General features: G+C 61.3%; 52 protein-coding genes and 2 pseudogenes (1 of these 54 running past the window's edge). 24 read left to right on the top strand and 30 right to left on the bottom strand.

Annotated elements, in window-relative coordinates; all coding sequences use genetic code 11:
• On the bottom strand, positions 1–2026 hold the 5' portion of the coding sequence (locus tag AB4Z38_RS18435; protein WP_441431045.1) for a LuxR C-terminal-related transcriptional regulator. 224 nt of this gene lie to the left of the window's left edge; only the first 2026 of its 2250 coding nucleotides appear in the window; the start codon lies at positions 2024–2026; its stop codon lies beyond the left edge, outside the window.
• 277 nt (positions 2027–2303) lie between these two features.
• Between AB4Z38_RS18435 and AB4Z38_RS18430 the strand changes: the two genes are divergently transcribed.
• The 12 genes from AB4Z38_RS18430 (at position 2304) to AB4Z38_RS18375 (ending at position 12766) form a co-directional block, all read left to right on the top strand.
• Positions 2304–3410, top strand: a complete 1107-nt coding sequence (locus AB4Z38_RS18430) for a zinc-binding dehydrogenase (protein WP_441431044.1) — start codon at positions 2304–2306, stop codon at positions 3408–3410.
• A 181-nt stretch (positions 3411–3591) separates the two neighbouring features.
• Positions 3592–4356 (top strand): SDR family NAD(P)-dependent oxidoreductase, encoded by a 765-nt coding sequence (locus tag AB4Z38_RS18425; protein ID WP_441431043.1) that lies wholly within the window; start codon positions 3592–3594, stop codon positions 4354–4356.
• 54 nt (positions 4357–4410) lie between these two features.
• On the top strand, positions 4411–5769 hold the full coding sequence (locus AB4Z38_RS18420) for a hypothetical protein (protein ID WP_441431042.1): 1359 nt from the start codon (positions 4411–4413) through the stop codon (positions 5767–5769).
• Positions 5770–5831: 62 nt separating this feature from the next.
• Positions 5832–6722, top strand: a complete 891-nt coding sequence (locus tag AB4Z38_RS18415; RefSeq protein WP_441431041.1) for a bifunctional methylenetetrahydrofolate dehydrogenase/methenyltetrahydrofolate cyclohydrolase — start codon at positions 5832–5834, stop codon at positions 6720–6722.
• 15 nt (positions 6723–6737) lie between these two features.
• A complete protein-coding gene (locus AB4Z38_RS18410) occupies positions 6738–7538 on the top strand; it encodes an N-acyl homoserine lactonase family protein (protein WP_441431040.1) in 801 nt (266 codons plus the stop codon).
• Positions 7539–7630: 92 nt separating this feature from the next.
• On the top strand, positions 7631–8449 hold the full coding sequence (locus AB4Z38_RS18405) for an N-acyl homoserine lactonase family protein (protein ID WP_441431039.1): 819 nt from the start codon (positions 7631–7633) through the stop codon (positions 8447–8449).
• Positions 8446–9303 (top strand): SDR family NAD(P)-dependent oxidoreductase, encoded by an 858-nt coding sequence (locus AB4Z38_RS18400; RefSeq protein ID WP_441431038.1) that lies wholly within the window; start codon positions 8446–8448, stop codon positions 9301–9303. Before AB4Z38_RS18405 ends, AB4Z38_RS18400 begins: the two co-directional genes overlap by 4 nt.
• A complete protein-coding gene (locus AB4Z38_RS18395) occupies positions 9300–10238 on the top strand; it encodes an NAD(P)-dependent oxidoreductase (RefSeq protein WP_441431037.1) in 939 nt (312 codons plus the stop codon). The genes AB4Z38_RS18400 and AB4Z38_RS18395 overlap by 4 nt, the downstream gene beginning before the upstream one ends.
• A complete protein-coding gene (locus AB4Z38_RS18390; RefSeq protein WP_441431036.1) occupies positions 10235–10639 on the top strand; it encodes a cupin domain-containing protein in 405 nt (134 codons plus the stop codon). The genes AB4Z38_RS18395 and AB4Z38_RS18390 overlap by 4 nt, the downstream gene beginning before the upstream one ends.
• Before the next feature lie 2 nt (positions 10640–10641).
• Positions 10642–11046, top strand: a complete 405-nt coding sequence (pcaC, locus tag AB4Z38_RS18385; protein ID WP_441431035.1) for a 4-carboxymuconolactone decarboxylase — start codon at positions 10642–10644, stop codon at positions 11044–11046.
• Positions 11043–11933 (top strand): NAD(P)-dependent oxidoreductase, encoded by an 891-nt coding sequence (locus AB4Z38_RS18380; protein ID WP_441431034.1) that lies wholly within the window; start codon positions 11043–11045, stop codon positions 11931–11933. Before pcaC ends, AB4Z38_RS18380 begins: the two co-directional genes overlap by 4 nt.
• A gap of 47 nt (positions 11934–11980) precedes the next feature.
• Positions 11981–12766: a carboxymuconolactone decarboxylase family protein gene (locus AB4Z38_RS18375; RefSeq protein WP_441431033.1), complete on the top strand. Its 786-nt coding sequence runs from the start codon at positions 11981–11983 to the stop codon at positions 12764–12766.
• A gap of 428 nt (positions 12767–13194) precedes the next feature.
• Here AB4Z38_RS18375 and AB4Z38_RS18370 read toward each other — a convergent pair whose 3' ends face one another.
• The 5 genes from AB4Z38_RS18370 to AB4Z38_RS18350 form a co-directional block, all read right to left on the bottom strand.
• Positions 13195–13782, bottom strand: a complete 588-nt coding sequence (locus tag AB4Z38_RS18370; RefSeq protein WP_441431032.1) for a hypothetical protein — start codon at positions 13780–13782, stop codon at positions 13195–13197.
• Positions 13770–15767, bottom strand: a complete 1998-nt coding sequence (locus AB4Z38_RS18365) for a primary-amine oxidase (RefSeq protein ID WP_441431031.1) — start codon at positions 15765–15767, stop codon at positions 13770–13772. The genes AB4Z38_RS18370 and AB4Z38_RS18365 overlap by 13 nt, the downstream gene beginning before the upstream one ends.
• A gap of 78 nt (positions 15768–15845) precedes the next feature.
• A complete protein-coding gene (locus AB4Z38_RS18360) occupies positions 15846–16115 on the bottom strand; it encodes a hypothetical protein (protein WP_441431030.1) in 270 nt (89 codons plus the stop codon).
• Positions 16116–16413: 298 nt separating this feature from the next.
• The gene (locus tag AB4Z38_RS18355) at positions 16414–17568 is read right to left on the bottom strand and encodes a serine hydrolase domain-containing protein (protein ID WP_441431029.1); all 1155 of its coding nucleotides are present in this window, start codon (positions 17566–17568) and stop codon (positions 16414–16416) included.
• A gap of 166 nt (positions 17569–17734) precedes the next feature.
• A complete protein-coding gene (locus AB4Z38_RS18350) occupies positions 17735–18307 on the bottom strand; it encodes a TetR/AcrR family transcriptional regulator (RefSeq protein ID WP_441431028.1) in 573 nt (190 codons plus the stop codon).
• Between the two features lie 308 nt (positions 18308–18615).
• On the opposite strand from AB4Z38_RS18350, the gene AB4Z38_RS18345 reads away from it, so the two are divergent.
• Together AB4Z38_RS18345 and AB4Z38_RS18340 are read left to right on the top strand one after the other, a co-directional pair.
• Positions 18616–18888, top strand: a complete 273-nt coding sequence (locus AB4Z38_RS18345) for a hypothetical protein (protein ID WP_441431027.1) — start codon at positions 18616–18618, stop codon at positions 18886–18888.
• Between the two features lie 220 nt (positions 18889–19108).
• Positions 19109–19267: a hypothetical protein gene (locus AB4Z38_RS18340; protein WP_441431026.1), complete on the top strand. Its 159-nt coding sequence runs from the start codon at positions 19109–19111 to the stop codon at positions 19265–19267.
• A gap of 683 nt (positions 19268–19950) precedes the next feature.
• Here AB4Z38_RS18340 and AB4Z38_RS18335 read toward each other — a convergent pair.
• The 7 genes from AB4Z38_RS18335 to AB4Z38_RS18305 all read right to left on the bottom strand — a co-directional run bounded on the left by AB4Z38_RS18335 (position 19951) and on the right by AB4Z38_RS18305 (position 26129).
• Positions 19951–20385, bottom strand: a complete 435-nt coding sequence (locus AB4Z38_RS18335) for a PaaI family thioesterase (protein ID WP_441431025.1) — start codon at positions 20383–20385, stop codon at positions 19951–19953.
• Positions 20386–20542: 157 nt separating this feature from the next.
• Complete coding sequence (locus AB4Z38_RS18330) at positions 20543–20767, bottom strand: acyl-CoA dehydrogenase family protein (RefSeq protein WP_441431054.1); 225 nt, start codon at positions 20765–20767, stop codon at positions 20543–20545.
• A gap of 375 nt (positions 20768–21142) precedes the next feature.
• The gene (locus tag AB4Z38_RS18325) at positions 21143–22747 is read right to left on the bottom strand and encodes a long-chain-fatty-acid--CoA ligase (protein ID WP_441431024.1); all 1605 of its coding nucleotides are present in this window, start codon (positions 22745–22747) and stop codon (positions 21143–21145) included.
• Positions 22748–22789: 42 nt separating this feature from the next.
• On the bottom strand, positions 22790–23986 hold the full coding sequence (locus tag AB4Z38_RS18320; RefSeq protein ID WP_441431023.1) for an acetyl-CoA C-acetyltransferase: 1197 nt from the start codon (positions 23984–23986) through the stop codon (positions 22790–22792).
• An 83-nt stretch (positions 23987–24069) separates the two neighbouring features.
• Positions 24070–25326, bottom strand: coding sequence for an acyl-CoA dehydrogenase family protein (locus AB4Z38_RS18315; protein ID WP_441431022.1), 1257 nt, complete (start codon positions 25324–25326; stop codon positions 24070–24072).
• 114 nt (positions 25327–25440) lie between these two features.
• Complete coding sequence (locus tag AB4Z38_RS18310) at positions 25441–25584, bottom strand: hypothetical protein (protein WP_441431021.1); 144 nt, start codon at positions 25582–25584, stop codon at positions 25441–25443.
• Entirely contained in the window at positions 25581–26129 is a 549-nt protein-coding gene (locus AB4Z38_RS18305; protein WP_441431020.1) for a TetR/AcrR family transcriptional regulator, read from the bottom strand. Before AB4Z38_RS18305 ends, AB4Z38_RS18310 begins: the two co-directional genes overlap by 4 nt.
• A gap of 728 nt (positions 26130–26857) precedes the next feature.
• Here AB4Z38_RS18305 and AB4Z38_RS18300 point away from each other — a divergent pair.
• The 3 genes from AB4Z38_RS18300 to AB4Z38_RS18290 are packed head-to-tail and all read left to right on the top strand — an operon-like array spanning position 26858 to position 29922.
• Entirely contained in the window at positions 26858–28075 is a 1218-nt protein-coding gene (locus tag AB4Z38_RS18300; protein WP_441431019.1) for a serine hydrolase domain-containing protein, read from the top strand.
• A 53-nt stretch (positions 28076–28128) separates the two neighbouring features.
• The gene (locus tag AB4Z38_RS18295) at positions 28129–28905 is read left to right on the top strand and encodes an enoyl-CoA hydratase (protein ID WP_441431018.1); all 777 of its coding nucleotides are present in this window, start codon (positions 28129–28131) and stop codon (positions 28903–28905) included.
• 27 nt (positions 28906–28932) lie between these two features.
• A complete protein-coding gene (locus tag AB4Z38_RS18290) occupies positions 28933–29922 on the top strand; it encodes an NAD(P)H-dependent flavin oxidoreductase (RefSeq protein WP_441431017.1) in 990 nt (329 codons plus the stop codon).
• A gap of 903 nt (positions 29923–30825) precedes the next feature.
• Here the strand turns inward: AB4Z38_RS18290 and AB4Z38_RS18285 are convergent.
• The gene (locus AB4Z38_RS18285; protein ID WP_441431016.1) at positions 30826–32196 is read right to left on the bottom strand and encodes an NAD-dependent succinate-semialdehyde dehydrogenase; all 1371 of its coding nucleotides are present in this window, start codon (positions 32194–32196) and stop codon (positions 30826–30828) included.
• Positions 32197–32365: 169 nt separating this feature from the next.
• Between AB4Z38_RS18285 and AB4Z38_RS18280 the strand changes: the two genes are divergently transcribed.
• On the top strand, positions 32366–33148 hold the full coding sequence (locus tag AB4Z38_RS18280; protein ID WP_441431015.1) for a FadR/GntR family transcriptional regulator: 783 nt from the start codon (positions 32366–32368) through the stop codon (positions 33146–33148).
• Positions 33145–33855: a cache domain-containing protein gene (locus AB4Z38_RS18275; protein ID WP_441431014.1), complete on the top strand. Its 711-nt coding sequence runs from the start codon at positions 33145–33147 to the stop codon at positions 33853–33855. Before AB4Z38_RS18280 ends, AB4Z38_RS18275 begins: the two co-directional genes overlap by 4 nt.
• Before the next feature lie 4 nt (positions 33856–33859).
• Here AB4Z38_RS18275 and AB4Z38_RS18270 read toward each other — a convergent pair whose 3' ends face one another.
• The 14 genes and pseudogenes from AB4Z38_RS18270 to AB4Z38_RS18205 form a co-directional block, all read right to left on the bottom strand.
• Positions 33860–34717, bottom strand: a complete 858-nt coding sequence (locus AB4Z38_RS18270; protein ID WP_441431013.1) for a gamma-glutamyl-gamma-aminobutyrate hydrolase family protein — start codon at positions 34715–34717, stop codon at positions 33860–33862.
• Positions 34714–35520, bottom strand: coding sequence for a gamma-glutamyl-gamma-aminobutyrate hydrolase family protein (locus AB4Z38_RS18265; RefSeq protein WP_441431012.1), 807 nt, complete (start codon positions 35518–35520; stop codon positions 34714–34716). The genes AB4Z38_RS18270 and AB4Z38_RS18265 overlap by 4 nt, the downstream gene beginning before the upstream one ends.
• On the bottom strand, positions 35517–36233 hold the full coding sequence (locus AB4Z38_RS18260) for a substrate-binding periplasmic protein (protein WP_441431011.1): 717 nt from the start codon (positions 36231–36233) through the stop codon (positions 35517–35519). The genes AB4Z38_RS18265 and AB4Z38_RS18260 overlap by 4 nt, the downstream gene beginning before the upstream one ends.
• Positions 36230–37651, bottom strand: coding sequence for a glutamine synthetase family protein (locus tag AB4Z38_RS18255; RefSeq protein WP_441431010.1), 1422 nt, complete (start codon positions 37649–37651; stop codon positions 36230–36232). The genes AB4Z38_RS18260 and AB4Z38_RS18255 overlap by 4 nt, the downstream gene beginning before the upstream one ends.
• Before the next feature lie 19 nt (positions 37652–37670).
• Complete coding sequence (locus AB4Z38_RS18250; protein WP_441431009.1) at positions 37671–38930, bottom strand: NAD(P)/FAD-dependent oxidoreductase; 1260 nt, start codon at positions 38928–38930, stop codon at positions 37671–37673.
• Positions 38927–39121, bottom strand: a complete 195-nt coding sequence (locus tag AB4Z38_RS18245; RefSeq protein WP_441431008.1) for a ferredoxin — start codon at positions 39119–39121, stop codon at positions 38927–38929. The genes AB4Z38_RS18250 and AB4Z38_RS18245 overlap by 4 nt, the downstream gene beginning before the upstream one ends.
• A 41-nt stretch (positions 39122–39162) precedes the next feature.
• On the bottom strand, positions 39163–40305 hold the full coding sequence (locus AB4Z38_RS18240; protein ID WP_441431007.1) for a cytochrome P450: 1143 nt from the start codon (positions 40303–40305) through the stop codon (positions 39163–39165).
• A gap of 66 nt (positions 40306–40371) precedes the next feature.
• On the bottom strand, positions 40372–41919 hold the full coding sequence (locus AB4Z38_RS18235; RefSeq protein ID WP_441431006.1) for an APC family permease: 1548 nt from the start codon (positions 41917–41919) through the stop codon (positions 40372–40374).
• Positions 41920–42410: 491 nt separating this feature from the next.
• Positions 42411–43025: pseudogene (locus AB4Z38_RS18230) on the bottom strand (aldehyde dehydrogenase family protein); the annotation flags it as partial.
• A 185-nt stretch (positions 43026–43210) separates the two neighbouring features.
• Positions 43211–44164 (bottom strand): alpha/beta hydrolase, encoded by a 954-nt coding sequence (locus tag AB4Z38_RS18225; RefSeq protein ID WP_441431005.1) that lies wholly within the window; start codon positions 44162–44164, stop codon positions 43211–43213.
• Positions 44161–45648 (bottom strand): flavin-containing monooxygenase, encoded by a 1488-nt coding sequence (locus tag AB4Z38_RS18220; RefSeq protein WP_441431004.1) that lies wholly within the window; start codon positions 45646–45648, stop codon positions 44161–44163. Before AB4Z38_RS18220 ends, AB4Z38_RS18225 begins: the two co-directional genes overlap by 4 nt.
• A 33-nt stretch (positions 45649–45681) precedes the next feature.
• On the bottom strand, positions 45682–46821 hold the full coding sequence (locus AB4Z38_RS18215) for an alcohol dehydrogenase catalytic domain-containing protein (RefSeq protein WP_441431053.1): 1140 nt from the start codon (positions 46819–46821) through the stop codon (positions 45682–45684).
• 564 nt (positions 46822–47385) lie between these two features.
• Entirely contained in the window at positions 47386–48462 is a 1077-nt protein-coding gene (locus AB4Z38_RS18210) for an NADH:flavin oxidoreductase/NADH oxidase (RefSeq protein WP_441431003.1), read from the bottom strand.
• Between the two features lie 295 nt (positions 48463–48757).
• Complete coding sequence (locus AB4Z38_RS18205; RefSeq protein WP_441431002.1) at positions 48758–50197, bottom strand: PucR family transcriptional regulator; 1440 nt, start codon at positions 50195–50197, stop codon at positions 48758–48760.
• A 124-nt stretch (positions 50198–50321) separates the two neighbouring features.
• On the opposite strand from AB4Z38_RS18205, the gene AB4Z38_RS18200 reads away from it, so the two are divergent.
• The 5 genes from AB4Z38_RS18200 (at position 50322) to AB4Z38_RS18180 (ending at position 56248) form a co-directional block, all read left to right on the top strand.
• Positions 50322–51680 carry an aminotransferase class III-fold pyridoxal phosphate-dependent enzyme gene (locus tag AB4Z38_RS18200; protein WP_441431001.1) on the top strand — a complete coding sequence of 453 codons (1359 nt, stop codon included), beginning with the start codon at positions 50322–50324 and terminating at the stop codon, positions 51678–51680.
• Positions 51681–51714: 34 nt separating this feature from the next.
• Complete coding sequence (locus tag AB4Z38_RS18195; protein WP_441431000.1) at positions 51715–52959, top strand: CaiB/BaiF CoA transferase family protein; 1245 nt, start codon at positions 51715–51717, stop codon at positions 52957–52959.
• Positions 52956–54158 (top strand): acyl-CoA dehydrogenase family protein, encoded by a 1203-nt coding sequence (locus tag AB4Z38_RS18190; protein ID WP_441430999.1) that lies wholly within the window; start codon positions 52956–52958, stop codon positions 54156–54158. Before AB4Z38_RS18195 ends, AB4Z38_RS18190 begins: the two co-directional genes overlap by 4 nt.
• 85 nt (positions 54159–54243) lie before the next feature.
• Positions 54244–54579, top strand: a complete 336-nt coding sequence (locus tag AB4Z38_RS18185) for an aldehyde dehydrogenase family protein (protein ID WP_441431052.1) — start codon at positions 54244–54246, stop codon at positions 54577–54579.
• A gap of 1150 nt (positions 54580–55729) precedes the next feature.
• Positions 55730–56248 carry a nuclear transport factor 2 family protein gene (locus AB4Z38_RS18180; RefSeq protein ID WP_441430998.1) on the top strand — a complete coding sequence of 173 codons (519 nt, stop codon included), beginning with the start codon at positions 55730–55732 and terminating at the stop codon, positions 56246–56248.
• Positions 56249–56251: 3 nt separating this feature from the next.
• On the opposite strand, the gene AB4Z38_RS18175 is transcribed toward AB4Z38_RS18180, so the two are convergent.
• Both AB4Z38_RS18175 and AB4Z38_RS18170 read right to left on the bottom strand, forming a co-directional pair.
• Positions 56252–56443 (bottom strand): hypothetical protein, encoded by a 192-nt coding sequence (locus tag AB4Z38_RS18175; RefSeq protein ID WP_441431056.1) that lies wholly within the window; start codon positions 56441–56443, stop codon positions 56252–56254.
• Positions 56444–57363: 920 nt separating this feature from the next.
• Positions 57364–57512, bottom strand: a pseudogene (locus AB4Z38_RS18170) (IS5/IS1182 family transposase); the annotation flags it as partial.

Here is a 57512-nt window from a genome sequence, read left to right as displayed (position 1 = left end):
GGGTCGGGTTCTCTGCTGCGTCCCCGTCGATGATCCGTGCAAGCATCTCACCGAGCGATCGATTGTCTTGCAATGGCGTGGACGGACCAAAGGTGCTTGGAGGCGCAGGGACGAGCTCGGGCAGCGGGACCGGAGGGCTCGTATGCATCTGTCGCGGAAAAAGTGCGGCCAGGCGGGCGACACTCTCGTCCTCTCCGTTGTTACCGGAGATGGACACAAGGAGTCGCACACAGAGGGCAAGACCCGCGCGATCGCCGTAGTCGGACATCACATCTACCGACTCACGTAAGCGCGCGGTGGCCTCGTTGGTGCGGCCCTGTCGGCCCGCGATCAAAGCCACCAGCCACCACATGTAGGCTCGACCCCAGATATCACCGACCTGTTCGCAAAACGCCAGGCCCTCAGCGAGAGACGCCATCGCGGTTTCCTCGTGGCCCATGGCAATCTGACATGTCGCCAGGAACCAGTATTTTTCGCCAAGGTGTTCCACGTCTGCCTGCAGAGACTCCCGCAGCACTCGGCCCAGCTTGGGCTCTGCAGCGGCAGGATTGCCTTCGCCAAGATCGATCAACGCTTCGACGAAGATGCCGAAAAGAGCCTCATTGTCACCGATGAGCGATGGATCGGACCCTGACCTGCTGGCCATGAGCTGTGCTCTTGCGCCCTCAAGGTCTCCCTCGTGGAACGCGATGTAGGCATCGGTCTGCATGGCGCGGACGGTGATCGAGTCGTGAGTCGGGTCGATAGTTAGTGCCGTGCCGAGCCAGTCCCTCACTCTGGGCCAAGGGTCGACAGGATGAAGCTGCCAGTAATAGCGCAGGGCGCTGATGATATCGAGAGCTTCGTGTGCATCGTTGGGGTCGGCTGACATGGCGCTGAGAAGTGCTGTGATGTCACCGGCATGGCGGTTGAGGAACTGGATGCTCTGCAGTTGGTCATCGGAGAACCATGACCCGGCGCAATGACGCATCCTGTCGATTAGAGCGCTTCGCACGCGTTGCTGTTCGCTCGAACGGCTCTCCTCATCCCAGGATCCGAGAGTGTGTCCGCGGTAGTGAAGAGGAACTCGCAATCTGCGCTCTCCACCCACTGTTTCGGACCGCACCAGCGACTGATCGACGAGTTCTGAGGTGGGCCCGGCGATCTTCGCCACACTCCCATCGGAGAAGAGATCCGCAGCGAAGCGCAGGTCGCATCCGGACGCGAACAACGAGAGCCGTTGCAGGAGCCTGCGCGCCGGTTCGGATACTCTTGCCAGCGCCCCCTGCAGGACTGCCTTCGAGGTCATGGCGTGAAAGGCGGTAGGGAGGAACGAGTCCAGGACGGCCGCGTCCTCCGTGACTGCGATCGCTGCGGCACGAGGGCCCAGCACGCAGACGGCGCGTGCCGCTGCTTCGATGAACCGCGGGACGCCATCTGTGGCCTTGCACACGGCAAGCAGTTCTTCCGCCGCCGCTGCTGTTGCTCGAAACGTAGGGTCCTCTTCACGGATAAGCCGCAGCAGCAGGTTTCCCGCGGGCGACTCGAGTGCTGCTTCCGGAGGCCCCTGCAGAATGCTTTCAAGCGGGGACAAGACGTAGAGTGTCTCCCCGCGGATACCCGTTCGCTGACGGGAGGTAACTACAAGGCGGGTCTCGGTTGCGTGCCGAAGCAGCTGTTCGAGGGCTGGCGCCGCGAGATCCGCACGATCCAGGTTGTCGAGGACGATCAAGTGCGGTTTTTCGCCCAGTATCCGCGCGATCTCTTCCAGTGATGCGCCAGGAGATCCGACGGCGGCAGCGATGGTCTCACCGGCGCGGTCCGAAGCTTGGCCGCCCATCTCGACGACGGCGATGGAGCCGCCAAAGGAACGCCTTAACATCTCCGCGAGGCGCGCTGCTGTCCGGGACTTTCCCACGCCAGCTTGCCCGGTGATGGTGACAAGTCGGCGCGAGGCGACGAGACTGCTCAATTCATTGAGAACCCGGTCTCTCCCCACGAGCTCGGTGAGGTGCCTGACAGGAAGCCCGCGACTTGACGTTGTCATTGTTGATACCTTACTCAGCTTAATTTGCCGATACGGGGTCTCAGGGGTGGGAGGAGACCGTGTGCACGAAGGCGTGGAGGGAGCCGCCGCCGAGGCGCCTTTTCCTCCACTTGCCATATAGCCATGTGACGCTCACCACTCATAGCGTGCACTTACGCGATCACTTACGCAAATACGCATTTTCTGTCGCAAAACCCGGGAGGGATCTCGATGATGGAGGAGGAGTAACCCATCCACTCAACAAGCCACCCATTGCACGAAGACGAAGAGGTCTAACATGAGAGCTGCTCTCGCCCGCGGAGAAGGCGCACCGATCGAGATCGAGGAGATCACCCTGGACCCGCCGGGATGGGGGGAAGTGACCGTCCGAATAGAGGCCAGTGCCGTCTGCCGTACCGATCAGCTCTTCATAGACAACCCTGTCAGCTCCGACCGGCGCTTCGTGCCCGGCCACAGCGCCTGTGGCACGGTCATTGAGGTCGGTCCCGGAGTGATGAAGACGAAAGTGGGCGACCGGATTGTCGTGGCCGGCACCATGGAGTGCGGCAAATGTTATCCGTGCCTCCACGGCAGCCCCTCGCAATGCGAGCGGCTGTGGGTAGAAGTCGCGACACCACCGGCCGTCGGCCGCACTGCCGCTGGACATGTGGTGGCGGGGTTTGGCGGGGCAGGAACATTCGCTGAGTACATGAAGTATCGCGAGCACTGTTACGCCGTCGTAGACAGCTCGCTCGATGCGGTTCAACTGGCCGTCCTAGGCTGCGGAGGCATTTCCGGCGTCGGCGCCGTATGGGAAGTCGGCCGTGTACAACCGGGTGAGAGTGTTGTAGTGGTCGGTTGCGGACATCTGGGCCTGTGGATGATCCAGGCCGCGAAAGCGGCCGGCGCGGGTCCGATCATCGCAGTCGATCCTCTTCCTGAGCGTCGTGATTTTGCCTTGAAGGTGGGCGCCAGCGCAGCGGTGGCACCGGAAGATGCCCGTACGACGGTCGACACTTTGACTGCGGAACGCGGCGCGGACCTCGCGTTGGAGGCTACCGGAGAACCGGGAGGAATCGAGCAGGCCTTTACCCTCTCTCGCAATGGCGGGACCGTCGTCGCGACCAGCATGGTCGCTCCGCTTGACACGGCGACCACGACCCTTCCGGCGAACACGGTGTCGCTCTTCGGCCGGGTCATCAAAGGATCACAGAGCGGTGGCGGATTCCTCGACCGGGACATCCAGCGCATTGCCGACGCCATCGAATTGGGCACGCTGGACGTGGACGTCATGATTTCGCGGGTGTTCTCCCTTGAGGATGCTGGGGCGGCTATGCGTGCCGCAGTCGAACGCGATCTCATAACGGGCGTTATCGACATGCGCCTGAGCAGGGCCGGGGAGTAGTGATGATCTGTCACTTCCGTCAAACGGGAACGGGCGCAGAATCAGGTGAACTTACGCTAGGAACTTCCCGGGGGGCGCTGGAGCCTAGATCTGGCGATTCACTGTCGAATCGCTCACACGCCGGGGCGAATTCGTTCGGCCCGTCGTGCTCAAGGCTGGAACCGAGAGGGGTCCGATTCTGATGAATACCTTTAGGCTCGATGGCAAGACGGCGATTGTCTCCGGAGGCGCCCGCGGGATTGGCGCAGCTCATTGTCGAGTGCTCGTGGAAAACGGGGCACGAGTGATCGTCGCCGACGTCCTGCACGAGGACGGCGAAGCGCTTGCCGCCGCCCTCGGCGATCAGGCACTGTTTGTACCGCTCGATGTCACCGATAGGGATCAATGGGGTGCTTGCGTCCAGGCCGCCCTGGATTTCGGCCATGGAACGCTCGACATCCTGGTCAACAACGCAGGTATCAACGTCCCGGCGGCGCTCGAAGAGATGCGCCCCGAAATTTGGGATCGTGTCCTCAACGTAAACCTCACGGGACATTTCAACGGGATCCAGGCGGTGGTCACAGCTATGCGAAGGCAGGGCAGCGGATCCATTGTGAATACCAGCTCTATCACGGCGGTAGTGCCGCCCACGCTCCTTGCCCCGTATGTTGCAGCAAAGATGGCGATCGTGGGACTGACCCAGATCGCGGCGCTCGAACTGGGGAAGTATGGCATCCGCGTGAACGCCCTGCAGCCGGGCTACACCGATACTCCGATGATGGCGGGCGGTGATGAATCCGCTATCGCCGGCGGCCTTCCAATTCCCCGCTATGGCAAACCAGAGGAGGTGGCCGACATGATGCTCTACCTCGTCACACGCGCGAGCTACACGACGGGAAGTGTCCTTCCGGTAGACGGTGGCGCAGTCGCCGGTGCCGGCTTCGCCTTGCTCGACTCATCCAACTAGCCCCTCGATCACCGTGGTGCGACGACGCACCCGTATCAACAGAGAGTGAAGAACATGACCGCACAACAAGCAATCAGCGAAGGGGCGTACACCGTCGCCCCCGGCATGGGTTATTTGCCCTTGGAGTTTCTTGGCTACGAAACCGAGGTGCTTTCGTCGAAGGAGACTGCGCACATCGGCACTGCCCTCAATGGCATGTCTCCCGTTTATGACGTCTCTGGTCCGGATGCGCTCGAGTTCTTGCGATCGGTGTGTATCAACGCGTTCCGGGGGTTCCAGGTAGGCCAGATCCGACACGCCGTCCTCTGCAATGACAAGGGCCAGATCCTCACGGACGGGGTGGTCGCTCGGATCGAAGAGGATACCTACCGAACGTATTGGCTCGCTCCCGCGCTGGAGTACCGGTTGATCAACTCCGGACTCAACGTGAAGGGTGAAGACCAATCAAACAAGGAGTTCTTCTTCCAGATCGCTGGCCCGCGTTCGCTGGAGGTTCTTGAAGCCGCCGCGCAGGAGGACCTCCACGACATCGCCTTCGGCAGGCATCGCATGGGAACGATCGCAGGCCTCCCCGTCCGCATCCTCCGGCTCGGGATGGCTGGCGGGTTGGCTTATGAGGTCCACGGTGCGGCGCCGGACACCGAGACCGTCTACCGGGCCATCTGGGAAGCAGGCCAGCCCTTTGGCCTCGTGAAGCAGGGGCAGGTCGCCTATCTCATGCAGCACACCGAGGCGGGATTCCCGAACATCAACCTCCACTACCCCCTGCCGTGGTACGAGGAGCCAGACATGGCTGCCTACTTCGATACCCAGCCGATGCAGAACTTCTACAACAAGTACCGCCACTTCTACGGCAGCGTTGGCCCGGATGCCGAGGCGCGGTTCGTGACGCCCTACCAAGTCGGCTGGGGGAAAATGGTCGACTTCAATCACGACTTCATAGGCAAGGAAGCGCTGCAGCGTGAGGCCGAAGCCGACCATTGGGCAGTAGTGAGCCTCGTCTGGAACGAGGAGGACATCGCCGACGTCGTCGCCTCCAAGTACCGGGGACGCGACGTCGAGCCGTACGACAGGATCGACGACCGCCCATTCGACATCTACTTCAACCTGGGCGGTCAACCTGGCTTCGCGTATCACGCAGATTGGGTCCTCGCGGACGGTCAGCGGATCGGTACTTCAACCGGACGCATCAACAGCGTCTACTACCGTCGCATGATCTCGCTCGGCTTCATTGACAAGCGATATGCAGCCGAGGGTACCAAAATCACCGTCCTGTGGGGGCGCCCCGGCACACCGCAGAAGGAGATCCGAGTGACCGTCGGCCGGTACCCCTACTTCGACCTCGAAAACAACAACGCCATCGACGTCGGGGCGGTTCCGCGTCCGGCACTCGACGTGCCTGCCGGAGCCTAAATCATGTCGGCCCAGGAGCGACTGCCCCTGGGCGCATAGAGCGAGAGTGGAGGGAGGGCCGGATGGCCGAGATGCTTGACGGTGCGACTACTGCAGCGGTTATCAAGGCGGAGCTGCGCGAGCGGGTGGTCGCATTGAAAGCGGCCGGGATCACCCCGGGGCTGGGAACCTTGCTGGTGGGGGAGAACCCGGCGTCGGTCTCGTATGTGACCGGGAAGCATCGTGACTGTTCGGAGGTGGGGATCGCATCGATCCCTCACCACCTTCCGGAGGGGGCGACAAGGGCCCAGATTGAGCAAAGCGTCGCAGAGCTCAACGCCGATTCGGGGGTGACCGGGTTCATCACGCAGCTGCCTCTTCCGGACAGCGTCGACGACAATGCTGTGCTGGAGTCGATCGAGCCGGAGAAGGACGCGGACGGACTGCATCCCACGAATCTGGGACGACTCGTTTTGAGTGTCGCCCGCGAACTGAGCTCACCGGTGCCCTGCACCCCCGCTGGCATTGTCGAGTTGCTGCTGCGTGCAGGGGTCGAAATAGCCGGCCGCCAGGTGACGGTTATCGGTCGCGGTGTGACGGTAGGACGGCCCTTGGGACTCCTGCTGACATGTAAGGGCCTGGATGCAACCGTGACCCTGACTCATTCGCGTACCAGGGATCTTCCTGACCAGGTGCGTCGAGCCGACATCGTTATCGCCGCGCTGGGGCAGCCGCACTTCGTGCAGCCCGACTGGGTGAAGCGGGGTGCAGCCGTACTCGATGTCGGGGTAACCCGGGTGGGCACCACCAAGTCCGGAAAGGCGAAGCTCGCCGGGGATGTCGATCCCGCTGTCGGCGATGTCGCCGGTTGGCTATCGCCGAATCCAGGAGGGGTGGGTCCCATGACCCGTGCGATGTTGCTTTCGAACATTGTGTCCATGGCGGAACGCCGCCTTTCGAACCTAGCACGATAGCCCTGAGGAGCGCCTGTGTCTTCCGCCCTATCTAAATTCAACGTCATCCAGGTCAAGTACGGCGAACGTGTGACCAGGAAGAGCATTGTCTTCCATGGGTTCGCAAATTCCGGGGAGGTTGATGAGGATCAGCCCATGGACTACTCGTTCTGGATAGCTCGGAACGATAAGGCGATCATCCTGATCGACACCGGCTACGACGTCGCCGGGAAAGACTGGCTCGGGGAGACTAGCCGAACGCCGCCTCCCGAGGGTCTCGCGCTGCTGGGAATCGAACCGGCCCAGGTCAGCATGGTGATCACCACCCACTTCCATTACGACCACATCGGCTACGTTCACCTCTTCCCCCAAGCCGTCATCGTCGCCGCCCGCGCCGAGTACGAGTACTGGACCGCAAAGTTCGAGGAGAACGGTCTGGTCGGGGAGTTCACTGCGGCCGCCGACTTGGAGGTGATTATGCGCGCTGGCGAGGAGCAAAGGCTGCGGTTGATCGACGGCGAGACCGAGGTCCACCCGGGCGTGAGTGTCTACCCGGTCGGCGGCCACTGCCCAGGACAGCTACTGACACTCGTGCAGAGCAAATCGGGGCCGTTGATCCTCGCGTCGGATGCGATCCATTTCGCCGAGCAACTCGAGAAGGGCTGGCCGTTTTTCGCGCACACAGACCTCGACGAGATGTGCGCTGCGTTGGCATTTGCCAAGGAGCTCTCTGCAGATACCGGAGCACCCGTCATTCCAGGGCACGATCCGCGGGTAGCAGCCGAGTACCCCGCCCTGAATGGGCCGGCCAAGGCGATCGCTACTTCCCTTGGCTGAACACAGTAACGACGATCTGTACGAAGTTTTCGTTCTCCCAATCGGGACCCGCCGGACCTCAAATGACTGGACCGCAAGCAGGGAGAGCGAGCATGAGTAGCAGTGATAGGTATCAAGTCAGCATTGTGAAGTTCGGTACGCGGTCCACGATGAAGAGCGACGTTTACCTGAACTTCCACATCTACAAGATGGATGACGAGCCCATAGAGATGGATTACTTTTTCTGGGTAATCCGCAACGCACAACGTACCGTTGTCGTCGATACTGGCTTCTCCAAACACGGCGGGGAGGTGCGGAACCGCACTTTCCTCATAGAGCCGGCCGCGGCATTCGCCGCCCTTGGGGTGGATCCCGCCGAAGCACCGCAGGTCCTGGTCACTCACGGTCACTATGACCACATCGGAAACCTGGATTTGTTCCCCGAGTCCAACATCATTATGGCCGGCGCTGAGCTGGATTTTTGGCTCAGCAGCTTCGCCGCCCGTAAGCAGTTCCGGCATTCGGTAGAAGGAGAGGAGCTTGACTACCTGAAGCGGGCGGCGGGCGAGGGAAGAATCAAGACCTTCGACCACGAGCACATCATCGCCCCCGGCATCCGGATGTTCCGGGTAGGGGGACATACGCCCGGCCAGTCGATCGTCACCGTGGACACCAGTGAGGGCCAGGTCGTGCTCGCCTCAGACGCCATCCACTACTACGAAGAATACGATCAGGACCTTCCGTTCATGTTCGTCAATGACGTTAGGGAAGTGTACGCCGGCTTCGACACGATCAGGCAGCTGATGGCCACGAGCGCGAAGCACCTCGTGACGGGCCACGATCCGTCCACCCTGGAGCGGTTTACACCCGTCACAGCCGGACCGCTGGCCGGACTGGCAGCAACCATCGGCAGAAAGGAAGAAAAGTCATGACCCTCCCTCGATTTGCCGGAAAGGTCGCCATTGTTACCGGCGCGGCCGGCGGTCTGGGCGAAGCCTCCGCCAGGCGTCTCGCCATGGAGGGCGCACATGTAGTCGCCGTGGATATCAAGGCAGAAGCCGCCGCCGCCGTTGCACGATCGCTGCCTACCCGCTCCATCGCCGTAGCCGCAGATGTTGCTGACGAGACTGATGTCAATAACTACATCCAGGAGGCCCTGGACGCCTTCGGACGGGTGGACCTGCACCATCTCAACGCGGGGATCTTCGGAAAATTCGCTGCCCTGCCGAACGTCGAGGTGGAAGATTTCGACCGGGTCATGAACGTCAACGTGCGCGGACAGTTCCTGGGCATGAGGGCCGCTTTCCGCCAGTTCAAGGCGCAGCGCAGTGGCGGCAACATCGCCATCACGGCATCCATAGCCAGCCTCACAGGAGCCGCCGACCTGTTGGCCTACCACACCTCAAAACATGCAGTGGTGGGGTTGGTTCATGGCGGCTCCGTCTACGGGGGGCCGCTGGGCGTCCGCGTCAATGCAGTAGCACCTGGAATCGTCCCGACCGAACTCTTTGCCGCCGCCGCAAGCACCAGTGGCGGCAAGAACGATATGGAGCAGCGTGCCAGCACCACCCCTATGAGGCGGGCAGGCACTGTCGATGAAATAGCAACCGTAGTGGCCTTCCTACTGAGCGAAGACTCCGCTTACGTCACCGGGCAGCTGATTGCCGCTGACGGCGGCGCATCCATTGTGAACACTGTACGCCCCAGCGGCGGAGCCGGGGCCTGGGACACCACCAGCGTTGACGAGGCGATTTACGGCAACAACTTCTTAGGGATGGAACGATGACTGGACTCCGGATAGGGTTTATCGGCCTGGGCAACATGGGCGGCCGCATGGCCACTTGTATTACCCGCGCTGGAAGAGAAGTGTTGGGATTCGATACCGTCCCGGCAAACATCTCCGCCGCCGGTGCTACCCCTGCCGCGAACGTAGCGGATGTGGCGAACAGCTCGGACATCGTCCTGCTGTCCTTGCCCAGGAGCTCCGTTGTGGAGGACGTCATGCTGGGTGAAAGCGGCGTTTTGGAGAACCTGCGGCACGGGCAAATTGTCGTCGACCTGAGCACCTCCACCCCTGCGTCGACCCGCATGCTAGGCGGTAAGGTGTCTGCCGCCGGTGCGAGTTACCTGGACGCCGGGATCTCCGGAGGAGCGGCTGCCGCAGAAAAAGGCCAGCTGGTTCTGATGGTTGGAGGCGAGGAAACCACGCTTGCTCGTGCGCGCCCGGTTCTCGAACTCTTTTCAAGCAAAATCTTTTATACCGGCGAGTCAGGGGCCGGGCATACCACCAAGCTCCTGAACAACTTCCTGAACGCCACCACGCTCTCTGCAACGGCTGAAGTCATGGTCGCTGGCAAGAAGGCCGGACTAAACCTTGATGTGCTTCTGGATGTCATTAACAACAGCTCGGGCGTAAGTTTCGCGTCGCTGAACCGGTTCCCGAAAATCATCAAAGGAGATTATCTCAAAGGTGGCCTCACCAATACCCTCATGATGAAAGACGTGTTGGCCTACGTCGAACTTGCCGCGGAACTCGGAGTGGTTAGCCCCAATTCTGCGGGACCACTTGCGAGTTTCGGTCTGGCCAATGCCCTTGGTTACTCCGAGCAGATCAGCAACAGAGTAGTTGATGCCATCGGCGATGCCTCCGGCGGTGTGCGGCTTTTTGAGCAGGCATCCGTCGGCCTCAAAAAGCTGCCCGAAACGAAGGAGCAGCAATGAGGATCATCAACGGACCTGTACAGGACGGCACAGCCGACAAGAAAGGTTCACAGTTCAGCGGTACCGTCTTCCCCTACCTGACGATGGCATCCACGGACGGCGTCACCATCAATACGGTGAACTTCACGCCCGGCGCAAGGACGTACTGGCACCACCACGAAGACGGTCAGATACTCCAGATAATCGCCGGCCGCGGCCTCATCCAAGCATCAGGCGAAAACAACCCGCGCGTCCTCAACGCCGGTGACACCGTTTGGTGCCCGCCGGGGGAGCGCCACTGGCATGGGGCCGCACCAGACTCATTCATGACGCACACCGCGATTTCCCTCGGAGTGACCCATTGGGCCGAGCCGGTCGGGGAATCCGACTACACCAAGACCGCAGAGCTCCGGAAGGAATAACAATGGAAAACATCGGCACCCACAGCACCAGGTACGAAGAGGGACTGACCACCCGCAAAGAGGTCCTCGGCGCCAGCCACGTGGAGCGATCCCTCGGGCAGGTTTCCGAGTTCAGCCGCCCCATTCAGGAACTCGTCACAGAGTACTGCTGGGGCGCCATATGGAACCGCGATGGTCTTGACCGGCGTAGCCGCAGCATGATCAACCTTGCGATGCTCACGGCTCTGAACCGGTCACACGAACTCGAAGTTCATGTTCGCGGCGCCATCAACAACGGCCTCTCGCAACGGGAAATTCAGGAAGTTCTTATGCAGACAGCCATCTACGTCGGCGTCCCCGCCGCCTTGGAGTCATTTCGGGTGGCGGAAAAGGTTCTCACTGAAATGAAATTGAGCGAGACGTCATGACTACAACCGCATTCTTTGGCCTCGGCAACATGGGAATGCCAATGGTAAAACGACTCCTGGCGGCAGGACACAAGGTCCGCGGTTTCGATCTCGCCGAGGAGGCACGAACGCGACTGGCCGAAGCAGGCGGCACCAGTTGTGCGTCGCCAGCGGAAGCAGTTGCCGGTGCATCCACCGTCATCCTGATGCTGCCCAACTCCGATGTCGTCGAAGCTGTCATCATGAGCCCGGAAGTGAACGACAGCCTGACCAGCAACAGTCTGGTCATCGACATGGGCTCCAGCGATCCGTTCCGCAGCCAGTCCTTGGAACATCAACTTCGCCAAAGAGGCATCCGTTTCATTGATGCTCCTGTATCGGGGGGCGTGAGGGGTGCCCAAAACGGCACGTTGACCGTCATGGCAGGGGGAGACGACGAGGACCTCCTCGATGCCTCCGCTATTCTGAACTGCTTCGGAACCGTCAAGCGCGCCGGCATGGTGGGTGCAGGTCACGCGGCCAAAGCACTGAACAATCTCATGTCCGCCGCTCATCTGCTTGTTAGCAGCGAGGCCATCCTCGCCGGGCAAAGCTTCGGCGTGGACCCTTCGCTTCTATTGCAAATTGTCAATGACTCCAGCGGAAAAAGCGGCTCGACCGAGAACAAGTGGCCCAACTTCATTCTTTCCGGCACATTCAACTCGGGCTTCGCCCTGAAACTGATGCTCAAGGACATGAAGATTGCAGTTGACCTCGCTGACCGGGTCCATTCCGAGTCGAGGCTCAGCCACGCCGCCATCCAGCTTTGGGAAGAGGCGGCAGCAAACCTCCCGGACAACGCCGACCACACGGAAATTGCCCGATGGGTGGCTGCAACTTCGCAAGGATCCATAGTCAGCCAAAGATAGGGTTACTCATCCCCGCCGGCCCGACATACACGCAGAAAAGGACATCAATGGAACTGACAGCCCGCCAACAAGAAATCAAGCAAGAATTCATCAGCGTCCGCGGGACCTGGGGAGAGGCGTGGGAATCGATCCTGATTCTCAGCCCCGAGTTCCTGTCCGGCTACCTTTCCATGGCATCCGTCCCGTGGAAAAAGAATCACTTGGAAGACAAGGTCAAGGAGTTCATTTATATCGCCGTAGACAGTGCGGCAACCCACATGTATCTCCCTGGTGTTCGGCAACATGTTCGGGCCGCCCTTCGCTCCGGTGCCACGTCCGCGGAAATTATGGAGGTAGTGGAACTGGCCAGCACTCTGGGCGTGCACGCCATGAACGTGGGAGTTCCTATTCTGTGTGAGGTCCTTGATGAAGCCGGAGCGCGTCAGGCAAAAGAACCGCTCACCGAGTACCAGGAGCGGGTTAAGAAGGAGTTCACCGCGAACCGCGGCTACTGGAACAAGATCTGGGACGACACCTTGGAGCTTGACCCTGAATACTTAGAGGGCTACACCGAATTCTCCTCGGCATCCTGGAAACACGGTCCGCTCGAGCCCAAGGTCAAGGAATTGATCTATATCGCCTTCGACATTGCCGCCACGCACCTTTACGAGCGGGGAACCAAGCTGCACATGGAGAACGCGCTCCGTTACGGCGCTACGATCGAGGAAATACTCGAAGTCATGGAAATCGCTAGCGTTATTGGCATCCATGCAGCCACCACCGCCGCGCCGATCATTCTCGAAGAAGTCGCCGCCTTCGAAGCAGAAAAGACTGCGTTGCGACTGTCTTTGTGAACGAGGTGGGAATCGTCGTCCCAGGAAGTCTGTATGCCGGAGGCTGGCCCGGGTTCTGATAACCATATGGATCCACAGCTTTGACATATCTTCCGGGCACCCTTCCCGGGAGGGCTTGGTCTCCGGTCGTTCCTGACGTTGGCCTCGGGGTCGATGGTCGGCGACCGGAACACCGAACCGCGCCGCTACTCATACGGCGCTTCAAACGTCGATAATGGACGTTCTGTCGTCGGACTGGTCACAAGGATCTGTCATGTTCTGTGGTGACCAAACTCGACCGCTTGGGACGGTGCCTTTCCGACGCAAGGGACATGCTGAGGAGCTGACAGGCAAAGGGGGGTGGATCAAGGATAAGCTGACACGCCCCCGTCAGGATCGTCGAACGAGGCAGCTAATTGGTCGACGGCTTACCAAGTCTTCGCGAGATGTCATCCAATTCCTGTCAGGGACATGATCACCACGGAGAGTCCCATCGCTGCGGCTTCGATGCGGTTGCTGCGCGGTGATCCATGGCAACGTAGTGCCATCCACCCGCTCGCCGCCGCATAGAGCGCCGCGCCTGCGCTGAGCACCATGACCAGCGCGTCGGTCGCATGACCGTCGTGCGCGAAATGACTACTGTCCGGCATACGTCCGGACGCCATCGGATGGGTGTCCATGATGATGAGTAAGGCCGCTGTCAGGATGAGCCCAATATTCCGGTGCATGCCCATCCGGTTGCGGCTCACAGCGTCTTCGGCGAACCGGGAACCGGCGCGGGCAGGCGACCCGCCCTGTCCGCGCCGCGACGCGAAAGCGCTGCCCAGGGCCGCGACCAGCATTATCGCCGCCCAACCGGCTCCGGGGATCGGGCTTACGTGCAGGGCACTGTCTGCCATCGCGAGGAGCATGATCAGCGCGGTGATCATGTTCAGGGTCTTTCCGCGGGACTTGGCCGCGGCGGTGCAGCAGGCACCGACCGCGGCCAGGCCGACGGTCCCAAGGTGCAGGGCTTCGACCATGGTTAGTCGTGGCACCCATGGGTGTCAGCGGCGGCCGGGGTTGTGCAGTGTCCTGTGGCTGCTTTGTTGGGTGGGACGTTCAGGGCCGGGTTCTTGCCGAAAAAGCCGTAGGGTTTCAGGGTGAATTTGGCGTAGTCGGTGGGCATGACTGGCCAGTCTTCGGGGCGGGGGAAGTGCGTGGGTCCGAAGGTGTGCCAGAGGACGATGTCTTCGCCGTCCACGGACCGGTCCTGGGCGGTGAAGGCCGGGAGTCCGCCTCCTCCGGGGCTTTGGTGGACGAAATCCCCGGAAGCGTAGCGTTCGGCCGGGTCGTATTGGGTGACCCACAGGTGTTTGGTGGCAAAGGCTGCCCGCGCTGCGAGCGAGGAGTCCGGGTCGGCCATCAGGGTGGGCTTGTCATCCGGGTAAAGGACGTATCCGGTGGGCTGGCCCAGACGGTTTGTCTTCTCGGTGTTAACGATGTGCCAAGCCCGGCCTACGGAGCCCTTGGCTTCCCGCGATGCTGTTTGTTCGGTGGCCAGGCGCGTGACTGATTTGGTGAAAGCTTCTCCGCGGTCGTTGGTGTCGCTGTAGGGAAGACGCACGGCGTCCACTTCATCCACTGCGTTGGTGACCCCATCGACCATCATGTCGAGGCGTGCGCTGAACAGGTGCTGATGATACGGGGCACCCAACCCGGGTGCCACCTCGGAGTTATAGGGAGCGCCGGCCGCCGTGTAGCCGGACGTGAAAAGGACGCCGGTGAGCTTGGCCTCAAGCTCGATGGTGCCATCCAGGTAGAGGTACCAGTAAAAGCCGTAATCGTAGTTGCCCACAGTGGTGAAGCTGCTGATGACCAGGCGTCGGGAACGGCGGACCTCATTGGATCCGGTGAACATGTCGGAGTGCTTCCAGAGTGTCCCGAAGTCCTCTTCGTGCATGCAGATCCCGTTTTTGATGGTGTATGGGGTGCCGGCCTCGTCCGCGAGGACCGCGTCGAAGTACTTAATCTCGCCTACGCAGTCGCAGCCCAGCTCAAGTGAATTGGTGAACCGCCCGAACAGGTATTCGCCGAGGTCGAAGTAGTTCTGCCAGAACCGGATCGGGGAAGGATCACCGTAGGGCACGACCATCTCAGCGATTGAGGCGCGGTAAATGACAGGCCTTTCCTTCCCGTCGTCGGTGAAGGAAAGGTTGCGCAGAATAAGTCCTTCCCGGGCATCAAAGCCGATGTCGAACTTCCAGTTCGCCCAGCTCACCGACTCCCCGTCAACACTGAAGCTCGGACCTTCTGGCTGGGTGATTTCGATCGGCTTCAAAGACGTCAACGGTTCACCTTGCACCTTGGGGTCATCAAAGTTGCCGGACTCGGCCGCGATGGGCACCGCCCCTGTGTCGATAAGTCGCGTGATCTTGCGGTCTGTGGCGTCAACGTATGCGCACAGGCCCTCCAAAGGGTGCGCCCAGGGGTGGTCTTTGGGGTAGTCCTGACGGAACGCCAGAACGCGAACGATGCGCCGGCCGACTTCCTCCTCAAACCCGTAGGACCCTGCCGACAGCGGAATGCACATGACCTTCTCCGGAACCGTCCCGCGGTCGGCCAGGGCCTGAACCCAGCGAGGATCTTCGGCACAGATCCCGGCGATGGCGTCGAACTCCTCCAGCAGGATCGGGACCTGGCCCTCGCCAGGGTCGATGTCAACAGACCGGAGCACGCGGGCCTGATCGAGGGAGACGATATTGTCCGTGGCAGCACCGGTAGCCATATCCAGCAGCATCACCCGGGCAAGACGCTCAGGACGCGGACCGCCGCCCTTTTGGAAAGCAAGAACTTCCCGCTTATGCGGCTCCTCCAGCCCTACATACGCAAAACGGGTGGTGAGTGTGAAGGTGGGTCCGGCCGAGATGATCTCGCGGATCTGTACGAACTCTGAAGCTGTGAGGTTGGCCAACGGTCCGGCGGGCTGCAGGGTCAGCATTCCGGCGGTGCCTGTGGCGGCATCAGTGGAGGGGAGGTTCATGGGGGAAGTTCCTTAGTGCACTGTATGAGTGCGTCGGGTGGGGATTCGTGAAGGATGGAGTCTTGCAGGAGACAAGCTTCAGGGGGTAACGGCCTCGTCGAGGAACGGCTGCTCATCCAGGTCTTGCCCGGCACGGGGTTTGCGGCGCAGCGCCGCTGCCTGGATGAGTCCGACAACCGGGGCGGTGACGACTACCGCCAGAAGGGTGATGCTGACCGGGCCGAAGACGGCCGGGCCCGCGGCGTCAAGTTCACCCGCCATCAGCGGGAAGTACGCGAAAACGATTCCCACGACCAAGAGGAGTCCCGCCAGGCCCGGACATCGGCCCGCGTTTACATCAGGCCACATCCTCCTGCAACAGATATCAAACTACGCACGCTGTCGTTGCCCAGAAGGCCAAACGTTCACACTCCGCAGACCAGGGCGAGTAGCACCATGATGAGAGCCATATCGGTAGGCGCTGTTGCGGCAGCGATGAGGCGAATCGCTCCGGCGGCAGATCGGAGGCTAGCGGCGATGACAGCGCTGGCGCGTCGGATTCTCACCCGTGGTGCCCCTGGTGCGAGTCGGTGGCGCAGTGGCCGCCGCTGGTTGCAATCGGCGCGTTGAGTACGGGATTTCCTGTCGAACGCGGGAGAGCCACGGACTAAAGCGACTCAGCAATCGCTCGTAGGCACGCCACGTTCTCGACGTCCTGGTTCGTTGCCTCGTCAGGCGACGTACCATACTTCCGATTCGCCGACAACTTCACAATTACCGCTCGCGCCTCGGGAAGTACGTAGATCAGCTGGTTATAGACGCCGATAGCGGCGAATTCACCCTCGCGGATATTGGGAACCCACCACTGATAGCCGTAACCGAGGCCGATTGGATGAGTACCAACGATCGCGGCGCCCGCCTCCCGGATGGGTGAGTCGACTGTGACGGAGTCCTTCACCCACGATTCTGGGACTACCTGCTCGCCGAACCAGTTGCCGCCATTGCGGTAAAGCTCGCCGAGACGGGCGTAGTCTCGCGAGATGAGGTTGAGTCCGGCGAATGACATCTCGGTGCCGAGGGAGTCGGTGATCCAAGTCCCGTCGGCCTCGAAACCGAGCGGCTCGATGAGCTTTTCACGCATGTATTCCGACAGACTGCGGCCTGTGACCCGAGCAATAAACGCGCCAAGTACTTGAGTTTCGCCGGAGTTATAACGGCAGACCGTCTCGGGTTCGCTCTCACGCGTCATCCTCGCGATGAACCCGTCAAGTCCGTTTCCTTCACCGACGAGAGCCCCGGACAGTTTGAAGATATCCGAGTCAGTGTCACTGTAATCCTCGTTCCATCGTGCACCCGACGACATGTGCAGGACATCCCTGATCGAAACTCCGTCGTACGCGGATCCGGGTTCCACCGGCACGTAGGCACTGATGGACTCGTCGATGGAGGAAAAGAGCTTTTCCTCGAGCGCAATACCGACCAGGGCCGAAACAAAGCTCTTAGCGACCGACATTGACAACCACGGAACATCTACCCCGCCCGTGAGCCAGTACTTCTCGAAGCGAATCGCGCCGTCCTGCAACACCAAGAGTGCAGCAGTGTCAGTGTCGGCAAGGAATTGCGTGGTCGAGCGTTTGACTCCCTCGAAGTCGTAGCTCGTGGGAAGCTCGGCGTCCTCGCCTTGCGGCCAGGGCCGTGGCTGCGTTGCCGCGCTCATTACCGTGTTCGGTACGAGCTCGCTAATGCGGCTGAAATTCTCATGCTGCTCGGCTCCGGTGAAGAGTCCAAATTCGAGCATGCTGCGGTGGGGGTATTCGGGCACGATGAGATCCATTCGTTCTGCGACATGGGCGGGCCGTCTGCCTGGCTCGTCAGTTCCAAAAGTAACACTACCAATCGGTACGCGTACCGATTGGTAGTCACATTTCACGCGTTCTTAACACGCCGGAAACGTGCAGCCCTCCGAACCCTTGCCTCAACGAACGAAGTCAGACTGTTGTGCTTCCGCCGCGGCTGCGCACATCCACTGCAACCGCCTTTGCAAAGCGGCGCATCGCGCGATCCGCGCGGGCCTCGTCTCTCGTCAAAATGAGCTCGACCGCCGCTCCCCGATACTGCGCCACTACAAGTGTCGTGACAATGTCAGCCTCATCCGCACTGAGACCAAAATGCCTCATGAAAGTTTGCACGATCGGCACCGTTAGATCCTGAGACAGGGAGCCGCGAATTTGGTTACGGTCGACGCCCCTGTAATGCAGATCAGCCACAAGCTCGTATAACAGAGGAAACTGATGCACATTCGACCCGCAAGTCAGTCGCTTCCAAACGTCAAAAACGAAGTCCTCGAGTTTTGTTACTCCGGAAGCCAGCGGCACACCCGCTCCGACGGTGGTCCTGACGATGTCGGCCCTGATCTTGTCGACGACCTCATGGATTAGAGCCTCTTTGCTCTCAAAGTGACGCAAAAGAGTCGCGTGGGTCACCCCAACCGCGACCGCAGCAGGCCGAAGAGAAAATTCCGCCAAACCAAATTCGAGAATGTACTCGGCGAGGGCGGCCACGATCTCTGGACGCCGATGCTGGTGACGCAGAGCACGACCGTCGATTCGGTCGGACGTCGATCGGGGTATCTGAACACTCACTCTATGGACTATAGCTGTCGAAGCATGGCGTGCAAGCGATCTTGCGACGACGCAGCCGCCCTGCTCCCCTTCCAGCGACCGTCGAGCTGCTCGACTCGTCGTAGGAGGGCGCCCTGGCCGTCCGGACCCTGACGGCCTACCTCGCCAGAACGCAACTAGGGAGAGAACCCATGCAGCCGGCAGGTCTTGCGCATCTGTAAAGGGCTGGGATCCCCTGCTGGAGCCGCATGGAAGTTACCGGCACTGGCAGCTCGGACGCAGGAGTGGCCCTGATGAATTACCTGCTCGGAGCTGCAGCACAGTACGCCGCGACCTCCGGCAAGGTGGCCTCCCGCATCGACAGGACGGCCTACCTCGAGGCATTCGCGGCGGAGCTGACCCGGATAGACCCGGACACTCACGAGATCGTTACGGCCTTTCTGGAGCACCGGGACAGCGCGCAGTTCCTCGCCGGCATCGAGGCCGCGAACACCTCGACGAGCCGGCCGCCTGACTATTGACTTCAATACGCATGGTCCGCACGGCGACTAGAAGGCTAAGTCGGCGAACCCCTGATTTTTGGGACGCGTTTTTGGTGGCTGGGTCAGATTCGGGGCTGAGCGGCCAGTCCCATGATGTGGGTGAGGTTGTCCATCGCGGCTTGGAAGGAGCGCGTGGCGGCTCGAAGCCTCGTTGGTGCCGGGGTTTCCAGGTCGGCCAGGCCGGTGAGGGCAGCCGGTCGTGAACGGCGCTGATGAACATGGCGGTGGAAAGGCCGGTGTGAGTGACCCGGTAGCGGTGGGAGTGTGGGATGCGTTCGGGGAGGCCGTGGTGACGAAGCCGGCGCAGATCATGGGTCGTCTGCCCGACGGTAACGGTGCCGGGGTGCGTTCCACCTAGCCGTGCGGTGAGCGCGGGCAGATCCCGCTTGATGGACCCGTCCGGTTGCAGCTTGAACACTGGCAACGCGGACAAGAGTGCGTGGCTTCGTTGTTGCCCGAGGCGCAGTCCAGGGATCCGGCCCCAGCGGCGGTGATGACTGGGTCGGTGATGGCCGTAGTGCCTGGGTTCCGGTGATCGGGTCGTGGCTGATTCTTTGGACGCGTAGCAGGCGCCTGTTGGCAGTCAAGCCGATCTCCCGCAGTGCGGGCATGTTTGCCAGTCGTTTGCCGATTCGGAAATCGTGGCTGTCGTTGATTATTGTCTCGGTCCGCAGGGCCCCCCTTCCTTGTGGTACTGCTTGATCGTGGCATTGCTTATATCCGACGTGCAGGCTCGGGGCGAGCCCGTCGGTGATCACCCTGGTCCTGAACCGGCCCGGGGGTGGACGGGGCCCTGCCCTCATCAGCCGGCGGCCGAAGACCAAGCCCACCTGGTCCGAGTGGCCGAAACAAGGTTTCCCGGGGATCACCTTCTCTAAGAGCATTCGCCCCGACACCGGACTGTTGAGCATCTGCGTCAAAGAGATCTCCGCCTTCAACACCGAGACGTAGAGGCGACAAATGCACGGGGCTCCTCAATTGCAGTTGATGCGAGGGTCTCTAAATCGGGTTTAGTGTCGTAGCGGGCCGCGCATCAAGGCGTTATGCCCTCGGCTCAACATTCTGCAATCTGAGACGGCCCTGCGCGAGCACTTGACCATCGGCCGCCCGCGAGATCGTGACCTCCCACAACTGCTGGACATTGCCCTGCTGAATCGGCAGTGCGACAACCTCGGCGCGACCCTCCTTGGCGCCCCTGATGAAGTCGGTTGCGTTGTGAACACCGACCGCGATGAGACCCCGGTCCGCGACCGCGGCACTCGCACCGATGCTTGCGGCAGACTCCACTGCTGTCAAGTACACTCCGCCGTGCACAATTCCCCAAGGAGTGTGGTGGTCAGATCCGAGGTCGATCCAACCCGATACCCTGTCTCCTCGCGCCTCGACGATATGGAGTCCGGCAGCGGTGACAAATGCGCTCGACTTGTCCAGTGACAGGCCAGGAGTGGTCTCGTGTGACTTGTCCGTACTGTTCATGACACAACTTCTTTCGTCTTGGGTGGGTTGATGTGGGGGAGGAATTAAGAGGTGGCGGGCCGAAGTCCAGGGCCGGAAGGCCGGTACAGCCACCCCGTATGACAGGTCAATCTTCACTGGGAAATTGAAGTTCGTTCTCTCGACTGCGATCGAATCGTCACGGGTCGGTGGCTTGTTCATCACGCGAACGCCGGCTTACCCGTGATCGGCGCCCGACAATCAAGGCATTGATCTCGCGGGTCCCCTCGAAGGAGTATTGAGCTTCAGCATCCATGAAATGGCGCATCACCACGTGCTCGACCACGATCCCATTCCCGCCAACCACTTCGCGGCACAGAACAGCGGCCTCTCGACACTGGCCAAGGACCACTAGCTTCGCCATCGATGAATGCTCCGACTTCTGCCTGCTCTCGTCGTGCATCCGCGCAACGGACACGGCGAAGGCAGGGCCGATATAACGTTTCCGCGTGCTCACACCGGCAGGTCCTGGACGAGCTGGAATTCTGCGATTGGTCTGCCGAACTTGTCGACGGTGCAGGGGCACGAGCGGGCCTTCTCATACGCCCCCCATGGCGTTTCCGGTTGCAGAGAAGGCGACTTCCAGACGCGACTGGCTCAGGACCCGGGCGGTGTCGGCGAACGAATTCGCATGCTGGAGCCTGAAGGATTCATCGAGCCAGACGTCCTCGAGCTTGACGTCTGCATTCTGAACCGTCCTGAGGGCTGCGGTGGGCCAGCGTCTCGCAATCGGTGTAGCTCATTTCGTCGCCCTTTCCGGAGCCGATGCTGGGGAGTTCAGGTCTTCGGCGTAGTGGGCGGCGAGTTTCCGCTTGAGGATCTTGCCGCTGGGCCCCTGCGGCAGCTCTGTCATCAGTTCGATGATGCGCGGGTACTTGTAGGCAGCTAGCCGGTCCTTGGCGTAGGCGACCAGTTCCTCGGCGGTGACGGCGCTGCCCGGGATCGCAACGATAGCGGCGGCTATTTCCTGGCCGTGCACCTCATGGGGAATGCCGAAGACGGCAACGCTGAGGACCTGCGGGTGCTGGTTCAGGACTTCTTCGACTTCGCGCGGATAGATGTTGTAGCCGTTGCGGATGATCATGTCCTTCTTGCGATCCAGGATGTGCAGGTATCCGTCCTCGTCCTTGATTCCGAGGTCTCCCGTGCGGAACCATCCCTCCACCACCGCCTCGGCTGTGGCCTCTGGTCGGTTCAGGTAGCCCTTGAACAGATTGTGTCCGCGAACCACCAGCTCTCCGAGCTCGCCACGGGGAAGGAAGTTGATAGAGTCGGCGATCTCGGGGCTGGCGATCTCGACGTCCACGCCCCATACGGGGGTTCCGACAGTACCCGGTCTCGGTGTTGTGCCCACATGGTTGAAGGCGGTCACGGGGGAGGTTTCAGTCAGGCCGTAGCCCTCGTAAACTTCCACTCCGAAGGCCTCGCGGAATTTCTCCAACACGGCCAGCGGCAGCGCCGAGCCGCCGGAGATGCCGTAGCGCAGACCTTCAGGCCGCAGTGGAGCGGCCTTGGCGGCTTCGAGCAGTGCCACGTACATGGTGGGCACGCCGAAGAACACGTTGATCTTGTGTTTGTGCAGCAGTTGCAGGGCGGCGTCCCCGGTGAACCGCGGACACATCACCAAGGTGGCGCCCGCGCGAAAGCCCGCATTGAGCACGCACGTCTGGCCGAAGGTGTGGAAGAGCGGCAGGCCGCCGAAGACCATATCGCCCCGGCGGAGGTCGAGAGTCCCGGTCAGCAAAACGTTGACCTGTTCCACGAGCGCGAAATGGGTGCCCAAGGCACCTTTGGGTTTTCCGGTGGTCCCGGAAGTGTACATGATGGTCGCGGTGTCCTGGGGCCTGCGCGGGACGTAGCTTCGGATCGCGGACGCGGCGGCTGCTTCTGCTTCCAGCCGGGCGGGGCCGGCAGCACTCTCGGGTGCCAGAACGCTCAGAATGTCGATACCAGCCGCCAATGCGGCCGCGGCACCCTCCGACAACAGCTGCGCAGCGCAGATCAGCAGTTTTGCGCCGCTGTCGCGCAGCACGTACTCGATCTCGCCTGCCTTCAGCAGTGCGTGGACGGGGACCACGACGCCTCCAAGGGCCAAGACGGCGTAGTAGACGCGAGCGAAATCGGCCCCGTTGGGGATGAGGATGGCGACGGGGTCCCCGGGGCCTACGCCTCGGTCGCGCAGGGCCCCGGCATAGCCTCGGGTCTGGTCCCACATCTGGCCGTAGGTGATCTCGTCGTCTCCGACGACGAGGGCAGTGGAGTCCGGGAAACGGGCTGCCGACTCGGCGAGAATGGCCGCGACGGAGATGCTGCCTAACCCGTCGTTCTGGGGGGTGTTGGTCATTATGGCTGATCCTTTTTGATTGGACGTAGGAAATGCGGTCGGCTATGCCTTGAGGATCAGGGCGTCGCCCTGTCCGCCACCGCCGCAGAGGGCGACGACGCCCGCGCCACCGCCGCGCCGCACAAGTGCCAGCGCCTGGTGAAGGACAAGTCGGGCGCCCGATGCGCTAACGGGATGCCCCAGCGCGATGGCGCCGCCGTCGGTGTTGACACGGTCCGTGTCGACGCCAAGATCCCTGGCGGACTGGATGACCACCGAGGCGAAGGCTTCGTTGATCTCGATCAGATCGAGGTCCTCGGCGTCCAGTCCTTCACGTTTGAGGGCCTGTTCGATGGCCCGTGCGGGTTGGGAATGTAGCGAGCCGTCAGGCCCGGCCGTCTGTCCGTGCGCGCCGATCTCGGCGATCCACTCCAGGCCGGCCGCTTCGGCCGCCGCCTTGCTGGCGATGACCAGCGCGGCAGCGCCGTCGGAGAGGGGGGAGGAGGAACCGGCGGTAATGGTCGCCTCTGCACCGGAGGCGAAGGCGGGCTTGAGCTGGGACAGCAACTCCGCCGTCGTTTCCGGTCGGATGCCCTCATCGGAGTCGAGTACCAGAGCTGGTCCTTTGCGCTGGGGGATTTCAATCGGTGCGATTTCCTGGGCCAGAATGCCCGCTGCGCGGGCGGCCTCCGCGCGCTGGTGAGAACGGGCTGCAACTTCGTCCTGTTCGCGGCGGCTGATGCCGCGGCTGACGTTTCCGGAATCGGTGACAGTGCCCATCAGTTCCCCGCTTAGGGGGTCCTGGAGGCCGTCGTGGTTCAGAGAGTCCACTAGGGTCGTGTCTCCGATGGCGACGCCCGCTCGCAGGCCCTTAAGCAGGTGCGGGGCGTTGGTCATGGATTCCTGGCCGGCAGCAACGATGAAATCGGCCTCCCCAGCCCGCACCATACGCGCGGCGTCGATCACGGCGGTGAGACCGGAGAGGCAGAGCTTGTTCACCGTCACGGTGGGTACATCCCAGCCGACCCCTGCAGCCAGGCTCGACTGTCGGGCGGGGCCCTGACCAGCTCCGGCCTGGATCACCTGGCCGACAATGACGGCTTCGATCTGTTCGGCCCGTACGCCGGTGCGTTCCAGCGCGGCGCGGATGGCGTGAGCACCGAGCTCGCTCGCGGAGAGGGGGGCAAGCCCCCCGCGGAACCGTCCGAACGGGGTGCGGGCGCCGCCGAGGATGACGGGAATGTGTGCGTCTGAGGACATGTTTGGCTGCCTTTCGGGGGTGGAAGATCACAGATTTGGTAGAGGGCACCTTGTTTCATCGGTGCCAGTAATGTGCGCGTCGTTCAGGCGAACGCAGAAATCCCAGTGATGTCGCGGCCGATGATCAGGGCCTGGACTGTCTCGGTGCCTTCATAGGTATGGATCGCCTCGATGTCGGCCAGGTGCCGGGCCACGCGGTTTTCCAACAGGATGCCGTTGCCGCCAAGCAGGTCCCGGGCGTTGGAGGCAATGGAGCGGGCGGTGCGCGTGCAGGTGAACTTGACCAGGGAGGCTCGGGCGGGTGTGAGCTGGCCGGCTTCATCAAGTCGCGTCATCTGCGCAGCCATCAATTGCATCGTCACCAATTCGCTCTGCATCCGGGCCAATCGTTCTTGGATGATCTGCGATGCGGCCAGGGGGCGGCCGAACTGCTTTCGCTGTGCCGCATACTGCACTGCCGTTTCGTAGCAGGCGGTTGCGTGCCCGACGGCGGACCAGGCAACGCCGAGGCGGGAGGCCAGGAGCACGCGAGAGGTGTCCTTGAAGCTGCGGGCCAGAGGAAGTTCGTTCTCGGTCGGGACGAAGACGTTCTCCAACCGGATATGAGCCTGCCAGATAGCCCGCAAGGACAGTTTGCCCTCAATCGTGGTTGCGGAGTATCCGGGGGAGTCCTGCGGCACCAGGTAGCCGTGCACCTGACCGTCGTCGGCGCGCGCCCAGACTACAGTGACGCCGCCGATCGAGCCGTTGCCGATCCACTTCTTCTCCCCGTTGAGGATGATTCCGCCTCGGGTGGGCGTGGCGGTGGTTTCCAGTCCCACGGAATCCGAGCCGTGTGTCGGTTCGGTCAGCGCGAACGCTCCGTACTCCTCACCTCGGGCCAGCGCTGGCAGCCAGCGGTGCTTCTGCTCGGGCGAGCCACAGTATGCGACAGATCGCAGGGCCAGACCCCCCTGCACTCCAACCACGGTACCGATCGATCCGTCGCCTCGACTGAGCTCCATCGTCACCAGCCCTGCGGCCATCTTACTCATGGGTTCGAAGCCCTCAACGTCAATCCCGTCCCGGAGCAGGTCCAGATCTCCCAGGCGCTTGATCAAATGCAGGGGATAGTCGCTGCGGTTCCAGTAGTCGCTGATTACCGGCAAGATCTCCTCAGTGGCGAAAGTTCGGGCACGGTCCCGAAAGGTCCGCTCCGCCGGGCTGATCGAGCTGAAGACTCCTGCTGGATCGATTTCAACCGCTCCGCTCAGCACATATTCGGGTTCGATCGTTCCCGCCGGGAAAGTGCCCGGCATGTCAGCCGGATCCTTTTCCGCGGGCGTTGACTGCGTCGTCATAATTCGGTCCTCGGATCGCCTCGGTTATTGCTCCCGAACACAACGAAAGTGACGGAGCCCATAGTTATGATCACGTGGAACTGAGTCTCATGTCAAGAGATTCAGTTTCACAAACTAAGCGAGGGCGCGGGTGACCGCCTCGAGGATGGCCTGCTTGCTCGCACCGGCCTCGTGCACGGTGACGATCACCGCAGACGGTCGATCCTGGGACGGAGATCCATAAAGCGCGCGGCGGAAGGTCTCGGCTAGCGCCTTCAACTCATCGGTGAGCCTGCTCCTGACCTCTGCGGTTGGTTTAGCGTCCGGGAACGCAGCCACTGGCGAAGGAACGCGTTGTGGACAGCCACCGTTGCAGCCGCCACGGCGACAGCGCCGTAATCCCTGCTCCCACTCACCGGAAGGTTCTCTTGGAGATGCAGGCGCAAGGCTCGCTCGTAACGGTGCGAAGTGACGAGCTCACGGTCCCGAAGGGCTGGCACACGCTGCAGAAGCTGATACCTGGCCAGCGATGTCATGCGGTGACTCACATGCTGATCGAAAACCATAGCCGCAACATCGGCCACGGCCAGCAGCGGTTCCGTGGTGCTGTGCGAGAGGTAGTCGCTGAGGCGGCTGAGAATGCGGTCATGGTCGGCGAATACCATACCCTCCTTGGACCCGTACTTCCGGAAGAAGGTACTGCGGCTGATACCTGCCGTCTCGGCAAGCTCATCAACTGACGTGACCTCATAGCCCTGCCGGACCAGCAGATCGATTACCGCGGCAATTGGCGGAGGCTCGTCATCACGGGAATCGTTCGCCACTCGCGTGAGTCCAACACGTCCACAAGCTGCGGGCTTGGCACTGCTGCGAATGCACTCAGCACCCCGCCCACGCCGCCGTCACCCGCATCTGGTTGGGCCGGCAGGCGCACGTTGGGGGTGGAGGTTGACGATGCTGCCGGTCCTCCGCAGCTCTCGAGACGGGGGGTTGCCCATGCGGTGGCCGCATCCTGTCGAGGTCGGGAAGGGTGTTCTGAACGGCGATCGCTGCGCGGTGGGCGGTGCGTAGGAGGCCGCTGCTCGACCGCGCAGTGGCAGTGGGCGTGGCGCCGGGAGTCTAGGTTGTTGCTGAAGTACTGGGGCTGCGCAAGGTCAGAGTCGTGGCCGCCGGTCGACTCAGGCACAAATTCGAGCAGCGATCACGGTTAAGCGTGCGTTGACTGTCAGGTTGCCGGATCGAGCACTCGAAGTAGCGCATTCAGGGCAGCGTCGACCCGACCGCGATCACCGGTTAGGAGCGGATCGAGCTGCAAGCCCCGGAATTGGGCGAGCAGCAGTGTCGGGACGGTGCTGGTAGCGCAGGGTGCGCCCGTCAATTCGCGTGTAATCAGCCATCAGCATCCCTGCTGGAGCTGCTCGAAAAACAGACTCTTGCCGTTCTACCTTGGCGTACCGTATGGTACATGAACCATGTGGTACCCCTAAATGTCTTCCACATGAATGCCCACACCATACCCGGGAGACCTACCCGGCTCCCGAAGAGGAGCATCATGATTCAACGCCGAAAGACAACTGTCGGGTCCTTCATGGCACGCTACATCATCCGGAAAATTTTCATGCGGAAGCCGGCGTCGTTCGCCGACATCGGCTTATTCACCGGTGCTCAACAACATGGCCACCTGATGCGCCTAGACGAGTTGGCGCCCGTCAGCCGGATGCCGGCGTCGAAGATACCGCATCCACTTCACGTGGGTCCGGGAATCGACATTCCAAGGTCCTACAGTTTTGCTGGATCGGTTCGGTCGACTGAGGACTTCCTCGTCGATACGGACACGTCGGCGCTTCTCGTGCTCGTCGACGGGGTCGTGCGTTACGAGCGCTACCTGCTCACGGGCGGGCCCCGGGTCAATTGGCTCTCGATGTCCGTTGCCAAGAGCGTCGTCTCGGCGCTGGTGGGCATTGCAGTCGACGAGGGCCACATCCGGAGCATCGACGAACCTATAAGCGACTACGTCCCAGTCGATCCTGGATCGGCCTATGACGGTGTTTCCATCCAAAACGTGCTGCACATGTCCTCGGGTGCCCGGTGGAACGAGGACTACAACGATCCCAAGTCGGACATTCACCAAGTGACCGCGGCGATGCTGGGTTCGCGAGGGGGACTCAACGGATTCGTGGCGCGTATGGTCAAGGAGTCCCATCCTGACACAATTTGCCGCTACAACTCCGGGGATACCCAAGTGCTTGGCGCCCTAATCGCGCGAGCAACTGGGCGGACGGTGTCCGATTATATGACTGAGAAATTGATTGAACCACTCGGCTTCGAGTCGCCGAGCTACTGGGTCACCGACATGCGCGGGACCGAGATGGTCTACGCGGGGCTCAACCTCATCGCCCGGGACTATGCCAAGTTTGGGGAACTTTACCGCAACAATGGCATCGGGCCAGACGGTCGACGCATCCTTTCGACCAAGTGGATCGAGGCTTCGACAAGCATCAATTCTCCCGTCCGCACGCCTGGACGTCCGATCGTTGGTGATCACGAGTTCGAACTGGGGTACGGATATCAGTGGTGGATACCAGCCGGGGGCCAAGGCGACTACTGTGCGATAGGCGTGCTCAACCAGCTCATCTACGTGAACCCGTCGAAGGCGGTGACTATCGTCAAGCTCTCGGCGAACCGACAATATGGGACGTCGACCGGCGAGAGCACCAATCGAGACCTTGAGAACGTCGAGTTCTTGCGAGCCATCGCTGCCTCTGTTTAGCCGCTGCCTAAATGCGGCGTGATTTACACACTACTACCGGGGAGGCCCACGAGATGAGCAACGAAATCCTCACCGCGTTCACCGAAGGCGTCATGACCGTCCGGATCGATCGACCGAGCAAGAAGAACGCTCTTACCATCGAGATGTACTCTCTTCTCGCCGATGCGCTGGAGGTTGCACAGAACGATCCTGCGGTTCGGGCGGTCTTTCTGCGGGGCCACGAGGATGTGTTCAGCGGCGGCAACGATCTATCTGATTTCCGAAACACGCCACCCAGCGGCGCTGGTGAGGAGCGTCCGGTTTGGAGATTCCTGCGATTGCTCAGCACAGCTTCCAAGCCGATTGTCGCGGCAGTAACTGGACCGGCCGTCGGCATCGGGACCACGATGCTTCTCCACTGCGATCTGATCTACGCCAAGAGCACAGCTCGCCTGCAGCTTCCGTTTGTCAACCTCGCCCTGGTACCGGAGGCGGCGTCGACGCTGTTGCTGCCCGCGGCGTTGGGCCATCAGCGCGCGGCCGAGTTGCTTCTTCTCGGTGAGCCCTTTTCGGCCCGGAAGGCACAGGTCTACGGCATTATCACCGACGTGGTCGCGGACGAAGCTGATGTGTTCGAAATCGCGATGGCGGCGGCAATGAAGCTGGCTGCCAAGCCCCCGGCGGCGGTGCGCCTGACAAAGCTCCTGCTCAAGCAGGCAACTGCCGACGCCATTGCTCACCGCATGCAGCTTGAAGGCGCACATTTTGACGAGCGCCTAGCGTCGGCAGAAGTCGGGGAGGCGCTCGCAGCTTTCTTAGAGAAGCGCGCCCCCGACTTTTCACACTTCTAAACGAGGAACCACTGGAAAGGAAGCTTTATGAAAACCGCAATTACCGAGATGTTCGGGATTGAACACCCAATCATTCAGGGTGGCATGCACTGGGTCGGATTCGCCGAAATGGCTGCGGCCGTCTCGAATGCAGGAGGGCTCGGGATAATTACCGGCCTCACCCAGCGCACCCCTGATGACCTGGCTCGCGAGATCGCACGGTGCCACGAGATGACCGACCGGCCTTTTGGCGTGAACCTCACGTTCCTTCCGATAGTGAACGCGCCCGACTACGCCGGCTACGCTCAGGCAATCATCCGCGGTGGAGTGAAGGTCGTCGAAACGGCTGGGAACAACCCGAAAGAGGTGCTGCCGTACCTGAAAGAAGCCGGCATCAAGGTCATCCATAAGTGCACCTCGGTGCGCCATGCGCTGAGTGCTCAGAAAATCGGCGTTGACGCGCTCAGCATCGATGGGTTTGAGTGCGCTGGACACCCGGGCGAGGACGACATCCCGAACATGATCCTGCTACCCCTGGCGGCGCGGAACTTAGAGATCCCGTTCGTCGCCTCGGGCGGCTTCGGCACCGCCGAGCAAATGGTCGCCGCGCTCGCACTAGGCGCGTCGGGCATCAACATGGGCACTCGCTTCATCGCCACCAAGGAAGCGCCAGTGCATGACAACGTTAAACAGGCGATCGTGCGTGCGAGTGAGCTCGATACTCGGCTGGTTATGCGCCCGCTGGGCAACACCGAACGAGTCATAACAAACGCCGCCGTGGAGCGCCTGCTGGAGAAGGAACGCAAACTCGGGGCGGACATCGTCTTTGAAGATATCGCGCCCGAGGTAGCGGGCGTATATCCGAAGGTCATGCGCGACGGTGAAATGGATGCGGGCGCATGGTCGTGTGGTCTGATCGCCGGTCTGATCGACGACATCCCCAGCGTTCAAGACCTGATCGATCGGATCATGGGGGAGGCCGAGGCGCTGATCCAGGGACGGCTCAGTGACTTTGTCACTAGCGGCAACCTCGTATGAACTTCGCGGGGCGACGCCGGTGTGGCAAGGTCGACGGCTTCGTTCAGTTCGCGAGAGGCGTCTGCCAAACCAGACGTGTGTAGGCCAAGTTGCGGCGCGCTAACCAGGTTGGCGCGCAGCTTCGGGCCCGCGTCACTCCAAGCCTCCCTCACAACACGACAGGCGTTTGGTCCTTCTGGTGTTGCCGGTTGGAGCACCACGGGTCAGAGCCATTGTCGGCAAAGCGAGGCCAATGAGCCCACGTCCCGTCTGCCACAGAGTGCCGAATTGTCATGCACCGGCTTGGGGAACGAACAAGACCTGATCCAAGAAGCATCGTCTCGGGCGGGAGTTTCCGCAGATACTTCCGCTCCCGTACTTTGACTGCCGAGAATGTGAAGTCGGGTTCGAGCAAGTGGGCTAGGAGATCGCTGGCTGCGTCATGTTCGCGAAGTGAGAGCGCCTTTGAACGCGCGGTTGAAAACACGTGAGCCGTGGGCGCATGTGTTTTCGAAAGTCCACCATCATACGCAGCACGCCACCGAAGCGGCTGGGGTGGGCGAATCCAAACATGCTGGCGACCGAGCGCGCGTCCGGGTCTGCATGAGGTCATAGAGGAATGGCAGATTTCCGAAGCTCAATACTTCAGTGACAGCCCAGATGGGTACATCTCCCCAGGAGCCGCGGGTGCGCACTAAGGTCAACGGCCGGTCGTCTGTCGGTTGTCCTCGGGAAAGCCTGCTAGTTGCTGGGACTGCAGATGATCGGGTTGATGCTTACATGGTGTCGCTTCGAATAGTTGCGGGGCAGCAAGCTTGGCAGCAGCGGGAACCCGTTATCCATAGGCTTCCGCCGCTGCTGACCGATGTCCCTGTCGGCGTTAGGGCTTTACTGAATCCCCGGCCTCTATCTGGGCGCAGGTCATCAAGGGGTGCGAATCAGCTTCTTGTTCACGAACTCGTTCATACCGTAACGCGCGAGTTCACGGCCGACTCCGGACCTCTTGACTCCGCCGAATGGAAGGTCGGCCTGGGAATCGGTGTTTCCGTTGATGAACACCATTCCAGTCTCGAGACGATCAGCAACGGCCTTGGCCTTTTCCACATCCTTGCTGAACACCGCGCCACCCAAACCATAGGGGGAATTATTGGCCAGCTCGACGGCTTCGTCCACGTCAGCGACCTTATACACAACGGCGGCAGGCCCAAAAAGTTCTTCTGAGAAGGCTCGCATGTCCGGGGTTACATCCGCCAGGACTGTGGGCTCGACGAAGGCACCGGGCCCTGGCAGGTGCTTGCCTCCAGTTTTCAACGTGGCTCCCTTGTCCACGGCATCTTGGATCTGCTCGATCAAGTCATCGGCTGCTGCCTGAGTAGACATCGGTCCGAATTTCGTGTCCGGGGACAGCGGATCGCCAGGCTGGATCCGGGACATTTCATCAGTGAATTTCTGAACAAACTCGTCGTAAAGATCAGCTACCACAATGAAACGCTTTGCGGCTGTGCAGGCTTGGCCGGCATTACTCATGCGGCCGCTGACCGCAGCTTTCACCGTTGCATCCATGTCCTCGGTGTCGAGCACAATGAACGGGTCACTGCCGCCAAGTTCGAGAACATATTTCTTGAGGTTGCGGCCGGCCACCTCGGCGACTGCTGCGCCGGCACCCTCACTACCGGTCAAGGAGATACCCTGAACCCGCGGGTCGGCGATAACCTGTGCCACCTGCTCGCGCCGCGCAAACACGTTAATGTACGCAGCTTCGGGAAGGCCTGCGTCATGGAAGATTTTCTCCATGGCCAGTGAGGACTGCGGGCAGTTGGCCGAGTGCTTAAGGAGGATTGTATTGCCCAGCATCAAGTTGGGGGCCGCGAAGCGGGCAACCTGGTAGTACGGGTAGTTCCAAGGCATAATTCCCAGGAGCACACCGACCGGGGTCGACCTGACGATGGCCTCACCACCGCCTTTTACACTCAGGTGTTCATCCTGCAAGAAGCCAGGTCCTTCGGCCGCGTAGTAGTCGAAGATGTCTGCAACGAATGAAACTTCACCGCGGGCCTGGGCGAGCGGTTTACCCATCTCGAGGCTGATGATGCGTGCTAGTTCGTCATTGCGTTCGCGATAAAGCTCGGCGACCCTGGCAATGATCTTTGCGCGGCTTGCTACCGGCGTCTCCCGCCACTTAAGGAATTCTTCATGAGCGCGAGCGATTGCGTCACTGATTTCTGCTGAAGTGGCTTCCGGAAATACCCGGAGTGTCTCGCCAGTAGCGGGGTTAACGGTTTTATAAGCAGTCATTTATTTGCCTTTACCAATCGATTGTATTTGACGGGCGGTGAAGTTGAGAGATCTCGAACAGGATAAGTCCGAGAAAATATAAGCGATCAATATCCAACACGCTCGGTATGTCTGTTGTGCCGCCCGGGTGGGAATATAGAATCGCATAGAATAGAAAACGGTTTGGTTGATGAAGGAGGCTGACACGCGCATGGCAGAGCTGGCGGACTTCAGTGCACAGATTTACCGCGCCCTTCCCGAGTTGGACAGGGCCGATGCCATCGTGCAGCGCATCAACACCGCAGTGTCGCTTGGCCTCATCCGTCCCGGTGACCAGCTTCCGGCCGAGCTTGAGCTCGCCGAAATGTTCGGTGTCGCAGTTGCCACGCTCAGAGAGGCTTTGGCCACGCTGAGGGATCTTAATGTTGTTGAGACGCGGAGGGGTCGTTTCGGGGGCACGTTCGTCGTCGGAGCGCCTAGTCCCTCCTTGGACCTGCTGCGCAAACGCATCACGTCCCTGTCCATGGCTGAGCTGCGGGACCTGGGTGACGAACACGCAACCATCGCCGCCGGCGCGATCCGCATGGCGGCCGATCGGGCGGACCCTACGGACCTGGACATGCTTGAGTCTCTGGCTCATGCACTGGAGCGCGCCGATTCCCCTGGCGCCCGTACGCGTGCTGACAGCAGGTTTCATATCGGCATCGCGGTGGTAGCTCAGTCCGAACGGCTCATGACGTCCGAGGTCCGCCTTCAGGGAGAAGTGGGCGAACTGCTGTGGGCGCCTCTCACCAGGGAATTCGATCAGGTCCGCGCGGCTGAGGACCACCTCGCCATCGTTGCGGCCCTGCGCCGGGATGACCGGGAGCTTGCCCAAAAAATTGCGCTCGAGCACATCCGTGCGAATATTTATCATCTGATTGACGTCAAACTAACGCTGACATACGCGACGCATGACAGGGACCAATTATGAACAATGACGCTATCGCACGGGAGTGCGCGAACAAGATCAGCCAATGGTTTGAATCCTTTTACCGCGACCTTGAATCCGCCTCCGATAAAATGAGCGAATCGCTGACGCGGCGAATGGCCGACCGCGCCAAGATTAATCATTCTGACTTGCTTGACCTTCCTGAAATATCGCGTTCGTTCCTGGAAGGACACCATGCCGCCGTTGGCGCCGGCGCCATCTTCGCGGTGGCCAGTGTCAACACGGCCCAGGGCGTTCTTGAGTGGTGGCTCCGGGATGACGCCGGCCGGATCAGCAAGCGCGAGTTCGACCTGATTCCTGATACCGATGCCTTCTACGACTACGAGCAGCAGCCCTGGTTCACGATCGCCGCCCGTACCGGCCAGCCCACCCTGGTAGGTCCTTACGTCGACTACCTCGGCATGGGGGAGTACATTCTCACCCTGACGGTGCCGCTGTACATCAACGGTGACTTCGTTGGTGTTACGGGCAGTGATATCAGGGTCAGGGACCTGGAAGGAGTCTTCATTCCGGCCATGCGCACGGTGCCGGAGGACGCCGCGTTGCTGAACGGTCAGGACCGGGTCGTTGTGAGCAACTCGGGCCGATTCCTGGTGGGGGACCGGGTTAAGGAAGCCCCACCCGGCGCACGCAAGATCGCGCTGGGAATTCCGGCTCTGGATCTTCATTTCCTGTACCTGACCTCGTAAGCGCTCACACCGGACCGCCTGTGGGCGCCATTGCCTGATTCTGCATCTTTTCGGCATGGCTGCGGGCCTGTTGGACGAATGCTTTGAAGAGCAGCTCCCGGTCCTCGGCGTTTCCGTCGGAGTCCTCCGGGTGCCACTGGACGCCCACAACCCAGGTGTTGTCCCTATGTTCAGTTCCCTCGATGATGCCGTCATCGGCCACTGCGGCGACCCGGAGACGGGGACCTACCTGTTCGACGGCCTGGTGGTGACCCGAGCGGACAGTGATGCGGTCTCTGCCCAGAATGCTGTGGAGGCGGCTTCCCGGCAGGATAGTGACCGGTTCGTCAAGGAACATGCTTTCTCCCTTGCCGCCGCGGTGCAGCTCGTAAGGGTCAAGATCAGGGATGAGTGTCCCCCCGCTGGTGAGATTCAGGAGTTGGGAACCGCGGCAAATGGCCAGCAGGGGTGCATCGCGGGCCAGCGTCTCGTCGATCAGTCCCATGCAGTATTCGTCGGCGCGGCGTTCCACTCCGTAGAGGTTCGGCACCGGACCGCGGACCCCATACAGGGTGGGATCAACGTCCCCACCGCCGAGGAAGATCACGCCACTGGCACCGGCAATGTGTCTGGGGTCTGGCAGGTTGGTGGCGCTGCTGTCCACCAGGACTGCCCTGGCACCCGATTTGAGCAGGGTCTCCAGAGCGGTCCTGGTGAAACGCTTCACGAGCTGGGATACCTCGACGGTCATGTCAGGGAAGTTCAAGGAAACTACCACCGCAATGATCGGCGCATTCCCCGGGAGCTCGGCAAATCCATCGAGGATAACATCAGCTGGCTTAATGGGAGCCAAGGTCCTGACGCGGCCATCTCGGCTAGTCATGAGAGAGTGTCTACTTTCTTTTCTGCTGCACGTGGTTCGGCCTTGCCCAGTTTCCTGGTGCGGGCTTCCCGCACGACCCAGTCGAACAGTGCTTGATCGGAGGCCAGGGTTGCCGCATTGTCTTCCGGATGCCATTGGATGGCGATGATCGGGGCGCTGTCGTGCTCGATTGCCTCAATCACCCCGTCGTCAGCGCGGCCGACGATCCGCAGGCCGCGCCCCAGTTTCGCCACTCCCTGGTGATGATAGGACGAGACCTTGGGCGTGAGGGTGCCAATTGCTGCCGCAGTTCGGGAGCCTTCTGAAATGTCCACGGTGTGCAGACTGTTGACATGGTCGATCTCCTCCGCATCCAGGTGCTGGGTTAGGGTCCCTTCGCATGCGATGTTCAGCAGTTGGAGGCCTCTGCAGATCGCGAGCGTCGGTATTTCCAGTTCGATGCAGTCCCGGATTACTGCGATTTCGGCGGCGTCCTGCCCTCGGTAGTGGGCTACCCGAGTGGTGTCAGCCGGCACCTCTCCGTAGAGTTCCGGCGACACATCCGCGCCGCCGGGCAGGACCACACCGTCGAGCAACGCGTAGCGGGAGCGATCGTTGTGGTCTTCGCTTGGGAACAGAATTACCGGCTCTCCGCCAGCGCGCAGAATCGACCTCAGGACTTCAACGGCCACTGCGATGCCGTCAAAGCGCAGGCCTTGGACCGTGCCGGACCACATGCCCGGCACGCCAATCAGCGGCCGTGCCTGGTCGTTGGGCTGATGGGTGCCACCAGCTGCTGCAGCGTTGGTTTGCGGCGTTGTCATTGACGTTCCTTTTGAGGTTGGTTCAGTGGGAAGGCCAGATCGGGCATCCACTTCGTCCAGATGGCTTCAAGCCGTCCGTCGGCGATGACTGTCTCCAGAGCATTGTTCAACTGCTGAAGCAGCTCGGAGTTGCCCTTAGCTACCCCAACTCCCCATCGGTTCCCAGTCGGTTCGGTGAAGGCGACCGCGAAGTCCGGGTCTGCTCCGAGCGGCACGGTGACGACGTCATCGTCCACGACAGCGTCGACAGTTCCTTTGCGCAAGGCATCCAGCATGTCCGCGAAGACGTCATCACTGGCACCGAAGGGGACGGGAATGATGCCCGGAAAGGTTTCAGCCAAGGCCATATTCGTGCTGTGGGCGATGGCAGCAACTCGGTAGCCGGCAAGGTCCCCGGGTCCCCGTGCTGGGTCATCCTTGCGGACGAGCACCGTCTCATCGAAGATCGCATACGGAATGGTGAAATCAACCTGGGCCTGCCGCTCTGCAGTGATGCCCTGTCCGCACCAGACAGCATCCGCTTCGCCGGCCTGGACTTTAGGAATCATCTCGGTCCAGGACGTGATAAGCCAGTCCACCTCACGGCCGATCTCACCGGCGACAAGGGCTGCGGCCTCTGGCTCATAACCGGTTCGGCGCACACCATCAGGGCTGGCATTGAACAGCGGAGGGGCCTCGGAGTCGATGCAGGCCAGTGTCAGTCGGTCGCTCACGGCAAGGTCTCCCAATACATGGCGCGGTCCCAGTCGGTGACGGCGCCGCAGTAACGGGCCCACTCGTCATTCTTGAGTGCGGTGTAAATGTCTCCGAGCTGTTCGGGGAGTGCATTCAGGATGTACGGGTCGGCGCTGAGCGAATCGATGGCGTCACCCAGAGTCAGCGGCAAGGGCTTGAACTTAGGTTCTGCCGAACCACGGACCTGGTCGTCGAGGGGCTTGCCCGGATCGGTCTGTTTGTTGATGCCGTCTTCCATGGCAGCGATCAGCAGGGTGTGGGAAAGGTAGGGGTTGACGCTCGCATCCGGCAGGCGGTACTCCATCCGCCCGTTAGAGGAGATGCGAACCATGCAGGCCCTGCTGTCCAGGCCCCAGTTCACGGCGCTGGGCGCGAATTGTCCGGCGTCCCAGAACCTCTTGTAGGAGTTAACAGTTGAGGCCATGATCGACATGGATCCCGCGGCGTGCTCGAGCATTCCGCCGACCGCGTAGCGGCCGATGTCGCTGAGGTGAAGTTCAACCCGACCCTCGTCGATCAGGAGGTTGGTGTCGCCTTTCCAGAGGCTGATGTTGTGGTGGCAGCCGTTGCCCATGGATCCGGTGTAGGGCTTGGGCATGAAGCTGGCGTGAACGCCGAGTTCACGGGCAACCTGCTTGCAGATCTGGCGGTAGGTAACGAGGCGGTCTGCTGTCAGTTCGACACGGTCGTACATCCAGTTCAGCTCAAGCTGGCCGTCGTCCTCGTAGTCACCCTCGATCATGTCGAGTCCAAGGGCCTTTGAGTACGTCACAAGCTTCTTGTAGACCTCGCGCATGCGCTCGAGGTTTTCCACCTGGTAGGCGGGGCTGGAGCCTGGTTTTTTGATAACTTCCATGCCCGGACCGGTCCAGGTCATTTCCGGTTCGCAGCCGGAGCGGACTTCCATGCCCGTGCGTTCGGTGAACTCTGCGTGAGCGCGCCTGAGCAGGCTGCGGGAATCCGTTGCCAGCGGGCGGCCACCGACTTCGTTGAGGTGGGGCGGCTCGTATGCGCTGCAGAAAACGCGGGCGACGCTGGTGTCCCATGGAAGGGGTGCGAACGTTTCCGGGTCGGGAAGCCCGACAAATTCCTTCGCTTCGATACCGCCACCGATGAGGTTGCCGAACCGGTCGGCCTGAAGATCAGCCAGCGCGGTGCGGTGGAACGCGATGCCCTTTTCAAGGTTGCGTTTGAAGTGGTTCGCAGGCACCATCTTCGCGATGACGCGCGAGCCGATGGTGGGGAGCATGTAGTAGATGTACTCAACGCCCGCCTCATTGATTTTGCGCTGCATGTCCTCGATGACGGCGGCGCTGAGGTTCTTTTCCCGGTGAGCGGCGAAGGCATTGCGGTCGCTGACTATGTCAAGGACGGGGCGTTCGGAAAGGGTAGTCATGGTTATCTCGGTCCTTGGGTCAGATGGCTTGAAGCTGGGTGTCTTGCTGCGGCTGGTTTGAATGCCCTTTGTCCACGAGCTGCCTGTAATGCAGCTGCCTGTCAGCCGGAAGGCCCACGCTTACTACTGCTACGAGAGCTTCGCGCTGGTAGTAGCCCATGACGACTCCCTCGTGGGGGGTCTTTGCGGAGCCTTCCAGTTCCACGATCCTGTTTGCCAGGTTGGGGCTGCCCACACCCTGGATCTTGAGGTCAAACTGGTTGCTCCAGAAGCTGGGCAGGGGAATGGCCGGCTCTGGAAGGGCCGTGTTGTTAAGCTCTGCAATAAGGGCCTTGGCTGCGATTTTCGCTGTATCGCCCGGGATGGACCAGTGCTCGATTCGTCGGGCGCCGGAGCCGTTCCGCAGATCTGGGAAGCGGGCGACATCGCCTACCGCCACGGCGTTCTTTGTTCCTACAACACGCAGGTGTTCGTCGCAGAGCACGCCATTGCTGATGTCAATATCATTGCCCTCAAGCCACTCGACGTTAGGGATCGAGCCGACTGACTCGATGATGACATCCGCCCTGATCTCGGTGCCGTCCGCAAGCGTGATGCCGTTGCACCTGGAGTCGCTTTCGGTATCGGCCTGCGTGGAGAGAATGCCTGCAACCTCGGCATGCCCGTGGTAGGTTACGCCTTGCTGGACGAGGTAGTCCCGGATACCGGCGCTGAGCTCTTCACCCAATGCCCGTTGCATTGGTCCGCTGGTGCCCTCAATGAGGGTGACAGTGCAACCGAGCTTGGTTGCGGTGGCTGCTGTTTCGCAGCCGATGAAACCAGCGCCGATGACGGCTACCTTGGTACCCGGGCGGAGCTCCTGGTGCAGTTCAACTGCATCTTCGAGGGTGCGCAGGACATGCCGTCCCCGCAGCGGTCCGGGCAATGGCAGCCGGCGAGGCCGCAGTCCGGTGGCGATGACGAGTCCGTCGTAAGCCACAGTCTCACCGGTGTCCAGGGTAAGGGTGTTTTTGGCCAGATTCGCGCCGATAACCTCCGTGCCCAGGTGCCATTGGACGTCCGAGACCGAAGACCGGTGGCGGAACTTCACCGAATCGAAGGCCTCAGCGGTCGTTCCTGGGTTCTCCAGAAGCTCCTTGGACAGGGGCGGCCGGTTGTAGGGCAGATGCGTCTCAGTGCCGATGACCGTGATGGTTTCGGTCCAGCCTGCGGCCCGGAGTTGTTCTGCAGCGCGGAGTCCGCCCATTGAGCCGCCGACGATGACGATTCGGCGGGTCATGGCTGGTCTTGGATGAAGATGGCCTGGACCGGGCAGGCGTCCATGGCGTCTTCAACATCAGCGAGCAACGAGTCGGTGACGTTCTCCTCGTATTCAAGGATGCCTTCGGAGTTCATCCGGAATACATCGGGCGCTGCGATGGCGCACTGGCCGTGGTTTTCGCAGAGCTGGCGGTCAACAAAGATTTTCATGGTCATTCCTGTTCTTGTGAGTCCATTGGGGGCGGGTCCGGCTATTCGCCTTTGGTGAAGCTGATGGGGAGCCGGATCGGGCCCGTGTTGCCGGAGTCCGGCATCCATTCGTCCGCGCCGTTGATCTGGGGGTTGCGGAGTCGCCGCGCCAGGAGCGGGAGAGCTTCGCTCATATCTGATCGTGCGACAAAGTGACCGAGGCAGTGGTGGACGCCGCCGCCGAAGCCGTGGTGCGGTGCGTGCTCGCCCACGAGGTTCATTTCTGGTTCGGGAAAAGCCCTGGGATCGGTGCCGGCGCTTTGCGTGAAGAGGTGGACGGTTGTGCCCTTGGTGATATCCAGTCCTTCGTAGCTGAAGTCTCCAACTGCCTCGCGGGTTACCCACGTAACTGTGGGGTTGATCCGCATTACTTCTTCAACGGCCTTGGATCCAAGCTCGGGGCGGTCTGCCAGAAGCTCCCACTGATCCGGATTGCGCATGAACGACTGCATCGCGAGTCCGAGCTGGTTGCGGGTGGTGTCCATGCCGCCGAAGATCAGCAGTACAAGTGCGTTCCGGAGTTCGGCATCGCTGAGGCTGTCGCCGTCGCGGCTTGAAAGCACCAGACGGCTGACAAAGTCTTCCCCCGGGTTGGCCTGGCGGTCCTTGATGAGTTCCTCGGCGTACTCGTACAACTCGGCCAGGGCTTCTTCGACCTTGTGAAGATCCTGCTTGAGGGTTACTCCCAGGGCTAGGCCGATGGTTGAGGCGAGGCGGGCGATGGTCGGCCATTCGGATTCGGGGATTCCCAGCATGATGGTCAGCACGCGGGTGGCGTAGGGCTCGGCGAAGTCGCTGACGAATTCACATTCCCCCTTGTCGATGAACGCGTCGACAAGTTCGTTGGCCAGGGCTTGGAACCTGGGAACCAGTGACTTAAGCAATCGGGGCGAGAAGGCAGGGTTCAGCAGCCGACGGATGCGGTGGTGGTCTTCGCCCTCAAGGACCAGGAGGTTTTTGGTCCACCAGTCGTAAAACAGGCCACTGTGGACACCGTGGTGTTGGGGCCACTGAGCGCTGCCCTGCTTCAGCCGCGGGTCCTTGAGGAGCTTGGTCACTTCCTCATAGCGAAGGACGGCGATTCCATAGTTTGTGCGTGCGTACCAGCTTTGTTCACGGGCGTTCCGAAGTGCTTCGGACTGCATGGCGAAGGTGGGATCGGAATGTCCAAGTACGGGGCTTCAGCAATGGGTGTAGTCATGATCGTTCTCTCACAGGTAGTTTTCAACGTGGTGGGACTGGGCGTTTTCTGCCACGGAGCGGTTGCTTCCGCTGGGCGGGACGGCGTCCGCTGCAGGGGCATCGCTGTGGGTGTAGGGCTTTTTGGCGAATAGGTAAATCAGGCCTACGCCGACGACGGCCACGGCGGAGAGCAGGACGAGGTAGTTGACGAACCAGGGGCTGTCGGGAGTGCGGGGCCAGACCATGTTGGTGATGCCCAGTACGCCCCAGGTCAGGGCAGCGATGTTCACCGGCACACCCCACTTGCCGAGCTGGAACGCTCCTGACGGCTTCCAGCCTTTGAGGCGTGCCCGCAGGGCGGCGAGGACGACCAGCTGGAAGCCCAGGTAGATTCCGAGGGCGGCGAAAGACACGATGACCACGAGGGCATCGGGGGAGACGATTGATCCGAGGATGACAAGAATCGGAACCACGCACGCCAGGAGCAAAGAGTACGGGGGGACGTGGCGTTTCTCCTGGAAGTGGGCGAGGAGCTTGCTCGCCGGGAGCATGCGGTCCCGCGCCATGGAGTAACTGAGACGGCTCGCGGCCGCCTGGAGGCTCATTACACAGGAAACGAAGGAAATGAGGACTATGCCCAGGACGACACGGTACCCCACTGCACCGAACGCGCCTGAGAGTACGGTGCCTACCGGGTCTGTATCCTGCCCGGAGATGACGGCGGCATAGTCCGGTACGGCGAGAATCAGAGATAGGCAGACAAACGTGGCGGCAAAGCCCCCGATGTATATGGTCATGCGCATGGCCTTGGGGATTCGGATTCCGGGGTTGGGAACTTCTTCGGCCACGTCGCCGCAGGCTTCGAACCCGTAGTACTGGTAAATGCCGATCAGGGCCGCTGCTGCGAAAGCGATGAAATAGTTACTGCCGCCGCCGGCGCCGAAAGAGTTGAAGAGTACGCTGAGGTCGTGCTGGCGTGCGACTACCAGAAGCCAGATCCCCACGACTAGTGCGCCGCTGAGCTCTGCTATGAGTCCGAGCATCGCGACTTTGTTGAGCAGTTTGGTCCCGCCCAGATTGATGCCGGTGGCGAGCAGAATCATGACGATAGCGCAGACGATTGTGGACGCCGTGCTCGCTTCCGCCCCGACCAGGGCGTCAAGGAAGGTTCCCGCTCCGTAGGCGACCCCCGCGATGGTGGTCAACAACGCAATGAGATAAACCCACCCCGTCATCCAACCCCATTTGCGTCCCCAGAGGCGGCGCGCCCAGGGGTAGATTCCTCCGGCGACCGGGTAGTTCGAGACGATTTCACCGAACACCAGGGCGACGAAGAATTGACCAACCCCGACGATCAGGAATGACCAGATCATGGGTGGCCCGCCCAGGCCAAGGGACGAGGCGAATAGGGTGTAGACGCCTACAACTGGGGAGAGGTAGGTGAATCCGAGAGAGACGTTCCCCCAGAACGACATTTCCCGCTTGAACTGTTTTTCGTACGTGTAGCCCAGCCGGGCGAGTTGCTCGGCGTCTTCATCTATTGGAGAGTGGTCCGCACTCTTGGCATTGATGGACATGGGGACTCCTTTTGGACGGTTGCGCCGCCCGTCTATCGCTGAAAGGAAAGAAAAGTCTGCTTGGGGGCTCGAATCAGCTCATCGTGATTCGCGTCACCGATAACTCTAGTTTTAGATGTTTGAAATCGCAAGGGATGACCTGAGGAATTTTGAGGAGATGTTCAACCGGGAATGGTAGAGGGCTGACCAGTTGGGTGGCAGTCCCAGTTTGGGCGGGAAAATCATCCCTTTTAGTTCCATCGTGTTACTGCCAGGTAAAACATGGGATTTCAGATTTTTGAATGTCACCTCCCCGAGGTCTGCTGTTTTCGCGGGCCCCCGCCTGACGGCATCTATCTCGAAAAGGGGAGGCAGTCCAGTTCCAGCGCCTAGTGCTTGCCGGGGCGAGGAGCGGGCGGGCGTCTCCTGGCCCCGGCATTGCGGGAAGGCCGGCAAGGGTGGGGGCGTCCGCCGGTCGTGGGGCTTCCATTTCAGGTGTACTCGGCGATGACCTAGGAGCCGCCTTCACGGCGGAGTCCTGATTGCTTAACCCGCCGAAGGGTAGGCGCCGTTGGAGATGATGCCGGCATTGACGCCGACCATGCCGAACTCGATCTGCTCGGCAACGCGCAGGACTCTGCTGAAGTCGCGGCTGTAGACGTATGAGGCCAGACCGTATTCGCTGGAGGTGGCCAAGCGAATGGGTCTTCCCCAAAGGAGAAAGTGGTGACGGGGGCGACGGGCCCGAACATTTTCTGGAGGAGGAGCTGGACATCGTTGGGAACGTTGCCCAGCACCGTCGGCCGCTAGAAGTAACCGGCACCGGCCACTGGTGAACCTCCGGTAACTGCAGTCGCTCCTGCGTGGAGGGCGTGGACGTCGTCGCGGCCCGCCGGCATCAATCAGCGGGCCCACTTGGGTGGAGGGGTCGGTGCCGGGCCTATGGCCAGGGCGTGCCCATGGCTCGAACTTGGCGACGCTGACTCGTGGACGAGGAAGCGGTTGGCGGCGATGCAGGCTTCGCCCCTGTTCCGCATTTTCGCCGCCGTGGCGCCTTCCACGGCCTGGTCCAGGTCTGCGTCTTCAAACACTATGAAGGGTTCGTTGCCGCCGAGCTCCCTCGAAGTAGCCGCCCGAAGTCCTCGGCCCGCTCGGTCACATGCTCAAAGGCACGGGCGCAGGATCTCCTCGACGATGGGAGTAGCCATGAGATTCCTATAGCACGTGAGTGACGGCGATAGCCCTCGCCCTTTGGGTGGCGGGCTATCGCCGTCCTTTGATTGATCGGATGAAGGGACGTGCTCCGTCTCAGTCAGATTGTGCGGTTCCTGATGAACGCTGCCACCTGGTCCACTGTTTTTTCTCCGCGGGGAATGCGTCCCGCTGAGGTGAACAGCCCGTGGGCGTATCCGGGAAGGTGCTGGTACAGGACCTCCGTGCCTGCCCGGGCTAGTGCGGCGGCGTAGTTTGCGCCTTCATCAACCAGAGGGTCGTTGTCCACAGTGATCACGTATGTTGGCGGCAGTCCTGCAGGGACCTTGGCCATGGCGGGGCTGATATACGGTGCCGAGCGGTCTGCACCGTCAGGCAGATAGTGGTCCGCGAACCAGGCGATGGTGTCGGCAACCAGGGGGAACCCGCCGGTGACGCGGTTGTAGGACGGCGAGGACATGGTTAGGTCCACCATGGGGTACATGAGGACCTGGCCCACGATGGGTAGAGGATTCGCAGTGGTGGCGTTCTCGTTGGCCAGGACTGCGACCAATTGCCCTCCCGCGCTGTCACCGACGAGCACAACCTGGGTTACGTCCAGGCCGTGCTCGTTGCCGGCATCAAACAGCCAACGCATCGCGCTGCGGCTGTCGTCAATCGCAGCCGGGTACGGGTGCTCCGGGGCAAGCCGGTAGTCCACCGCAATGACGGGCAGGTTGGTCAGGGAGGCCAATCGACGGCACAACCCATCATGAGTTGAGAGGCTCCCCATGACCCATCCTCCGCCGTGGAAAAACAGGACGGCGGGGCTGGGTCCCCCAGTGTGGCGGGGGTCATAGACCCGAACCCGGAATTCCTCCACGTTGAAATCCGTGACCGACGACAGTGGGTCACCGCTTAGTCCGTTGGCAGCGCAGCCGCTCTCGTAGAGTTCGCGCACCTGCTTCACAGGGTAGGAGTGAAACGGGCGCCCTCCGCCAGCCCGGAATTGCTGCAGAACCTCTGCAGCGTCCGGTGCTACAGGCCTGTCGCTGAACCGGTCGATGCTTGTCACTTTCCCGGCCCGGATTCGGCCAGCTGCAGGTAGTCGTCGAGCCGGAGGTCCTGGGTGTGGGCCCGGTATTCTTCGACGGTTCCGGACCAGTTGTTGATGACCCGGCCGTCCTCGTTTTTGTACCAGGAGGAGCATTCGGAGGAGAAAGCAGACGTTTGGAGTTCTTCCTGAACGTATGCGTTGAACTTCTCCACTACCGCCCGGTCTACTTCCAGGAAGCGTGATTCATCGGCCGCGATGTACTGGACAGCCTGGGCGATGTAACGGTGCTGGGCCTCCAGCATTGAAACGACCGAGTTGTGGTTGAGATTGGTGTTGGGGCCGTAGACCAGGAAGAGGTTGGGGAAGTTGTCCACTGTGATGCCAAGGTAGGCTTCCGGGGCGTTACCCCACCGCTCGTCGAGGCCGATTCCGTCCCGCCCTGAGACGCGCATGGATCCCATGAACGCGTGGCTCTTGAACCCGGTGGCGTAGATAATGACATCAAATTCGTGCTCGACGCCGTCAGCGGTGCGCAGGCCACGGGGAGTGAATTCCGTGATTGCCTCTGTCACGAGTTCTACGTTCTCGCGGGTCAGTGCGGGGTAGAAATCGTCGCTCCGCAGGATGCGCTTGCAACCGAAGTCATAGTCGGGCGTGAGTTTGGCCCGCAGTTCCGGGTCGGAGACCTGGGTCTCGAGGTGCTGGCGGGCCAGTCCGACACCTTCCTCGGAAGCTGCGGTGTGGCGGCGGGTACGTTCGAATCCGGCTTCGCGGAATTCGTGGATTTCCTGACGCAACTGGCGGAAAGTGTCCGGGTTTTCCTGGAAGCGGGCGCTCTCTTCCTCGGTGAAGATGTACTGGTCGCGGGGGAGGATGTAGTTTGCGGAGCGCTGGAAGACGGTCAGGTTCGATGCGATCTTGGCAACCTCGGGCACGTACTGAACAGCAGTTGCAGCAGAGCCGATGGAAGCGACGCGTTTGCCGGTCAGGTCAAGGTCGTGCCGCCACTTGGATGAGTGGAAGGCCACGCCTTCAAAGGTTTCGGTGCCGGGGAAGTTGGGGATGTTCGGTTCGTTCAGCTGGCCCCAGGCAGCCACCACCGAACGGGTCAGGAACTCCGAGCCATCAGCAGTGTGTACCGTCCAAAGGCGGCGGTCCTGGTCCCATTGAGTCGCGGTGATGTTCTGGCCGAAGTGGATGTGCTTGCCGAGCCCGAATTCCTCAACCATGGAACGCAGGTAGCCCTGGAGTTCCTCCTGGCCCGCAAACATCCGGGTTACCTTGAGGTTCAGGAAGTAGCTGTAGCAGTAAACCAGGGCTTGCGTGTCGCATGCGGCACCGGGATAGGTGTTTTCGCGCCATACGCCTCCCACATCGTTGCCGCGCTCGAGGATCAGGAAGTCCTCGATGCCTTCCTGGGCGAACTGGGCTCCCTGGCCCAGGCCGCCGAATCCGGCACCGATGATGATTGCGCTGTAGATGTCGTCATTTGTGGAGGTCATGGTGTTCTCTCTTCAGAACTGGAATGTGGTTGGTCAGGAAAAGGTGATGATCTGGCGCAGTGCGTGGCCGCCGTCGAGCGTGTCCATGGCACGGTTGATTTCTTCGAGCGGGATAGTGTCTGAGACAAGTCCTTCAACGGCCAATTGGCCGGATCGCCACAGCTGTTCGTAGATCGGGATGTCATGTTCCGGGACTGCCGAGCCGAGGTAGCTGCCCACGATCGACCGGGCCTCTGCTGTAAGGGTCAGGGGGTCGATGGAGACCGATTGGCCCGGCGCCGGCAGTCCCACGGTGACAGTGATGCCGCCGGGCTTAGTCAGTGCGATAGCAGCTTCCAGAGCGCGCGGGTGTCCGGCGGCTTCGATGACGGCGTCAAACTTTTCGCCGCGTTCCAGGGCATCAGCAGAGGTCATGGCGTCCGCGGCACCAAGGTTCCGTGCGGCTTCCAGTTTGGCCGGCAAGGTATCGACGCCGACGACGTGTTCAACTCCGGTGGCGATGGCCGTAATGAGTGCCGCCATGCCTACCCCGCCGAGACCGACAATGGCTACCCGGGAGGAAGGCGTCGGCTTGGCGACGTTGAGGATCGCTCCTCCGCCGGTGAGAAGGGCACATCCGAGCAAAGCGGCGATGTGCGCCGGGACGTCGGACCCGACCGGCACAACGGAACGGCGGGAGACCACTGCATAGGTGGCGAAGGCAGAGACTCCGAGGTGGTGTTGGACAGGCTGACCCGCGCGGGAGAGTCTGCGGTTTCCGCCCAGCAGCGTTCCCTCAGTATTGGAAGCGCTGCCCTGCTCGCACGGCGTTTTGCCGTTTGAGTTGCATCCGGAGCATTCACCGCACCGAGGGAGGAAGGTCATAACGACGCGCTGACCCAGGGAGAGGTCATTGACGTCCTCGCCTAGTTCTTCAATGATGCCGGCTGCCTCGTGGCCGAGCAGCATTGGTACTGGTCGTGGCCGGTTTCCGTTGACGACGGAAAGGTCGGAGTGGCATACGCCGGCCGCCTCGATGCGGACCAGAATTTCGCCCTTGCCAGGGCCTTCGAGTTCAAGGTTCTCCACATGAATGGGACGGGTGTCTGCGTAGGGCCGCTCTTCCCCGATGGCCTCAAGTACAGCCCCGCGTATGGTCCTGGTGCCGGTGGCCGGCGTCGCGGTTGACTTCATATTTTCGATCGTCACGATTGTCCTCTCAGTAGTGCAGTGAAGCTGGGCGGGGGACGGGTTTGGGGAGGGACCGTGTTGCGCTGCGGCGCCTTGGTGGTTTGCCGTGCTGCTTTCATCGTCCCTCCCGTCCCGAGTGGGGAGTTCCTCCAACAGCGGGCTGTCCCTCGAGAGTAGACAGACAAAGAGTCCCCGTCATGATGCGGAAAGTAGATTCGTGAGCTTCTCTTTGTACAATCCGTCAAATAGTGCTCGCCTCGAGTGTGCAACCAGAAGTAACCGTATGATTGGACGGAGCGCCGAGCATCAATGCGGACTCAGCGAAGCAGGCGCACCGCGCCGCTTGGCCACTTCCTTTGGAGGTGAGGTATCCAGCGGCAGGGCAAGGGGAGACGATCGAGCCGGTCTCTAGAAGTGCTGGATCCGCGGGTAGGGCGAGTTCAGTCGATCGCGTAGCAGCGAGGTCCGGGCGCTCGGGTCCGGTAACCCCTTTCATGACCTCTGTCGGTCAACCCTAGATACAAGGTTAATCCTCCAAATACCCCGTCGTTCCTTCCGGGAAAAAATTTAGTGGTACGCCCGGAGGTAGGGGCGTGGACGGTAGGGAAGGTCGACGCGGAGAGCGTCTGCTGCGTGGAGGGCGAAGTTCGCATTGCGGAGGAACTCTCGGCCGACCATTACCACGTCCGCCAGTCCGGTAGCGATGATCTGCTCGGCTTGCCGAGGATCATCGATCATTCCAACGGCGGCGGTGGGCAGCCCTGTGGTGTTCTTGACCGCGGTGGCGAAGGGGACCTGGTAGCCGGGACCGACCGGGATGCCGGCCGGGATGTTCGCACCCGTGGAGATGTCCGCCAAGTCGACGCCATGCTCGGCTAGCCACTCGACGACCCGGCAGGTCTCCTCAATAGTTACGCCACCGTTTGTCCAGTCGGTCGCCGACAGCCGGACCAGCACGGGAACGTCGTTGCTGATGGCGGCACGGATGCCGTCAACGGTTTCTAGGAGCAGCCGGGCGCGGTTCTCAAGCGATCCTCCGTATTGGTCATCACGCTGATTGCTCAGGGGCGAGAGGAATTCGTGGAGGAGGTAGCCGTGTGCAGCGTGTATCTCGATCATGTCAAAACCGGCATCGACAGCCCGGCGAGCCGCTCCGGCGAACGCGTCGACGATCCCGCGGATGCCTTCGTGGTCAAGGGCGACCGGTTCGTCCAGGCCCGGGTAGGCGATTGCGGAGGGCGCGACGGTCTGCCAGCCTCCCTCGTTGAGCGGAATGGACCCATCCCGGGTAGTGCCCCACAGGGGATGAGTTGATGCCTTGCGGCCAGCGTGAGCGAGCTGGATGCCGATCTTCGCACCGAGCGAGTGCACGAGCGTGGTGATGGGTCCGAACGCGTCACGCTGCCGGTCATTCCAGAGTCCCAGATCGTGGGGGCTGATACGTCCTTCCGGGACGACACCGGTTGCTTCGACAATGATCGCTCCGGCTCCGCCGCGCGCAAACGATCCCAGGTGCAGCAAGTGCCAATCCGTGGGTACACCGTCGCGCTTGTCAACGACGTACTGGCACATGGGGGGCACCCAGATGCGGTTGCGAACTTCCACGCCGCGCAACGTTATCGGCTCGAACAGGGCTTGACTCATGGGATCAACATCTCTCTCGGTGGGGCTCTACGGGCGGTCCCCCGAGACTAGGCAACTGAACAACGCCAGTCGAGGTGCTGAACCTCCATAAATTGCTCACTCTTTGTACAATCAGTCAAACTCCCGCCAGCAGGGGCCGCGTGTCCCCGGCTTGACCGGAGCGATAATCGGCCCTCGAGCTTCTGCTGTTATCCGGGAGGGCAGCAGGAGCTGTGCAAACTTTTGGGAGCTTCGGACCGGCCCTCAGCAGAGTCTGGTCAGCTAGGGCTAGGCCGGGCGACAAGGTCCTGGCCCCCTATTCTTTACGCGATTCTTGCGGCCGTCCTCTGAGGGCGAGCCAGAGTTGGGCGGCTACATCGGGGTCATCCAGGTTAACCCCCAGCAGTTCCTTTGCTTGGGCAATTCGATAGCGGACCGAGTTCCGGTGCACTCCCAGTTCGCGGCCGGCAGCCTCAAATTGTCCACGGTGGGCCAGGTAGGAGCGGACCGTTTCAAGTAGCTGCCCCGTGTGGGAGGCCAGTTCATCCACCCATTCATCTGCCGGCAGGTCGAGGCCATGGCCAACGCGTATCAGCTGACCGGCGGGCGCCAAGGCGGCGACATCGGCCACCTGCGATCCGATTTCGTGAAGGCGCCGTAGAGGCATCGGACCACCCCATGCACCCCGAACACCCTTGGGCAGCGCAGGATAGGGACGCGATGCTGCCTGAAGCACAAATACACCACCGGAACGTTCGAGTACCAGCCCGGACAGAGCGGGCTGCGCCACCAGCTGTTCGCTGTCGGGCAGGACGGCGACGAAGGCTGTTTCCGGTAGCGGGTCCGAGCCCATCTGCTTTGCAAGGAACCGGGCTGCATCGTCATGTCCTTCCAGAACCAGCGCTGCGAGCATACCCTCAGCGCGTCTACGCTCAGCCGCGGCGCTGCGCTGTCCGGCTGCTCTGGCCGCCAGGAGCGTGGATGCGGTGAGGAACAAGTGCCGCTCGGCAGCAGCCAGTTGCCCGCTTCTGCCTAACGCCAGGTAGCCAGAGGCTGTTGGGCCGTCAGATACCGGGTAGAGGGAGGCAACACCGGACGCCAGTTGGATATTGCCGGTGGCACCCCGGCGCGCGTTCCGCAGCATGGTAGATTCCCGCATGAGTTCGGTCAGCAGTCCCGGCGGGAGTTCAGCACCGTTGGCGGCCGAGGATGGCGCCCGGTCGTCTTCAGGGAGGTATGCAACCCATGTCCCCAGAGCGCGGGAGAGTTCCCGGACGATCTCCGGTTCAGCGTCATCCTGCGCGGCGGCGCGCGTCAGTTCCACCTGAAGCCCTAGCAGAGCGGTGAGTTCGGCTTCCCCGCCCTGCCTGACCAGCTCCCAGTATGCGCGCGACACGGCCAGGAACGGGGACTCGCGGGGAATAGTCAGAAGAGGAAGGCCGGCCTCCACACAGGCCGCCCGCAGCTCGTCCGGGACCATGGCATGTCCTGAGCCCAAGCCGAGACCCAGAGCGGCCACGCCGCCTTCCACCAGACGTTGCACATAGTTTTTGGCCGCCTCTTGGCGCGCGTCTCCATCCAAGCCGGTGAGCTGCAGTCCGACAGTGAGAAGAAGCTCGCCGCCGTAGAGGAACATCGTAGGGTCCTCCAGCTCGGATACGTGCACGCCCGTCAGTTCGACGCGGGGGAGCGGAATGGGCCAGTAGGGCGCCAAGTCGCGCTTTGCAGCCTCAACAAGCCTTGCGAGGGTGATCATGGGTAAATCATAGGCGACCGCCCTTTGTACGTTGGGACTGATCCTTGAATATTTTTGGATATATCGTCCAACGACACGTCGCCGGACCGTCCCTATCGTGGATTTCACCACACGAGGAGGACCTATGACTGTCACATCAGAACTCGCCGCAAACCAGGCAAAAGATCCCGCCGCCGTTAAGGCCACAGCACGCCGCCTGCTCACCGAGCTTCCGGGCCCACGTTCCCGCGAACTGGAGGCCGAACGCCGCCAGCACGTCACCGACGCTTTTGGTATCACCCTGCCCGTGTTCATTGACCACGCGCAGGACGCGCTGCTCGTAGACGTTGACGGCAACCATCTTATTGATTTCGCCTCAGGCATTGCCGTCACCAGCGTTGGCGCTGCAAACCCGAAGGTGGCCAAGCGCGCCGCCGCCCAGCTTGAGCGCTTCACCCACACCTGCTTCATGGTGACCGAATACGCGTCCTTCGTTGAAGTCTGCCGGTGGCTCAACGAGCACACCCCCGGCGACTTCGAGAAGCGGACCGCGCTGTTCACCACCGGCGCGGAGGCGGTGGAAAACGCCATTAAAGTCGCCCGGGCCGCCACGCGCCGGCCCAATGTTCTCGTGTTCGACGAGGCATACCACGGCCGTACCCAGCTCACGATGGCGATGACCGCCAAGGAGAACCCGTACCGGCTCAACTTCGGACCGCTGCCGGGCTCTGTCTTCCGCGGACCGACGGCGCCCGCCCACACCTCTCCTGACGGACCGGGGAAGGCACTGGAACAAATCGAGGCGCTTCTGGCAGAACACGGCGCGGAAACCTTCGCCGCTATGGTTATCGAACCGATTCAGGGCGAGGGCGGCTTTATTGTCCAGGCCCCCGGGTTCCTGGAAGGTATTCGTGAAATCGCGACCCGCCACGGCATCGTACTGGTGATCGATGAGATCCAGGCCGGAATGGGCCGCACCGGCACGCTGTTCGCTTCCGAGCACGAAGGTATTGCCGGCGACATCACACTGTCCGCGAAAGCTCTTGGCGGCGGATTGCCGCTTTCGGCTGCTACCGGCCGCGCCGAACTGATGAACGCTGTCCATACCGGCGGCCTCGGCGGGACCTACGCCGGCAACCCCGTAGCGTGCGAGGCGGCTCTGGCTGTCTTCGAACTCCTCGAAGACGGCAAGCTTCTGAAGAACGCGGCTGCCATCGAAACCGCAGTCAGGCGCCGCCTGGAGCCACTTGTAGAACTTGACGGCGTCGCAGACGTTCGCGGTAGGGGTGCAATGATGGCGATCGAGTTCCGCGATGACTCAGGGCCCCGTGGAGACCTTGCTGTCGCGGCCGCGAAGGCAGCCAACGCTCATGGTGTCCTGACTCTTACGTGCGGGACCAACGGAAACATCATCCGGCTGCTGCCTCCGTTAGGGATCGAAACGGACGTCCTTGACGAGGGCCTTGCGGTGCTGGAGGCATCCATTCGGTCGGTATTGTCATGATTTTCCGGGGAAGGTGGACGCGGCGGAGTCAGCCATGAGGTCGGGAGCGGGCTCCGGCGCACCACTGGAGGGGATCGTCGTCGCCGATTTCTCCCGCGTGCTCGCCGGTCCGCTCGCGACCATGACCCTGGCCGATCTCGGTGCCCGGGTCATCAAGGTTGAGCGCCCCGGAACCGGGGATGACACCCGGCAGTGGGCGCCACCTTCCTCAGAGACAGGTGCGACGTACTTCGAAAGCGTCAACCGGAATAAGGAATCCGTCACCCTCGACCTAACCAACCCCGGGGACCTGGAGCTTGCCCGGGAACTGGCACGCCGCGCCGACGTCCTGGTGGAGAACTTCAAGCCAGGAGGGCTCGCCAAGCTGGGCCTCGGATATGAGTCACTGGCTGAGGAGAACCCAGGCCTGGTGTATGCATCAATTTCGGGTTTCGGCTCGGAAGGCGGCCTTGATCTGCCCGGATACGACTTCATCGTCCAGGCAGTCGGCGGACTGATGAGTATTACCGGTGACCCCCAGGGCGGCTCCTATAAAGTAGGCGTCGCCCTGGTTGATGTACTGACAGCCAAAGATGCCACGATCGGCATCCTCGCGGCTCTTTCCGAGCGTAGTTCCACAGGCCGGGGTAGGCGGATCGAGGTCAATCTGCTATCGAGCCTCCAGGGCGCCCTTGCCAACCAGGGTCAGGCGTACCTCGGCGCCGGTGTTACTCCTTCGCGGCTGGGCAATGACCACCCTTCCATCGTCCCTTATCAACTTCTTGCCACAGGGGATGACCCACTGGCCGTTGCCGTGGGAAACGACTCACAATTCGCCAAGCTCTGCCGCGCTATCGGCTATCCGGAGCTTGCCGCTGATCCCCGGTTTGTCACCAACGCTGTGCGCGTCGAACATCGGCGGGAACTTGTCAAACTGCTGGAAGCCGGGCTCGCAGGTGCTGGAGCGAAGGAATGGCAGGACCGGCTGGTTTCTGTGGGAGTACCAGCCGGCCGGGTGGCCGGCATAGATGAAGGCATCGCATACGCTGAATCCTTGGGCCTGGAGCCAACCATTCACGTCCATGACGCCCGCGGGAACGTTACCGGCCGTCAGATCCGCCATCCGATCACCTGGACGCCGGCACTGCCGCCCCGAACACAGGCCCCACCAGCGCTCGGTGAGCACACCGCAGACGTGCTGGACTGGCTGCGGCAGCCCGAGACTAAGACGTTCATCTCTTCACCCCAAAGTGCCGCCCATTCAGAAGTCGTTTTATGCCCAGGAGGGACCACATCATGACTCTCGCCCCTAGCTCCGCCGACGTCGAGGCCACTACCGCACTCGAGCCCTCGGACCTGATTTCCTTCGATACCCTGCTCACGGCCGAGGAAATCGCCTTGCGCGACCGGGTCCGGAATTATGTTCGGGAGGAAATCAAACCGAACATCGCCGCTTGGTATGAAGAGGCCCGATTCCCGCTGGAAATCGTGCCTGATCTCGCCAAACTCGGCCTACTCGGAATGCACTTGAAAGGCTACGGCTGCGCCGGGGGAAGCGCAGTGGACTACGGGTTGGCCGCAGCCGAACTCGAAGCCGGAGATTCAGGCATCCGCACGTTCGTTTCCGTCCAGGGTTCTCTGGCCATGTCAGCAATCTCGAAGCACGGTTCTGAAGAACAGAAAGAGGAATGGCTTCCCCAAATGGCTGCCGGCACCGCCATCGGATGCTTTGGCCTTACGGAACCCACTGCCGGTTCAGACCCCTCTGCCATGGCCACTTTTGCCCGCCGCGACGGTGAGGACTGGATGTTGACCGGCGCCAAGCGGTGGATCGGACTCGCCAACATAGCCCAAGTGGCAGTTATATGGGCCCAGACAGAGACTGGCGTACGCGGATTCGTCGTACCAACCCAGACTCCTGGCTTTACTGCCACCCCAATTCAGCCAAAGCTGTCAATGCGCGCTTCCGTCCAATGTGAAATCACCCTGGATGACGTACGCCTGCCTGCCGACGCAGTCCTGCCCAATGTCATTGGCCTCCGCGGCCCATTTACCTGCCTCAATGAAGCACGTTACGGCATTGCCTGGGGCGCCATGGGTGCCGCCCGCGACGCGTTCGAAGATGCCTTGGACTACTCCAAGAATCGGCTCCAGTTCGAACGGCCCTTGGCCGGTTACCAGTTAACCCAGCAGAAACTCGTGAACATGGCGCTGGAGATCAACAAGGGCTTCCTTCTCGCTCTGCACCTGGGACGGCTAAAAGACGCCGGCAAACTGCAGAACCATCAGATCAGCGTGGGCAAGCTCAACAACTGCCGGGAAGCTATCGAAATCTGTCGTGAAGCACGCACGATCCTGGGTGGAAACGGAATAACCCTCGAACACTCGCCACTTCGCCACGCCAACAACCTTGAATCCGTACGTACGTACGAAGGCACTGACGAGGTCCACACCCTCATCCTTGGCCAGAAGCTGACAGGTATCGGAGCCTTTCGGTGAGTGCCGCCGTTGATGCACCCGACACGTCAGGCACCGCACCCGTTCGGCCGGGGACGGTGCAGCTCAGGCTCCTCATCGACGGAAACTGGGTACAGGCAACGGCGGACACCTTACCTCTGCCAATCCCAGCCGCCCCGAGGAGATAGTTGCCGAAGGCGGCGTTGCCGTCCTTGAGGATCTGGACACAGCCGTCCTGGCGGCGCGCGCCTCACAGCGGGCCTGGGCCTGGAACCGCACCCCGATCCACGAACGCGGCGCGGTGCTGTCTCGAGCGGCCGCGACCTTGGAGTCGCAAGCCCATCGCCATCCCGGCATGGAAGATCGCTCCCGCACTGGTGTACGGAAACGCGGTGGAATGATTCCTTCGAGTTATCATTGCCGCGGTCCTTCTGCCGCCATACTTTGGCAGCGGGGCGTATGAGGAGACGCCTTCCGCGGTGGTGATGATCACTATCGTCTCCTCGCGTTCAGCACCGACCAGTGTGCCAATATGGCGTTCCCATGGGGTCACGCGCACCGGTAATACATCTGGTGCCCAGCTCGCCCACCGTGACCCCTATGTCCTCATCGTCGAGACGCTGGTCGGTGCAATTCTAGAAATATGTCCTCATCCTCCAGACACGACGGACATGAAGGGCTGCCCTGCAGGCAGGCCACATGATGGCCCCCCAGCAGCGGTCGCCTAGCTTAGGTCCAGCAGTCGTCGTACCTAACTAAGCCCAGACCCGATGATGGGACTCGCCAGGGAACCCATGTCCTGTGGGGACCGCACGAGCGCCGCACCATCACAGTCAGCGCTGTAGATGACGACGGCGACAGAGCAGAGTTGGCGGGCCCCAAGGTTCTTTTGCCAGAGGCGGGAGCACCGGCACAAAGTGAGGCTTCGGAAGAACCGAGGAGGCTCTGCTAGCGGCACTGGCTGCTCTGTGCGGCAGCGCGGTGTGACGTTTCACTCCGCCGATCGGAGTGCTCTTGCTTCCCGGGGGAGCTTGCACGCCCGGACTGCTGCGCACCGCCAACCAAAGAGGAAGTACCGAGGGCTTCTTCGGTTGATCCGCGGCGCCGGGAGGTCTTCTTGCTCTGTACAAGAGCCCTGCTTTTCATGATCTTTTCTTATCTCAAATCGGGTAGTCCAAAGAGGGAAGTGCGTTATCGCGCTAGGAGTATGTGTTCCGGGAGGCATCTTTTAGGAATGGGGCCAACTCCCGAAGGAGCGTCCATACCGTCTTGAGCCCCGGAGCGCCGGCATGATTTCTCCCTGCTGCAGGTAACGGATTGGCAAGGGGTCGTTCTCAGGCCGCCACCAACCGCTGGAAGGGGCGTGATGCCCGGTATTTGCAATGATGGTCAAGCGGTTTGAACGGTTTATCTGGAGCTGCATAATTGCCCCTTCTTTTAGCGTGGCCCAGACTGTGACTGCCTGAACGTTGAATGCTGCTTGGGAGAATCAGGCTGTCCCATGATCGTAAGGAGGTCATAAACGCGAGACACCGTACAGTTCGTCCACACATCCGATTTTGTCTGTACAGATCGCCGAAACAGATGGTCTTCGCTCTCGATAGAGTCGTTTCATGGCAGCGACGCGATGGACCACCATTTCTTCTGACGACTATGAAGAAGTACGCCGACTAAAGGCTCGCTATTTTCGCTATATAGACCTCAAGCGTTGGCCGGACCTAAGGACGCTTTTCTCCTCGGACGCCAGGATTTTGGGTTTCAGCTTCTCGCCAGCTGACCCGGACACGTTCGTTGAGGCCGTGTCGTCCTACATGTCGGGTGTGGTATCCATTCACCAAGGATTCATGCCTCAACTTGAGCCCAGATCCGATAACTCGATTCGCGGCATTTGGAGCATGTTTGACCAGCTGACGTGGGAGCCCGACTCGCGCGAAGAGCAGGGCTTTCACGTACCAGGTATGTGGGGGATCAGGGGATACGGACACTATGAAGAAGAGTACGTCCGGACGGCCGAAGGATGGCGAATATCATTCCTGAGACTCTCTCGGCTCCGCATCGAGCCTCTCGTTGGTATAGGTCACCACATACCCCCCTTTGCACTTACCCCCGCAAGGGAGGGATGGCTGGACTAGCTGTCAGGACTTTCGCACCACGTTGGACAGATCTTTCGAGGCGGTAGGCATTGAACCCGTCGGTCTGGGCGTCGATGAAGGAAGGTTGACGACAGAACCCGGGTTCCGTTCCTCCTCAGCCAGGAGCAGGTGGCCAAGGGCCTGGAACAGGGCCAGGTCCCCGCCCACCTTGATCTGCAGGTATTCATCGGCCACATGTTCGAGCAGTCAGGCAGGTTGTTGGTACCCAGGGCCCGGGCGAACAGCTGGTACATAAGGCCGCCTCGGTCTTGGGCTAAGGTCGTCACTGAGGCGATCCGCCGGTACCGTCTATCCAAAGGAGCATGCCGCGTTTACTGTCCTGTGTCCCGCTGGGCATCCGTTGCTCCTGATGGGGAAAAGTTCTAGTGACAAGATACTGATACGTCGAGTGCCTTTGGCGAAGGGGCACATCAGGCTCTCCCACGTGTCCGCAATTGAAGTCTTTTGCATCTGTTAGACCGTCTGGATGGCAGCTGAACGTCGTGCTGTCAGTCCGGGGACAAGTACCAAGGCCGGCGACAGCGACCGTACCGGAAGGAGACCCATGGCAGGCACTCAGCGGTGGCGATGTCCACGAGTTGCTCAGCGTGTGGGACGACTTCAACCGTGGCGAAACGTGGCGCGAACTCTCCCAACCGCGGCAACGAGGCCGAGCTAGCGGAACAGTCCCAATAAGCACCGGAGGCGGATTACGAGTTCCACTGAATCTTGCGACTTAGAATTGCCCAATACCCGGAGGAAAGGATCCTCCTGCCCTGGAGCCTTCATGGTCAGCGGAAATCCGAATTCGAGCCTGACTGTGTCCCTCCCTGTGAGGTCTGTCCGTGAACACTCGATCCAAAACCTGGCATTCGAGCTAGCGTATTTCGTACTGGAGTTCGCTCTCGCGCACGTACCTAATCCGTTGTCCCGGCAACCGGTGTCTTCACCCCTCGACCAGTCAATCGGAGTTTTAGGCTCTTATCGGACAAGAGTCAACACGCCATGATTCTTCTGGGCGTGCGTACCGGAGACGGCACTCTCAGGAATGGGCCAGAGTGGTACGCGTCCTTCGTCAAGCATGTACGTTCCTGAAGCGGACCGGCGCCCTGGACCTAGAGCGTGTCTCCTAAAGCGGCGAGCCAGATGGTGACCGCCCGGAGGACGGCTCCGCCGCGGTAGGTGAGTGCGAGTTTGTCGTATCGGGTGGCCAGGCCGCGCCATTGCTTGAAGGTGTTGAAGTTCCGCTCGACTACGTTGCGGC

The sequence above is a fragment of the Arthrobacter sp. 2RAF6 genome (genome assembly GCF_052115205.1).
GTDB lineage: Bacteria > Actinomycetota > Actinomycetes > Actinomycetales > Micrococcaceae > Arthrobacter.
The sequence above is the reverse complement of the archived record's forward strand: the minus strand, read 5'-3'. Positions and strand labels throughout refer to the sequence as shown.

What these genes read in the sequence shown, in the direction of transcription:
- AB4Z38_RS18430 (WP_441431044.1), top strand. Translation starts at nt 2,304, where the DNA reads ATGAGAGCTGCTCTCGCCCGCGGAGAAGGCGCACCGATCGAGATCGAG.
- AB4Z38_RS18425 (WP_441431043.1), top strand. Translation starts at nt 3,592, where the DNA reads ATGAATACCTTTAGGCTCGATGGCAAGACGGCGATTGTCTCCGGAGGC.
- AB4Z38_RS18420 (WP_441431042.1), top strand. Translation starts at nt 4,411, where the DNA reads ATGACCGCACAACAAGCAATCAGCGAAGGGGCGTACACCGTCGCCCCC.
- AB4Z38_RS18415 (WP_441431041.1), top strand. Translation starts at nt 5,832, where the DNA reads ATGGCCGAGATGCTTGACGGTGCGACTACTGCAGCGGTTATCAAGGCG.
- AB4Z38_RS18405 (WP_441431039.1), top strand. Translation starts at nt 7,631, where the DNA reads ATGAGTAGCAGTGATAGGTATCAAGTCAGCATTGTGAAGTTCGGTACG.
- AB4Z38_RS18400 (WP_441431038.1), top strand. Translation starts at nt 8,446, where the DNA reads ATGACCCTCCCTCGATTTGCCGGAAAGGTCGCCATTGTTACCGGCGCG.
- AB4Z38_RS18395 (WP_441431037.1), top strand. Translation starts at nt 9,300, where the DNA reads ATGACTGGACTCCGGATAGGGTTTATCGGCCTGGGCAACATGGGCGGC.
- AB4Z38_RS18390 (WP_441431036.1), top strand. Translation starts at nt 10,235, where the DNA reads ATGAGGATCATCAACGGACCTGTACAGGACGGCACAGCCGACAAGAAA.
- pcaC (WP_441431035.1), top strand. Translation starts at nt 10,642, where the DNA reads ATGGAAAACATCGGCACCCACAGCACCAGGTACGAAGAGGGACTGACC.
- AB4Z38_RS18380 (WP_441431034.1), top strand. Translation starts at nt 11,043, where the DNA reads ATGACTACAACCGCATTCTTTGGCCTCGGCAACATGGGAATGCCAATG.
- AB4Z38_RS18375 (WP_441431033.1), top strand. Translation starts at nt 11,981, where the DNA reads ATGGAACTGACAGCCCGCCAACAAGAAATCAAGCAAGAATTCATCAGC.
- AB4Z38_RS18365 (WP_441431031.1), bottom strand. Translation starts at nt 15,767, where the DNA reads ATGAACCTCCCCTCCACTGATGCCGCCACAGGCACCGCCGGAATGCTG.
- AB4Z38_RS18360 (WP_441431030.1), bottom strand. Translation starts at nt 16,115, where the DNA reads ATGTGGCCTGATGTAAACGCGGGCCGATGTCCGGGCCTGGCGGGACTC.
- AB4Z38_RS18345 (WP_441431027.1), top strand. Translation starts at nt 18,616, where the DNA reads ATGGAAGTTACCGGCACTGGCAGCTCGGACGCAGGAGTGGCCCTGATG.
- AB4Z38_RS18335 (WP_441431025.1), bottom strand. Translation starts at nt 20,385, where the DNA reads ATGAACAGTACGGACAAGTCACACGAGACCACTCCTGGCCTGTCACTG.
- AB4Z38_RS18330 (WP_441431054.1), bottom strand. Translation starts at nt 20,767, where the DNA reads ATGGCGAAGCTAGTGGTCCTTGGCCAGTGTCGAGAGGCCGCTGTTCTG.
- AB4Z38_RS18325 (WP_441431024.1), bottom strand. Translation starts at nt 22,747, where the DNA reads ATGACCAACACCCCCCAGAACGACGGGTTAGGCAGCATCTCCGTCGCG.
- AB4Z38_RS18320 (WP_441431023.1), bottom strand. Translation starts at nt 23,986, where the DNA reads ATGTCCTCAGACGCACACATTCCCGTCATCCTCGGCGGCGCCCGCACC.
- AB4Z38_RS18315 (WP_441431022.1), bottom strand. Translation starts at nt 25,326, where the DNA reads ATGACGACGCAGTCAACGCCCGCGGAAAAGGATCCGGCTGACATGCCG.
- AB4Z38_RS18300 (WP_441431019.1), top strand. Translation starts at nt 26,858, where the DNA reads ATGATTCAACGCCGAAAGACAACTGTCGGGTCCTTCATGGCACGCTAC.
- AB4Z38_RS18295 (WP_441431018.1), top strand. Translation starts at nt 28,129, where the DNA reads ATGAGCAACGAAATCCTCACCGCGTTCACCGAAGGCGTCATGACCGTC.
- AB4Z38_RS18290 (WP_441431017.1), top strand. Translation starts at nt 28,933, where the DNA reads ATGAAAACCGCAATTACCGAGATGTTCGGGATTGAACACCCAATCATT.
- AB4Z38_RS18285 (WP_441431016.1), bottom strand. Translation starts at nt 32,196, where the DNA reads ATGACTGCTTATAAAACCGTTAACCCCGCTACTGGCGAGACACTCCGG.
- AB4Z38_RS18280 (WP_441431015.1), top strand. Translation starts at nt 32,366, where the DNA reads ATGAAGGAGGCTGACACGCGCATGGCAGAGCTGGCGGACTTCAGTGCA.
- AB4Z38_RS18275 (WP_441431014.1), top strand. Translation starts at nt 33,145, where the DNA reads ATGAACAATGACGCTATCGCACGGGAGTGCGCGAACAAGATCAGCCAA.
- AB4Z38_RS18270 (WP_441431013.1), bottom strand. Translation starts at nt 34,717, where the DNA reads ATGACTAGCCGAGATGGCCGCGTCAGGACCTTGGCTCCCATTAAGCCA.
- AB4Z38_RS18265 (WP_441431012.1), bottom strand. Translation starts at nt 35,520, where the DNA reads ATGACAACGCCGCAAACCAACGCTGCAGCAGCTGGTGGCACCCATCAG.
- AB4Z38_RS18255 (WP_441431010.1), bottom strand. Translation starts at nt 37,651, where the DNA reads ATGACTACCCTTTCCGAACGCCCCGTCCTTGACATAGTCAGCGACCGC.
- AB4Z38_RS18250 (WP_441431009.1), bottom strand. Translation starts at nt 38,930, where the DNA reads ATGACCCGCCGAATCGTCATCGTCGGCGGCTCAATGGGCGGACTCCGC.
- AB4Z38_RS18245 (WP_441431008.1), bottom strand. Translation starts at nt 39,121, where the DNA reads ATGAAAATCTTTGTTGACCGCCAGCTCTGCGAAAACCACGGCCAGTGC.
- AB4Z38_RS18240 (WP_441431007.1), bottom strand. Translation starts at nt 40,305, where the DNA reads ATGCAGTCCGAAGCACTTCGGAACGCCCGTGAACAAAGCTGGTACGCA.
- AB4Z38_RS18235 (WP_441431006.1), bottom strand. Translation starts at nt 41,919, where the DNA reads ATGTCCATCAATGCCAAGAGTGCGGACCACTCTCCAATAGATGAAGAC.
- AB4Z38_RS18220 (WP_441431004.1), bottom strand. Translation starts at nt 45,648, where the DNA reads ATGACCTCCACAAATGACGACATCTACAGCGCAATCATCATCGGTGCC.
- AB4Z38_RS18215 (WP_441431053.1), bottom strand. Translation starts at nt 46,821, where the DNA reads ATGAAGTCAACCGCGACGCCGGCCACCGGCACCAGGACCATACGCGGG.
- AB4Z38_RS18210 (WP_441431003.1), bottom strand. Translation starts at nt 48,462, where the DNA reads ATGAGTCAAGCCCTGTTCGAGCCGATAACGTTGCGCGGCGTGGAAGTT.
- AB4Z38_RS18205 (WP_441431002.1), bottom strand. Translation starts at nt 50,197, where the DNA reads ATGATCACCCTCGCAAGGCTTGTTGAGGCTGCAAAGCGCGACTTGGCG.
- AB4Z38_RS18200 (WP_441431001.1), top strand. Translation starts at nt 50,322, where the DNA reads ATGACTGTCACATCAGAACTCGCCGCAAACCAGGCAAAAGATCCCGCC.
- AB4Z38_RS18195 (WP_441431000.1), top strand. Translation starts at nt 51,715, where the DNA reads ATGAGGTCGGGAGCGGGCTCCGGCGCACCACTGGAGGGGATCGTCGTC.
- AB4Z38_RS18190 (WP_441430999.1), top strand. Translation starts at nt 52,956, where the DNA reads ATGACTCTCGCCCCTAGCTCCGCCGACGTCGAGGCCACTACCGCACTC.
- AB4Z38_RS18180 (WP_441430998.1), top strand. Translation starts at nt 55,730, where the DNA reads ATGGCAGCGACGCGATGGACCACCATTTCTTCTGACGACTATGAAGAA.